A 52,193-nucleotide genomic window follows, 5' to 3' on the forward strand; every position below is an offset into this window, starting at 1 on the left:
CGCTGCTGACCCAGCCCTGGCTGGCCGGGCAGACCATCATCATGCTTGAGCCGCGGCGGCTGGCGGCGCGGGCGGCGGCGGAGCGCCTGGCCAGCGAGCTGGGTGAGGCGGTGGGGGAAACCGTCGGTTATCGCATCCGCCTGGATAGCAAGGTCGGCCCGCGTACCCGTATCGAAGTGGTCACCGAAGGCATTCTGGCGCGGCGGCTGCAGGATGATCCGGCATTGGAAGGTGTCGGCCTGGTGATCTTCGATGAGTTCCACGAACGGAGTTTGGACGCTGACCTGGCGCTGGCGTTGACTCTCAATGGCCGGACGATGTTTCGCAGCGCCGACTCCGGCGAACAGCCGCTGAAGGTGTTGCTGATGTCGGCGACCCTGGAAGGCGAGCGCCTGGCGGGGTTGCTCGGAAATGCGCCGGTTCTGCGCAGCGAAGGGCGGATGTTCCCGGTGGATATCCGCTGGGGTGCGCCCTGGCAGGCGGGCGAGTGGCTTGAACCCAAGGTGCTGCAGTGTGTGTTACAGGCGCTGGCCGATGAGCCGGGCAGCCTGCTGGTGTTCCTGCCGGGGCAGGCGGAGATTCGCCGGGTCAATGAACAGCTGGCTGAATCCCTGGCCGGGCGTCGCGACATTCTGCTCTGCCCGCTGCATGGCGAACTGGACCTCAGCGCCCAGCGCGCCGCCATCGAACCCGCTCCAGCGGGCCTGCGCAAGGTGGTGCTGGCGACCAATATCGCCGAAACCAGCCTGACCATCGATGGCGTGCGGGTGGTGATCGATGCCGGTCTGGCGCGAGTGCCGCGTTTTGACCCGAACAGCGGCATGACCCGTCTGGATACCCAGCGTATCTCCCGCGCCTCGTCTACCCAGCGCGGCGGGCGGGCCGGGCGCTTGCAGCCGGGCGTCTGTTATCGCCTGTGGTCGCAGGCGCAGCATGAGCAATTGGCGGCCTACGGCACGGCGGAAATGCTCCAGGCCGACCTCGCCGGCCTGGCCTTGCAACTGGTGCGCTGGGGTGTGCTGCCGGCCGAGCTGGTCTGGCTCGATCCACCACCTGCAGCCGCCTATGCCCAGGCTTTGGAACTGTTGGTGCGATTGGGCGCGGTGGATGCGCAGGGCAAACTGACCGCTCATGGTCAGGCCATGGCCGAACTGCCGACTCATCCGCGTATCGCCCACCTGCTGCTGCGGGGTCAGGAGCTGGGCTTGGGTGCACTCGCTTGCGATCTGGCAGCCTTGCTCGGCGAACGCGACATTCTGCGTGGCGCGGGGGCCGACCTGCATAGCCGCCTGGCTTTGCTGGCGGGTGAGGCGCGAGCCTCCCAGGGGAACGCCGCCCGAGGTGGCGTGCAGCGTGCCCGGCAACTGGCCCGGCAGTTTCAGGGTTATCTCAAGCGCCGGCCCAGCCCGCAGGCAGTCAGTGATCCCGAGCATCCGCGTTGGCTGGGCGCATTATTGGCTTTCGCTTACCCGGATCGCATCGCCCAGCAGCGGCGTGACGGTGGCGCGGAATACCGTCTGGCCAACGGACGGGCGGCGCTGTTTGCGGAGGTCGATGGCCTGATGAAACACCGCTGGCTGGTGGTGGCAGACCTGGGCAGTCGCCAGGGCCAGCGCGAAGAGCGCATCTACCTTGCCGCCGAACTGGAACCGCAGCTGTTCGAGGGTGTGTTGGCCGAGCAGGTCAGCACGCTGGAGGTACTGGACTGGGATGAGCGCGAAGGCGCCCTGCGCGCCGAACGTCAGCGCAAAGTCGGTGAGCTGGTGCTGTCACGCGAGGCGTTGACCGGGCTCGATGCACAGCAACGCAGCCGCGCCATGCTCGGTCTGGTGCGGCGCAAAGGCTTGGCACTGCTGCCCTGGACCCCGGAGCTGCGCCAGTGGCAGGCGCGGGTGGCGTTGCTGCGCACGCTGGATCTAGCCAGCAAGGATGCCAGCGAATGGCCGGATGTCAGCGATGCCGCCTTGCTGGCGACTCTGGAAAGCTGGCTGCAGCCCTATCTGGATAGCGTCACCCGGCTCAGTCACTTCGCCAATCTTGATTTGCCCAGCCTGCTGCTGAACCTGTTGCCCTGGCCGCTGCCGCAGCGCCTGGATGAGCTGGCGCCGCGCAGCGTGCAGGTGCCATCGGGTTCACGCATCAGCCTGGATTACAGCGAACAGCCGCCGGTGTTGGCGGTGCGTTTGCAGGAGCTGTTCGGTCTAGCCGATACGCCGCGCATTGCCGGCGGTCGTCAGGTGGTCAAGCTGCACCTGCTGTCACCCGCTCGGCGCCCGGTGCAGGTGACGCAGGATTTGGCCAATTTCTGGCGCAGCACCTATGCCGAAGTGAAGAAGGACCTCAAGGGCAGGTACCCCAAGCACTACTGGCCGGATGATCCGCTGATCGCCGAACCCACCGCGCGGGCCAAGCCGCGCAAGTAGGCTGAGAACCTACTTACGATCTTGCGAGCTAGAGTCCTGCAAGGCAAAAACAGGCGAGGAAGCGGAGTGTACGAGCTGTACATGAGCATTCCGAGCCTGTTTTTAACGTAGCGGGGCCGACGCGCAGCAGATTGAAAGCAGGTTCTTAAGGCAGGCGCAGGTCTTCGCCAGCAGCCTGCAGCTCGGCATAGGCACGATCCAGTGCATCGCGCAGTGCTTCGGCGCCGGGTGCTTTACTGGACACGATCAGCTTAAGTGGGATGCGCTGCAGCTCCACATACGGCAGTTCGTACATGCCCAGGCGTCTGCGCGCCTGCTCCACCGGGGTCTGGTAGTCGAGGAGAAAATCGCCGCGGCGACGCTGGAGCATTTCCAGGGCAGCGGTATGGGTGCCGGTACGGTGTTGCTCTACAGCCAGTTGCGGGTCGTTGAGCATTTCATTGATCGGCTGCCAGTAGGTGTAGCCGCTGATCATGATTACCCCACGGCCCTTGAGATCATCCGGCAGGCGAGGCATCAGGGTGTCGCGGCGGAAATACAGGTTGAGCACGATCTCGCCCAGCAGGGTATTGGTTTCCAGGGTGTGCTCGCGCAGTTCGATTTTGCCCGGCGCGCCTGGCCAGACCTGCACGCTGCCATCCTGCAGGGCGTTGTACAGTCGCGCGCTAGGGTAGGAGCGCAGCTGGGCGCGGTAGCCCGCATGATCCAGCAGGCGCTTGCTCAGTTGCAGTATGGCGCCCTTCGAGCGGCCTTGGCTGTCGGTGTAGGAATAGGGTGGGAATTCGTAATAACCCACCTGCACCAATGGTCGCTGATCATCGGCGGGAGCGGCGAGGCTGGTGCTGCAGTACAGGGCTGCAGCCAGCGCGAGGAGAAGGAATCGTGGCATCAAATGGGTATGTACTGCGGCTATCTGCCGTCTTTTCGTTATAAAAATGTCACATTGGGCGAGCATGGCTAACTGCCGGCAGTTTTGTCCAGTGGCTCGCCGAAAAAGCTCAATCGGGCGTCGGCAGCAGCAGACGGGCGAGCACCGGCAGGTGGTCGGAAATGCCCAGGCTATCGTGCTGGCGTACCTGGCTGTCGAGTAGCGTCAGCTGTGGGCTGTGGAACAGGTAGTCGAGGGTGCGATCCGGGCCACGCACTGCTGGATCGTTGGGGTAATGGGTATACCAGCGCGCCTGTTCGGCACCGTTGGCCTGCTCCAGACTGGGCACCATGGGGTAGCGTTCGGCCAGTTGCTGCAACTCGCTGTTGGGGCTGTACCAGCTGCGCTGGCTTGCAGGCAGGCGCTGGTACTGGCCGGGCGGTAGCAGATTGAAATCACCGCCAATAACCCAGGGCGTGCCGTCGGCCTGGAGCTGATCGAGCAGGCTGCTGGTCATGGCCACCTGGCGTTGCATGGTGTCATTGCCTTGGGCGAAGGCATCCAGGTGGGTGTTGATGGCAACCAGCTCGCCGCCACCACGTACCGGCAGATGGCTGACCAGCAGGGCACGCTTGAGGTTGAACTGGCGGCTGATCGGGTCGGCGGGCATCAGCGGCAGTTGCAGGCGTTCGGCGCGGGATATCTGAAAACGGCTGAGGGTGCCCAGTTGCATGCCGACGCTGCCGAGAATCTGTGGGTGCGGCACCAATGCGGCCTTCCAGTAATAGGCCTGACTGCTGCACGGGTAGAGGTCGCTCAGACGCTCGTGCAGCAGCGCCAGCTGGTTCTGGTAGTCCGTGGCCTTGGCGCCGTTGTGCAGCTCCTGCAGCAGCACGATATCGGGTTGCTCGTCACGCAGAATGCGCGCCACTTCATCCAGGGTAAACGCCAGGTCTTCTGCGCTGGGGCGTTGATCGGGGCCGCTGCCATCTGCCAGGTCGTACCAGAACACATAGCGCTTGCCGGCCAGGTATTGGATGTTCCAGGTCATCACTTTCAGTGCCTGACCCGGTTGCAGTTGCGGCGCATTGGTCTGGCAGCTCACCGGGGCGGCTTCGCGGGCGGCTGGGTGCCAGGTCAGGCTGTAGATCAGCGCGGCCAGCACGCAGAGCAGACTGGCGAGGATGAGCAGGGAGAGGCGTAGAAGTCGGGGCAGGGGCATAAACAGGCTCGCCAGCGGGTGGACTATGCTGAGGGAGCATACCGGAGAAGCGTGGCGATGCCGATGTTGCGGCGCCTTGCTCGGGTGCTCCAGGAGGTCATATGAATAGCCCAACGATTGCCCAGCGTAGCCCCTATGCGGTTGCGGTCACTGCCGGCAACGACTACTTCTGGTGCCGCTGCGGACTGAGCGCTGCGCAGCCTTTCTGCGACGGCAAGCATAAAGGCAGCGGTTTTACCCCACTGAAATACCACGCGGACGAAGACGCCACCCTTTACTTCTGTGGCTGCAAACACACGCAGACGCCGCCCTGTTGCGATGGTAGCCATAACAGGTTGTAGTAACGGCTTTAGCAGTAACAGGGTCGGAGACAGGTTATGTATCGCAAGGTGTTCGCCAACAAGGTGTTCGACCGCAAGGTTGTGGTGATTACGGGCGGCTGCGCCGGAATCGGCCGGGCGTTGGCCATGCGTTTGGCACAGGCGGGCGCGCGCCTGGTGATCTTCGATCTGCAGCAGCAGGCGCTCGACAGCCTGGTGCAGCACCTGGCCGATCACCACAACGCCGAGGCCCTCGGCGTGCTCTGCGATGTGGCCGATGCCACAGCGGTGGAGCGGGCGATGGCGCTGACCGTCGAGCGTTTCGGTGGCATTGATGTGTTGGTCAACAACGCCGGCATTACCCACCGCAGCAGCTTTGCCGACACTGAGCTGGCAGTGTTCCAGCGGATCATGGCGGTCAACTATTTTGGCGCGCTGCACTGCACCAAGGCCGCACTGCCCAGCCTGATTACCCGCAGTGGGCAGATCATCGTGCTCAGCTCGCTGTCAGGCTTCGCCCCGCTGCTTTACCGCAGCGCTTACAACTCCAGCAAGCATGCCCTGCATGGGTTGTTTGAAACCCTGCGTTATGAGCTGAAAGGCTCCGGGGTCAATGTGATGCTGGTGTGTCCCGGTTTTACCGCCACCGATCTGCGCAAGAATGCCCTGGTTGGCGATGGTTCGGTGGCGGCGCAACCACCACTGGCGATGGGCAAAGTGGCCTCGCCGCAGGATGTTGCCGAGGCGATCTACCACGGTGCCTTGAAGCGTCGTCGGCTGCTGGTGCTGTCGAATGTCGACTGGCGCGCGCGGGTGCTGGCGCGATTCTTCCCACGGCTGTTCGAACGGGTGCTGTTGCCGCGTCTGTCCGGCTTGAAACCGCAGCGTGCAGGACGTTCCTGATGCGTCGCGCATGGCTTGCTCTGCTGCTGTTGCTCGGCGCGCCGCTGCAGGCCGAAGAGCCGCCTGCGCTGTTGGTGATGACCGATATCTGGCCGCCTTTTCGTATGCAGGAGGGCGACGGGGCGCTGAGCAGGTTGGATATCGACTTGCTTGATCAGCTCAGCCAGCGCACCGGGCTGCGCTTTGAGGTGCAGCGCGCACCTTGGGCGCGCGGTCTGGCGGCGCTGCAGAACGGCAAGGCCGACTTGATGACCGGGCTGGCGAAAACCCCTGAGCGGGAAGGCTATATCCATTACCTGCCGCAGCCGTATTACGCCTGTGCGCCGCGCTTTTATGCAGCGCCGGCGCAGGCCAAGGCGCTGCAGAGCTATAGCCAGTTGGCCAGTCTGACGATTGGTCATGTGCTGGAGTCTGCGTACTTCGAGCCCTTTGATTCGGATCAGCAGCTGCGTAAAACCGCGGTCAACACAGAAAACCAGCTGCTGGAAATGCTGGTGCGCGGGCGTCTGCAAGTGGTGATCGGCACCGATTGCCAGGTCGACTATGAGTTGCGCGATGCGCGCTGGAATGGCCGTATCGTCAAGGCGGTGTTTCAACCCGAGGCCCGCACGGATTTGTATATCGGTTTCTCTCGCCAGCGCGCCTTGCAGGCGGAGTATCGACAGGTGACCGAGGCCTTGGCGCAGATGCAGGCCGAGGGCTGGATCACCACGGCGGCGCAGCGTTATCAGTCCATCGCGCCTTGAGCTTTACCGGCCTCAGCCATCAATGCTCGTGGGGCTCGATATACACCTCGTAGATCATTTCCAGATCCCAGAATGCCGCCTCGACCTTGTGCCCATCCAGATCGCGGACAAAGCAGCCGTAATAGGGCTCACCGTATTCAGCGCGTGGGCCGGGGGCGCCTTCATCGCTGGCGCCAGCTTCTAGGGCGGCCTGGTAGAAGTCATGCACGGCAGCCTTGTTCGCCGCGACAAAGCCAAAGTGGCTGCCATTGCCGATGCTTGCTGGTTTGCCGTTTATCGGCGTCTGCACCCAGAACTGCGGGTATTCGCGGCCATAGGCGACGGCACCAGGGTGGGCGAGTACGCGCTTGCAGCCGAGGGTGGCGAGAACCTGATCGTAGAAGGCGGTGGCCTTATCGAACTGATTGGTGCCGATGGAGATATGCGAAAGGATGCTCGGGTTGGCGTCAGCCATGGCTCTGTCTTCCTTGGGTGTCGCTGGCGTTCACTCGACTTCGGGCTGGGCGCTGCGCAGCATAAATAGACGAAACAGCACTACGCTTGAGAATAGTTGTAAAAAGCGACTTGCGCAGTCCAGCAGCAGGCTGGCCAGGGCGTTGTCGGCGAGGGTTGCGTTGGACTGACTCCAGCCATCCAGCAACCACAGCGGCAGCATGACAATCAGGATGCAGCCGAGCATGGGCCAGAAGTAACCGTTACTCAGTTGGAAGCTATCGTGCAGCGCCTTCATCGGGCTCAGACCGCGCAATACCAACAGGTATTCGGCAAACGCCAGTTTGACCATCAGCCAGATTCCCGGCAGCACGAACAGCGAAGCGCCGAGCAGAATCGCCAACGTATTGAGGCCCGCCAGCAGCGCAAAGCTTGGCCACAGGCGCAGGCTGGCAGCCAGCAGGTCGAGGGCTCGCGGCTGCAGGCTCTGGCTGCGTGCATCGAGAAACAGGATCAGCGCTGCGCTATATAACGGGTAGAACAGCAAACCGGCGAGCAGGCGCCAAAGGGTGGCGGATTCGGCGGCCACCAGGCTGGTGACCTGCTGCAGCAACAAACCTTCGAGTACGATCAACGGTAGGCACAGGCGGGCAATCGCCGCCAGGTTATGACTGAAGAAATACCAGGAGTCGCGTAAAGCGGAGAGCATATTCATAGGGGCAGGTTGGGCTCGAATTCAGGCTCGCACTCTAGCTGATCCTGCTTGCCGCACCCAGTAATGCGGCAAGCAGATCGGTGCTGGTTAGCACCTCGGCATACTCATCACGCAAGTTCGCCATGGCCATGGCGTGCACCTCATCGGCGCTGCGTAGCTGTCCGTAGTAGTCAGTCTTGTCGAAGGTGTAGCAGGCATCTGCCACCACTTGGGTGATAAAGCCCAGATTGCTGGCACTGCGCGCGGTGGCTTCAACTGAGTTTTCACTGGCCACCCCGACGATCACCACACGGCGAATGTTGCGGGCATGTAACCAGCGTATATGGACTCTCCCCACAAGTAGTGAGCAAAGCTTTGCTTTTGCACCTGTCGTCAGCGCGGTTGCATTCGTATATCCGGCCTGTTTTGGGCTCACCGCCCTGGCCACTCTGTAGTTCGCGCAGCGGGGGCCAAGCGTTCAATCGATCACGCGGATCATGATTGTTATCGGCCTTATTCCGCTGCAGGACTCGCCTGTTCCGACAGTGCTGCTGCTCACCACAACCACAAGAAAACCATCTCTCCCTTCTGATTACCCCGCCGTCAGGCGGGCTTTAGGCTTTGCCAGTTACCACTGAAACGCCGCTCATGGCACCACACGGCCCAGCAAATCCTGACCAACTTGTTGGCCAGGGCTACAGCCGCTTTGTTGTGGCCGATACGGGCTGCCGTCTCGACGGCCCAGCGTTGCAATTGGGTCAGTTTTTCCGGTGAGCGAGCCTGACAGCGCTGTGCTGCCAGCAAGGCCGCTCGCGAGCCGTGGATTAACAAGGTGCGCACATAGACGTTGCCCTGTCGGCTGATGTGACCCAACTTGCGCCGGTCGCCGCTACTGAATTCGCGTGGTGTCAGGCCCAGCCAGGCGCTGAGTTGACGACCACTGGCAAAGCGCTCGGGCTTGCCGACTGCGTTTTTCAGGGCGCTGGCGGTCAGCAGGCCAATACCGCCGACTTCATCGAGTTTGCGCACCACTTCATCGTCGGCGTGCCAGCGTTTGAGTTGCTGCTCACACTCGGCCACGCACTGTTCGTGCAGGTTGATTTCCGCCAGGACGATATGCAGTTGATGGCTCAAGGGGGCGACTTCTGGGCGCTCAACCAACTCGTGGGCCGCACGGATAAACGCGGCGGTGGCGACCGGGGCTTCGATACCCGCTTCGCGCAGGATGCCGCGCAGCAGGTTGATCCGCTGGGTACGGCTTTTCTTCCAGGTTTCGCGCAGCCCGTGCAGTTGCTGCACCTGTTGTTGCTCATGGGTTTTCACCGGCACCGGATAGATATCCTTGCAGCGCGCGGCCTCCAGCATCGCATCACAGTCATTACGGTCGGTTTTGTTGCGGCGTCGATACGGGCGTACATAGCGCGGGTGGATCAGCTTTATCGAATGGCCCAGTGCCTGTGCCACGCGCCCCCAGTAATGGGCCGTGCCGCAAGCCTCCATCACCCACTCGACCGGCTCAGTTTGCTCCTGTATATATCGCCTGAACGCCTCTCGGTTCAGCCGCTTGCGCTGCACCACCTGGCCGGAACGGACACTCTCGGCAACTTGGTAAACGGACTTGGCCAGATCAACCGCAATTCGTTTCATCGCGCCTCTCCCTTTGTTCAGTCACCGCGGTTCTGGGTATAGAAGTGTGGCGCGGGGAGAGTCCATTACAGCATTCAAGGCCACTATGAATAAAAGCGTCGGTCACGTTCTTCTCGAACACCTGTTCGGTAGCCTGCGGCGCCAGTGCCGGTTGGAATAGCGCGCCACTTTGCCCTGGGGCAAACACAGAGTCGGCTTGGCGTGAAATATGGCGGATATGTACCAGTGGCAGGTCCGCACTGCGCCAGTATTCCAGTAGCTGAGCGATGCAGGCTTCGGCGCCAGGGTTGTTGCGCGGCGTGCTTACGCGCTGGATGCCTTGCTGCATATCGACAATCAGCAGTGCTGGGGTTTCTCGCGTATTGGCAGGGTTTGGATGCATTTCGACCGTCCTTGGCTATGGGCTGGCATACTGCGCACTGACTTTAACCTGAGGGCTTTCTGCCCGTCAGCCGCATGATGAGGATTACCGGTGAAGAAGATCGCCGTATTCGCCGATGTACAGAACCTCTATTACACCGTGCGTCAGGCCTATGGTTGTCATTTCAACTATGTCGCGCTGTGGGCAGATATCAGCCAGCATGGACAGATTGTCGAAGCCTATGCCTACGCCATCGACCGCGGTGACCAGAAGCAGCAGCAGTTTCAGCAGATCCTGCGCAACCTCGGGTTTACCGTAAAGCTCAAACCCTTTATCCAGCGCAGCGACGGTTCGGCCAAGGGCGATTGGGATGTCGGTATCACCATCGACATCATGGACGCTGCACCACGGGTGGATGAGGTGGTGCTGGCCTCCGGTGATGGTGACTTCGACCTGCTGCTGGACAAGATTCGCGGCAGTTATGGTGTCGAGGCGGTGACCTATGGCGTGCCAGGGCTGACCGCGCAATCGCTGGTGCGCGCGGCCAGCCGCTACGTGCCGATTGAAGGCAGCCTGCTGCTGAGAAACTGATCAATGCTTGCCGATTCCATCGCCGTACTCGACTTTGAAACCACCGGCATGTCGCCGGCCCAGCAGGCGCGCGCCACCGAGATCGGCGTGGTGATCGTTGAGGGCGGGCAGATCGTTGCGCGCTATCAGAGCCTGATGAATAGCGGCGCCTGGGTGCCGCCGTTTATCGAACAGCTCACTGGTATCAGTAACGCCATGCTGCGTACCGCGCCGCCTGCTGCGCAGGTGATGCAAGAGGTGGCGGAGTTTGTCGGCGAGCGCCCGCTGTTGGCGCATAACGCCAGTTTCGACCAGAAGTTCTGGGATGCCGAACTGGCGCTGATTTGTCGCCAGCGCGTGCAGCCGTTTGCCTGCTCCTTGCTGTTGTCGCGGCGTCTGTTGCCTATGGCACCCAGCCACAAGCTGGGCAATCTCAACCAGTGGCTTGGCCTGCCCGATACCGGCAAGGCGCACCGGGCGCTGGCCGATGCGGAAATGGCCGCCAACCTGACCTGTTTTATGGCGGCGCTGCTGCGCGAGCGCCACGGCATTGCCGAGATTACCCACGAGCTGCTGTGCAACCTGCAGCGGGTACCGGCGGCGAAGATGTCGCTGGCGCTGCAGAAAATCCGCGATCACGCATTCAGCTAGCAGACGCCAGCTGCAATAAAAAGGCTGCCCGCAGGCAGCCTTTTTGCGTTTCAGGCGTACTCAGTTCTGCGCCAGCTTCTGCTCGTACTGGGCGAGCATTTTCTGCGCGTGAGCTACTTCCAATGCTTCCATGGCGTTGATCGGTTTGATTGCTACGGCGCGCTTGAGGTGCTGTAGGGCCTTGGCTTGTTCGTCGTCGCCGTACACATAGGTCAGGGCGTTGGCGTACTCGTAATGGCCGATGGGCAGATCGTCCTGGGCCTGGAAACTTCGGCTGAAGTACTTCTCCATATTGTCGGCGCTGACGCCATAGGTCATGCGTCCGACCATCTTGCCTACCTTGCGAATTACCCCGGCCTCATAGCCGCCATACAGGGCCAGGGCGAACGGCTGCCGCGGATGCTTGGCCAGCAGGGCCTTGAGTTCGTTGGGGATCTGCGAGGTGTAGCCGCGCTTGAGTACCACCGGCACTGACAGTTCCTCGCCCAGGCGTGCCTTGGCATAGACGCGGCCGAACTGTGCGGCCACGTCGGCCTGGACCAGCTCGCCGGCCTGGTCGGTGTAGGTGATTACTTCTTCCAGCAGGCGGTGCTTCTCTTCCTGCTCTGGCACTAGAAACATGGCGTAGATTACCTGCGCGAACATTGCTGGGATCTGCCCGCCAACCCCGAGGGCCAGACCCTGTTGCTTGGCCTCGGCAAAGTCGCCGCGAAACACCAGGCGCCAGACGTCCTGCAGTTTTGCAGCGTAGAGCTCGGCTTCTTCCGGTTTGCCGGTAAAGCCGGTATTGGCCAGCACGGTCTTTTCCAGTGCCTGAGGGTGGGTTGTGGCCATGGTCACCACCCAGTCGGCGTCGGGGAAGGGGTAGTCAGTACCAAAGCCGCGCGTCAGTTGCGGCCAGGCTTGGCGCAGCTTGTCGCCCGAATAGTCATAGGCGCTTTGGTCGTAGGGGAAGGGCTTCCAGTTGTCGGCGGCGACAGCGCTGAAGCTGCAAGCGGCAAGTAAGGCAATAAGTGTGCGGCGCATGGCGATGACCTGATTGTTGTAAGTATGCGTCGATCATAAAGTGCTGCCGCCCGCGCCCCACCCATCCAAGGATGAGTTGCGCGGGTTTTCAGTACGCCGGGTACGTGCTCGCGCCGACCTTAAGCATGGCTGTCCTTGTGCTGGAACTGCCGGCGGTACTGGTTGGGTGACAGTTCCGTGTGCTGACGAAACAGTCGCGCGAAGAAGCTGGCATCGTCGTAACCCACTTCATAGCTGATGGTCTTGATGCTTTTGCGGGTGGCGCTGAGCAGACCCTTGGCGGTTTCGATGCGCAGGCGTTGCAGGTAATGCAGCGGCTTATCACCAGTAGCGGTTTGGAACCGGCGCATAAAGTTGCGGATGCTCATGCCGTGTTCGCGGGCCACATCCTCGAAGCGGAACTTGTCGGCAAAATGGTCTTCCAGCCATTGCTGGATTTGCAGGATGGTCATGTCGTGGTGCAGTTTCTGCCCGCCAAAGCCAATGCGCCCGGGGGCGTAGTTGCGCTGCACTTCATAAAGGATGTCGCGGGCCACGCCCTGGGCCACGCTGGCGCCACAGAAACGCTCGATCAGGTAGATGTAAAGGTCGCAGGCCGAGGTCACGCCGCCGGCGCAGTACAGGTTGTCGGCATCCGACAGGTGCTTTTCCTGGTTGAGCAGCACCTTGGGGAAACGCTCGGTAAACTCGTTGAAGAAGCGCCAGTAGGTGGTCGCTTCCTTGCCATCGAGCAGGCCGGCCTGGGCCATCCAGAACACCCCGGTGGCCTCGCCACAGATCGCGCTGCCGGCAGCATGACGCTGTTTCAGCCAGCTGAGCACCTGCGGGTGGCGTTGGCACAGGGCGTCGAAGTCATCCCAGAAGGCTGGCAGGATGATCACGTCGGCATCGTCCAGTGCGCCGTCGACCGGGATCAGCACATCACTGAAGCTGCGCACTGGTTGGCCGTCAGGGCTGACCAGATGGATTTCGAAGGTCGGTGTCAGGCCCAGGCCTTGCTGCTTGCCATAGCGAAGGCTGGCCATATGAAAGAAGTCCTTGGCTTGCATCAGGGTCGAGGCAAACACCCCCTCGGTGGCAAGAATACTGACGCGGTGCAGCGGCGCTGGTGACGGATTCGGCATAGATAGTGTTCTTATTAAGGCTAAGTGGTCATGAGCTGGCTGGATCGTCTTATTTTTTGGCGCTTGTGCCCAATGTGACCAAGCGTTTGCTTGGCTAAAGTCGAGGCCACTTTAAAACCGCTCTTCAAGCAGGTGTTGCCATGATCCCAAGAACGATTTTCAGCTCCGAACACGAACAGTTTCGCGACAGCGTGCGCAAGTTTCTTGAGCAGGAAGCCGTGCCCTTTCACCACCAGTGGGAGAAGGATGGCCACATCGATCGCGCGCTGTGGAACAAGGCGGGGGAGGCGGGGATGCTCTGCTCGCATATCCCGGAAGAGTACGGTGGCATGGCCGCGGATTTTCTCTACAGCACCGTGGTGATCGAGGAGGTTGGGCGTCTTGGTCTGACCGGCATCGGTTTCTCCCTGCATTCGGACATCGTCGCGCCCTACATCCTGCATTACGGCAGCGAAGCGCAGAAGCAGCATTACCTGCCCAAGCTGGTGTCCGGCGAGATGGTCACCGCCATTGCCATGACCGAGCCCGGTGCCGGCTCCGATCTGCAGGGGGTGAAAACCACGGCCGTGCTGGATGGCGACGAGTATGTGATCAACGGCTCGAAGACCTTTATCACCAATGGTTTTCTCGCCGACCTGGTGATCGTGGTGGCCAAGACCGATCCGAAGGCCGGCGCCAAGGGCACCAGCCTGTTTTTGGTGGAAGCCAACACCCCCGGTTTCTCCAAGGGCAAGCGCCTGGAGAAAGTAGGTATGAAGGCTCAGGACACCTCCGAGCTGTTCTTCCAGGACGTGCGTGTACCCAAGGAAAATCTTTTGGGCCAGGCCGGCATGGGCTTCGCCTATCTGATGCAGGAGTTGCCGCAGGAGCGCCTGACCGTTGGTATCGGTGCGCTGTCCTCGGCGGAAGCGGCGCTGCAGTGGACCCTGGAGTACACCCGCGAGCGCAAGGCATTCGGCAAACCGATTGGTGATTTCCAGAACACCCGCTTCAAACTGGCGGAAATGGCCACGGAAATTCAGATCGGCCGGGTGTTTGTCGACCGCTGCCTGGAGCTGCACCTGCAGGGCAAGCTGGATGTGCCGACGGCGGCGATGCTCAAATACTGGGGCACCGACCTGCAGTGCAAGGTGCTCGACGAGTGCGTGCAGCTGCACGGTGGCTACGGCTATATGTGGGAATACCCGGTGGCGCGTGCCTGGGCCGATGCGCGGGTGCAGCGCATTTATGCGGGCACCAACGAGATCATGAAAGAGATCATCGCCCGTTCGCTGTGATCAAGCGTTGTGACCCAGACCGAGATAAATACTTAGGGAAACCTGAGAAAAGTCCGAAACATAGCGAGACGGAACGAAACTAAACGGAATGGAGTTTGAAAAAGAGTTGCATATAATGCAATGAAGAAAACGCCCGGTCAGGCGTCGCTGGCCGGGCTGAACATATCTACCTGACGACGCGCGATCTCCTCCTTCCGCACCGCCTTGATGATCTTGTAGACCCACTGTAGCGAAACGCCGAACTCGCGGGCCAGGTCGCTCTGGTTGTGGCCGTTGAATTTGTCGAAGATCTGGCGATCACGCCGACTCAGCTTGATCGACAAACCCATCGGGAAGTAGATGTTCTGGCCACCCCAGTGGGCAGCCATCCGATCCGCAACCTCTTTGGCGACATGCTCAGCCTTGTCGTTGTCCAGGGCGATCAGCTCGCCCAGGGCATGGGCAATGTGTTGGGTCAGATCGAGCAGAAGCTCCGGGCCCTTGCTACGGAAGTCAGTCATACATCCCCCTCCTTAATAGCTGCACGAGTAACGCGCAGTTGCCACTTCTTTAAATTCTCGATCACCCGGCTGGCCTGATCACTGCTGAGCCACTGAAGCGCCTGCACGCCGGTCATCTTCAGGACGAACTTGGCTAAGGCTTCTTCGGATGGGTCGCGCACTTCGCCCACGCCGTGCAGCGTCAGCCAAAGCGCACGGATCTTCTTCGACTGCTCATCCGCTGCCAGTGGGCGCTGCTTTTTGCTTGGACGTACCTTGAAGCCGCGCTGTTTGAGCTGTTCCAAAACCCGGTACAGGCTTGGAACGCTGAGGTTGGCCGTGGAGGTTGCTCCATCCAAACCTTTCATGCCTTTGAGCAGCAGACGATAAGTGTCGTCATCCATGCACAACTCACGGCGGGCTACGTGGATTAGCTTGATCAGGCGCAGACGGTTATCGGCTTTCACGATGTTTCTCCCATCAGGTCAGCGACACGACGCTCGCCTTCTTCTTTAGTAATGAGGCCCAGCATCACGTCACTGTTGATGCGACCGAGTTTGTCCTGGCGTTGACTGCGGGCTGAGACACCCTGGCGCGGCTTGGCGGGTGCCGCCTGTTTGACCTGCTGAGGATCACTGGCAATGCCAAACACCACAGCGCGCAGGTAGTGATGGTTGTCCAACGGCAGGGATAGACGTTCGCGCTGGGTGAGCATCTGCTCGATGCCAGCAGCCCACAGAGCCGGGCTGGCTGGTTTGGATTCAGTGGTGCGGGCGTCGCGGGTGACGCTGCTGGCATTGACCAGCAGCATCAGTTCCTCGACCAGTTTGATCGCCTTGGTGGTGCGCAGGCCGCGCTTGGCCGGGCTGAACAATCGCAAGTAAGCCAGCACTGCACGTCCGAGTCGGGGCTCCAGGTCGGCGAACAGAGCCGCCAACTGCTTGCCTTCGGCATCGGCGAAGCCGGCCTCGAACGGGAACTGCTCACCGCAGCATGGGCACTGGATGCGCATCAGATCAGGCTCCCCGCTCTTCGACCACAATCGAGGCATCGGGATCGAGCGGAGTCCGAGCATAGGCGCTCAGCAGCTCGCCGTTCTCACCTCGGTGCGCCCAGCCAGTGCAACTCTCGTCGCCGTAGTACTTCAGCTTCACAGTGGAGTCGTAGGGATACTCGGCAGGTACTTGCCGAGCACGCGCCGACTCCAGCGCGGTCATACACAACCCCTCCATCACCATGGCCATGCCATCCAGGTTCTCGCCAGTGATGGCTACCAGGAGCAACGAACGGCCATTGTCGAGTTCGATGTGCTCGGCTTCGAACGTGTCGCGATCCAATTGCTCGGCGGCCTCTATGACCGCCATCAAGTTTTTGATGATCCCGTCGGCCATGGTCATTCCTCCTCGTCCAGGTCGTTGCGAGAGATCGACAGAGGGAATTTCTCGAACCATTCCTTAGCGATGAATAAGCCGATGCGGAAGCCTTTGCGTAGCTCACCTTCTAGGACGATTGGATTGCTATCGTTTTCACCGAGTTTAAGGATGGTGCCCTCGGGGGCATCCAGCGTGGTGTCGATGTCCTTGATCCGTTTCTGGTGCCAGCCAACCAGACCCTCCGCAATCTCTTGGAAGTTACCCGGCGCAGCACTAGCCTCGGTCTGCTCCTGGAAGTCTTCGAGCATCGCTTCCAGGCAGGCCTTCTCTTCCTCGGCGATCTGTAGCTGGTTGCCCTGATCGAACGTGCCGCCTACCAGCGACCAGGCACTGGCATACACGCTGGCCTGGGACATGAGGGATTCGATGGTGATTGGACTCTCTTGGCTCATGTCACACCGCCGCGATATTGAGGTTGATAGGGTCATAGCGGTCGGTCTCACCAACACGCTGGTAGACGCGGATGTAGACGGCGGTGCCGTTTACCTGGATGGAGTCCTTCAACGCTTCCATGGCGAGCTTCCAGTCAGGGTCGTCGATCTCGATGCGCAGCAGGCTGAGCACGTCGCCGGTTTTGATCTGGCCTTGTTTGTTGGCGCGGAATGCGCGGTCAACCAGTACGCGCAGGTGGTTGTTGGCTCCCTCGCTCCATTTGCGGATGCAGCGGTCGATCAGTTCCTTGGCCGCGAGGAGCTCCTCGGTGAAGCTCAGGCGTTCGGCCATTTGGCGTTCGACTTTGAACCGGCCGTCATAGGTTGTGATCGAGGCGTTGCCCTTCTTGCCGCCGATGGTTACCCCGTACTTCTCATTCGAGATGGCGATCAGGTCGTCGATATCGGCCAGGGCTTTGGTCTTGAAACCGACCAGGGCCTTGTTGATATCCAGCGCCATGCGGGCCAGATCACTTGCCACCCCATCGCGCAGTTTGTCGTGCTCGCGCACCTGGTGTTCAGGCACCAGGTGGCCTGCGCCATTGCGCACATAGCCGGCAGGTACCGGTGTTTGATTGGTATTCATCAGTGTTTCACTCCTGGTCGGCAGTGCTGCTGGTAGTGGTTGGCGAACTCGGAGACCTTCTGAGCGACAAGCCCGGCATCACCTGCGAGGTGCGCCTCGCACATCACAGCCAGCTCGGTGGTCAGTCCGTGAGTTCCGCGAGTGAGGCAATCCAACTGGTTGCCCAGCTGGATGATTTGCTGATTGGCCCGCTCCAGGGCTTCGCGCAGCTCCTGCGGGTCGGTGATCTGCTCGGGGTTGCAGAGGCTGATGCAGAGCACGTTCATGCGTCCTGCTCCTTCACCAGGGAGAACCACACAACGTCGATGCCACGGATGGTCACAGCGTTACGGGTGAAACGACCTCGGGTGCGGTGCCGTTGGCCGCGCACTTCGTGGGCGAAGCGGCGCACCAGCTGCTCAACACTGTCAAGCGAGATGGTGATGGTGTTGTCCAGGAAGGACATCGCCGTGATCTGCAGGCCGGCATCACGCACCGCGCGAGTCAGGTCATTGAATTCCGTCAATTTCGGCAGGAACTCAGGGGCGGTGATGCTCATTGGACGCTGAACAGGTGGTGCTACAAGCTGAAGACTGGCCATGTCACACCTCCCGAACGATTTCGTCAGTGACAAGGGACTCGCCGACGCGAGCGGCCAGGTTCATTGCAGCAACCATCATGTTGCCGATAGCAAGCGGATACAGAAGGCTTTGCTGGCGATCACGGCTGGTGGCAGTCAGACGCTCAGCCAGAGCCTCAATCCCCTTGGCGCTAATTACGTCATCAAGCTTTTTACCGGCTCGGCCGAGACGGAATGTCAGGAAGTCGTCGAGTCTTGCTGCGGTGACAGGCTGCAGTTCAGCCACTTCAATGCGCTGCACCACCTCGCGCACCTCGGCATTGCGCTCGCTCAGTTTTACTTTCAACTCAGGCTGGCCGATCAGGATGATGCTGAGTAGCTTGGTAAAACCAGATTCCAGCTCGCGCAGACGCTTGAGGTGCTTGAGGGTCGCGATAGGCAGGCTGTGCGCCTCCTCAATGATCAGCACATGGCGATAGCCGCTCTCATAGCTGTTTTTAAGTGCCCGGTGCATTTGCCGAAAGCGGGCCTCAGGATTGGACTTTGGCCGTTCCAGAGGCGTGATGGTGTCTACGATGGCCTCAGCAATGTGCGGCGTTTTCAGGGCCTTGCCCTTGTCCCCCCGGTCTTCCATAGCCAAAACGTAAGGCTCAATCACAATGACCGGTGCATCTTCATTGCGCAGGCGGGTGATCAAATCCCGGCGCAAAGTACTTTTACCTGCCCCCGACTCTCCGACGATGGCCAAGAAACCATCATGTCTGGCAGCTTGATACATGGACTCACGGATGTAGCGAATATCCGGGCTCACGTACATGTCTTCAGCGCACTGCAGATCCTCGAACGGGTCTCGGAAAATGCCGAAAGCACGTTTAGTGTCTGGTAGTAACACCTGTTTACGTAGCAACATAGGTTCGCACTCCTGGTCGGATTTGGATTTTTTGGTTGGGTTTGCAGGGGCCTGGGCGTTGGCGCGCTCAGGTTCCACCTCTTCAAATGCGGTATTCACCGCAATATCGTCAGCGCCGCTCAGCTTGAGGAAGCCCTCAACGCGCGTGCGCAGATCTGCTGGGTCGATGGTGCGCGGCCACTGTTTGTGGTTGATCAACAGGGAAACAGTGGCCGAACTCACCCCTAGATGTTTGGCCAGCGTGATTTGCCGCTGATCGAGATCGGCTAGCGTGTTTTTCAGCTTCAGCATCATTCACCTCCAACCACGCGCAGGCCTGGGCGCGCGGGTTTGTTAAGGGCGGTGGCGATGCTGTCCAGGTCAGCCTCAGGCACACCGTTCGGGTAGTTGGATTTCAGCCAGACCATGGACTCCGCCGACCAGGCAGGCACGCGGCCGCGCAGCAACTTGGCGGCGGCAACATGGGTCATAGGCTGCAGCTCGATGGTCGGCAGGTTGACGTTCAGATCTGTGCCACGCTTGGGCAGATAGGTCGGCAATTGAGCGTCTTCGATGTGCTGGTAAGGCTTGAGCTGGCCACCGAAGGGGATGGTCTTGGCCTTGCGCGCGGCATCCAACTCTTCCTGGGTGTCCACGCCCATGGCCAACTTGGCGGCTTCCTTACGTGCTACCTGGGCCGGGGTTTCCGCGTGGCGCTTGAATGCTTCGCCGATCACTGGGGCTGTGATATCGAAGCCCAGTTCGTTGCGTGCAACCATCGGTACCACGTAGTACACCTCGTGCCCCTGGGCATCCACGCTCACCACCTGGGCGGCGTCATCTCGCCAAGGATTGCGAGTGACCAGTACCTTTTCGCCAACCATCACGCCCGGCACAGCGGACACGTCGTACTCGGTACCCAGGAAGCTGACGCGCAGCTTGCTGTTGACCTTGCGGCTCTCCGGCTCGGCTACCGCCAGTTGGCGGCAAACATCAACGCTCGGCACCTTGATCAGCTGATCCTGGCGGATACTCAGCCACATGGCGGTACGGCTTTTGCCATAACGCGAGTGCACTGCCGTGGCGTTGAAATGGCAGCGCCACTTCTTGGCCAGAGCGTTAAGCTCCACCAGATCGGCCACCGGCTGAAAGCGCAGACCCGCCTCGAACTTGCGCTCAATGATGTTTCGCGCATTCTCCACCTGGCCGGTTACCCGAGCGGCACCTGGGGCATGCACAATCATCTGGATACCCAGCGAGCGACACAGATTCTTGGCCAGCCCACCGGTGTTGGCAGAGCCTGGGTCCATCATCAAAGCGGACGGCTTGCCGTGCAGCACATCAGCGCCGCCACGCTCCTGCATGGCATTGATCAGCACGCTGGTCATGTTCTCGCCGGACTCGGCACCCATCACATATTCAAGGTAGATCCAGCCGCTGGTGTGATCAGTGATTTCATACGACCACACCCTGTCTGCCGCAATGCGCGCCAGGTTCTTCGGCTTGTTCTTGTAGAACGCGTCCTGATCCATCACACGAAGGCCATTGGCGCGGGTGTCCGCGCCAGGCTTGAGGTAATAGAGCACGCAAAGCGAGGCGTCGATCTGCCAAACATGATTGGGATGCAGGCTGGCCAGTTCGGTGACCGGTGCAGGAGCCAACAGCTGATCCGGGTGCAGTCGGTAGCTGTACAACCCTCTGGCGATGGTGCTGAGCGACAAAGGGCGCAGCTCGCCCGTCTTCTTGTCCAGCGCTTCGGCGCGGATCATGCCGCTGGCACGGAGTGCCTCTACGGCATCGCCCAGGGCATATAGGCGTTTCTCATTGCGTCGAGCCGATTCCATGATGGCGGCGCTGATAGTCAGTGCCTCCTCACGGCTGAGCGCGCTCTGGCCTGCATCTGCACGGCGTTTGCGGGGAGCGCTCACGCGCACCTCCTTCAATTTGCGATAGAGCGTGGCCAGGGACATGCCCAGCTCCTGCGCCGTGCTTTTGCACAGCGTCGTGCCTTGGCCGTGGGCTGCGGATTGCAGCTGGCGGTCTAGGTCGACGAGCCGTTGAGTAATCACGGCGCTCATGTCTTAAGCTCCCTGCTGCTCGCCGAGAAGCGTATCGACATCGGCAGTCAGCCATTCCGGTGCACCTTCCATGTCCTCAGGCAGGTGGAACTCACTGCGAATGGACGCCAGCAGGCCTTCCAACTGGCGCACCAGAGTGGCCTTGAAGCTGCGATGGTCTACCCCATGTTCCTCAGAATGCTCGACCAGTTTGTTAAAGCCAGCGCGCAGCTTGCCGGTGATGTCCGTTTCGGCCTCATAGGCCAGGGCGGCTACTTCTTGGCGCAGTTCCTTGGCGCGCTCGTCGGGAGTCATTGCCACCACCTGACGCCTGGTTTTCTCCAGTGTCTGGCGGGTTTCATCCAGCTCGCGGTTCTTGCGCGCCATTACCTCGCCTTGAGCGCTATAGCTGTCGCGGGCTTCGCGCAGGGCAGCGCGTAGCTCTTTAACCGACATGCTGGCGACGTCATCCAGGCGCAGCTCTCCGGTCTGGCCACTCAGCTCCAGTTCGTCGATCTCTTCGTCGTTCAGGATCAGCATCTCGAACAGCTTGGTTTGATTGCCAATAGCCTTGAGCATCGGAGCAGTACGGCCGGCAAATTTGGTAGCGGCCTGCATGAACCTGGCGGCAACCGTCCGTTCAACACCAAGTACATCTAGGCGGGCCATAAACTGACCGTGCTCGCATGCAGCTTTAAGCACTGACAACCCACGCCCCACTTCCAGGCAGGCCTCCACGCTGCGGCGCATATTGGCGGCGATATCGCGTTGGATCAGATCTGGGTCGGTGCAGTCGGCGGGCAATTGGTAGCCCAGCTGCACGGCCAGTGCACGCACTGAGGCTTCTTGCTCGGTGTGTAGCACCGCCATGCGGTTATGCGTGGCCAGCAGCGTCTCGCCGTCCAGCGGTTGCAGTTCAATAGGTTCCACACCCTTGCTTGCGGTACGTCCCATGGTCTGTTCCTTCTTCTATTAGTAGCGGGTGCCTGCCAGCACCCGTTGGTTGATTTCGTTGATGCGGCCCTGCATGCGCGACATCTCCTCGGCATGTGCCTGGGCGATTTGCAGCAGTGCCATGCCAGGGGCAAAACGCCCGGTGTCCAGCTTTACCGCCAGGCCCTCATCAATCAGCGTTTGCATGGCGCGGGTGATGTTGCTTGGGCTGTCTCCGGTCAGCTGGGCCAGCTCGGTGTTGGAAAGGCCATGCAAGGCATTGCCCTTGAGCGCCTTGAGCGCCCGCAGCACACGGGTGGCGGAGGTAAAAGTGCGGCTCATGGCCGTTCTCCCAGTTCGAGTTGTGGTTGAGCGTGTTGCTGCACGTTGCCTCGGTGCCAAGCCAGCTCTTCAAGCCCTGCCTGTATGGCAGCAAGGGCGGCGGTAGCCTCGACGTTGTCCGAATAGAAGTTCATCAACTGGCCGGTGGCCTCATGCAGGGTTGCCTGCAGGGTCTGGATGTCGTGGGCGCTGCTGGTGCGTCCAGTCGGCACATCGATCAGCAGCTTGCCGCCACTGCCTGCTAGCCAGCGGGTGACCAGGTTGATGCCACAGGCCTGCTCATAAGCCGGGATCAGCACAGCCGGCATGCGGCCGTTGGCGATCCACTTGTAGAGCGTCCAGTGGTCATCCAAACCCATCAGTGCAGCAATGCGCTCGATGCCGAAGTTGAAGCGTTCCTTGGCGTGCTGTTGGCACAGCTTGAGCGCGTCACGCAGGGCGATGGGCTGGGCGCGTTTCCATTGTGCTGGGGTCATTGGAAGGGCCTCCGCTGATGGGCTGCAGCGCCGTCCAAACAAAGACCAAGCCTGCGCATTGGCAAAGGCCAGGTGGTCTGCACAATAGATATGACGGCACTCATGACGAACCTCACGCGGCCTGGCTGGCAGTGTTCGGGTTGGCTTTCAGGCCCAGTGCGACGGCGGCGCGATGCGCCTCACCACGCAGGCCCTTGAGCCGGCCGCGCAGCATGTCAACCAGAATCATGCGGTTGATGCCCTGGGCTTGTGCCCAGTGGGTTTTGCAGATGCCATGGCGGATAAACCAGGCATTGGCGCTTTCAGGGGTTTGCGGGTACGGCAGCGGTGCCGTGTCGAGCTCACGTTGGGTTTTCATGGGGGGCTATTCCCTGTGGTAAATTGCGGTTGTCTGATGAGGCAGGTTTATGAGCGAACAAGCATTGCGGCAAGAAATTGCCGAACTACGTGCCAAGGTCGAAGCAGTGGATGACTGGGCTGCGGGCGTACATCGAGTGTTGGCTGACGTGTTGCCGTTTCTGCTGCGTGGGCACCCCGAGGTTGAAAAGGTGCAGCAACTGTTGCAGCAGGCAGACCGTCGCTATGAGGAGCTGAGTGCTCACCCTGAGAAGTCACAAGGGCCTGGTGATGCTGCTGGCCTGTATGAACCGGGCAAAATGCTGAACCGCCTTTTTGGCGTGCTGGGCGTGTGGCCTGGGGTTGCTCCGCAGCTAGCGGCTCGCGAGTCGTTAGATCGAATAAACCAAGCAAAGCAATAGCGGATCGAGTGGTTAACAGTTGCCGGCCATCGCGGCGGATGGACTCAAGCGTTAACGCCTGAGTGATATCTGAGTACGGGCTTGGTGCGACAGGGTTCATGGCGTTTCTCTTCGTGGCTAGACGAGGTGTTGCGCTGTGGTGTGTGGCTTAATGCAGTCAAGTTATCTTGACTCGGTCAAGGTTTTTTATGCGGGAATTTGATCAGCAGCTGTTGCGCTTGAAGGCAGTGCTTGGCATGACGAGTGATCAAGAGGTAGCTGCAGCTCTTGGGATGACCAAGGCTGCTTTTTCGGACAGGAAAAAGCGGGGAGCATTTCCAGAAGAGAAGGTCTTGGCTTTAGCTACCCTGAGGCAGGATCTACAGATTGATCCCCAGTACGTGCTATCAGGGCAACGTTCGACTTCAAATGTTGCGTCGACGCAACATTTACCCCCCGATGAGCAGTTACTGCTCGACAGCTATCGCGGGCTCAGCGCAGCAAAGAAAAAGCAGCTGCTCACATCTCTGCTGACAGGTGATGTAGCAAAGAAGCCGCCTAAGAGTGATGGTGGTGTTTCGGTAAGAGGTTCGGGAAACAGAACAGCAGGCAGGGACTTTCACGAGTAAGGAGCAGTTCGTGAGCGACAATGACATTGAGGTAGATGGCGAGCAGAACAGGGTCGCGGGGCGCGACTACTTCGAGTTCAACTTCGAGACTCAGCCCAGTGCTGAGCTGCCTGCCAACAAGCCTGGCATCAAGATCAAAGCCAACAGTGGCAACATCAATTTCGGCACTCAGTTCACCATCGGTGAGCGGGTGGACGAGCGTGCCTTGCTGCCGGCCCAGCGCAAGGAGTTGCACCAGCTACGTGCCCAGTGCGAAGAGCTTGGCGATGACCCGCGTGATGTGTGGCGTGAGGTGCATACCCAGCTCAGCGTGACCGGTCTTGACGAGGTCACCGCGACGCAGTTTGTCCAGGCCAGGGGGGTTATCCATGCGCGTCTTGAACGCCTGCAGGAAGAGGCAGACAGGAAGAGACTGATCTCCAAAATCCTGCGGGCGGCTGACGAAAAGGATGCACGGCATGCATTGAGCAACTTCTGTGAGCTGACCTTCGGCCGCACCCAGCTCAGTCTGCTCAAGCGCGCTGAGCTGCCCAAGGCGCTGGAGTTCATCTTGCAGTTCGAGGCCAAGCCATCTTCTCCGCCGCAAAAAGCAGCCGTTCTGCCTGAGCGCCTACCACTGCGCGAATTCCTCATCACCTATAAGGCGAATGCTTTCTGGCTGTTCATCTTCGGCATGATCGTGGATCGATTCTGGATTGGGTTCTGACCCCTCACGCTTTAATCACAAGGAGAGTTGTCATGCCAATAGTGGTATGTGCTGATTGCAACAAAGAAATGTCTGATGCCGCACCGGCATGCCCGCATTGTGGGCGGCCCAATGAGGTCGCTGGGGCGAGTCGCTCGGTAGGCTTGGCGCTTGGGGCTGGTATCTTTCTGATCCCCCTGGTGTTTGCCTGGTTCACGCTAAGGAATGGGTACAGCCGTACCGCCAAGGTGGTTTCATTTGCTTGGCTCGCGATCTCTCTGGTGCTTATTGGTGTTCAGGGCGGGCAAGAGAACGCTCCTGCCGATACAGCAGATTCAGGTGCAAACGCCGTTGAACAAGTTGCTCAGGCTGCTCCAGCTACTGACAAAGCCGTGACTCCCGCCATCGAGCCAAGCAGTTCTAAGGCAAAAGAGACGTTAGGGGTTACGCCAGAAGAGTTCAGAACTTCGTTCAACAAGTTTGTCAGCCAGATTGATAGCAGCTACAGGGCGGCCGAGTTCGAGGTTCAGAGCGGCGACGTCAACGACGTGTTCACTCACTCGTTTGCGAAGAACGTGGCGATAGTAGGTACGGTCAACAAGAGTGACGGCTCCATGCAGAGCCTCATTGTGACGATTGCCGGGGCTGGAGATGACATTGCGAAACCTGTCATCGTTCTGCTGTCGGCGGCACATGCACTCAATCCAGGCGTACCCAAAGAAGAGCATTCCAAGGCCGTCCTTGGCTTGGTTAAAAATGCAATGTCCACCATCGAAGCAGGCACTTCATATGATGAGACTGTTGGGGATTTGCATTACAGCGCCTTTGCAAGCCAGTACACGGGGCTGATGTTTACGATCAGCAGCAAGGACAGTTGATCCCCGCCGGTTCTCTTTAAACCGGATTAAAAGCCCTCCTGCAGCACGCCGCCGATTATGGCGGCGTGTTCGTTTCTGGCGCTCGGTCTTCCTGAGCGCCCAGCAGCAGGAGGCGCTATGCGACCTGAAACCCCTCGCGGTATCCGCAACTACAACCCTGGCAATATCGACCGCGTAGCGGGTGTGCGTTGGCAGGGCCAGGCCACTGACCAGAGTGGCGACCCGCGCTTTGTCGTGTTCAACGGCCCGCGCTGGGGCATCCGTGCGATTGCTCGGGTGTTGATCACCTACCAGGACAAACGCCAAGCGGCTGATGGCAGCCGTATCGACACCGTGCGTGAGTTCATCAGCCGCTGGGCCCCGGCCAGCGAGAACAACACCGACGCCTATGCCATGACGGTGGCCCGCGCCCTGGGCGTCGGCCCGGATGATGAGAGCGTTGACGTTTACCACTACGACACCATGCGCGCCCTGGTGCTGGCCATCATCCGTCACGAGAACGGCCCAGGCCCGCTACCCGGTGGCACTTGGTATGGCGATGTAATCATCGCCGATGGCTTGGCTCTGGCCGGCATCGTGCCGGGTGCGCAGCACGGCCAGTTGCAGGTGGTGGCATGAAGCTGATCGCCGAGTGGCGCCGTTGCCACACCTTCTACAGCGTGCAACTGGCGGCGCTGATTGCCCTGTTTGGTTTTCTGCAGGTCACGCTGCTGCCGATCTGGCAGGCCCAACTGTCTCCGACTGCCTACGCCACCCTCAATAGCGTGCTGGCCAGCCTGTTGTTTGTCGCCCGGCTGATCAAGCAAGGCCCAGAACCGGAGCCTTCGCCATGAGTGTAATCATTATTGGAAGCCATCTAGGCAGCTTGGCCCGGTCGATTCTGGGGCTCTTAGTGGGCGCATGCCGTTGGGTCGATACCTGCGCGGCAGGTAGCTGGATATCCCCGCGTGTAATCCCGATGGGTCGCCCCGGCAAAACCGGTATTGCTGCCGCACGTCGCCAGGCCCGCAAGGCTCGCAACAAGCGTCGAGCACGCCGCCATGCTTGAGCGACTGAACACACCGCTCCCATCCGGTTTCACCCTGGCACTGCTGGCCTGCCTGGTGAGTGGCGCAGCCGGTGCTGGCATCGCCTTTGGCTTTGGTTACCGCTATGCCGACGCCCAGGGCAGCGCACGTTTAGAGCGCCTAGAGCGCCGTTTTACCGAACAGGCCAAGCAGGCTGCCGAGGAAAACCTGCTGCGTTACCAGCAGCAGGTAACCCGCGCCAACGAAGCCGAGACCCTGCTGTTGGCCGCGCAGGATCGCGTCGCCGGTAGCGCCAAACAGATCGAGGAGCGCATCCCGCATGTCACCACCAACTACCGGCCCGCACCTGCTGCTGCGCCTGTTGCTATCCCTCATTGCGTGTTCACTGCTGGCTGGTTGCGCGACTACAACCTCGCCCTCGGTGTGCCCGCCCCAGGAACAGGCACCGTTGCCGCCCACGGTGCGCAAACGACCTGGCCCGCCCCCGGCACTGACGCCGAACTATTGGAAAGCGGTGTCACCCCAGCCGACATCCTGGCTCACGCCAAGGACTATGGAGTATGGGCCAGCGCTCTACACACCCAGCTCAATGCTCTGCTCGATCTCCAGGAAAAGGACTAACACCACATGGATGTAGCTGACCTCGCGCAAGACAACGACTTCACCGAAGCCGCCCTGCGTGCCCACGAGTCTGGTTTGCAACGGCGCTCCGGCCCCTCGGCGATGCGCTGTGAAGAGTGTGGCGATGCCATCGACGAGCGCCGCCGTCAGGCCGAGCCTGGCACCCACCACTGCACCGAATGCAAGTCCACCCTGGAACAGCTGAGCAAGCGAGGCCTGCGATGAATATATCCGTTGAATTCTGGCAACTCGTCAGCTTGCTGCTGGGCTTCTTCGCCTTTCTGGGGGCTGCCGGAAAGATGCTCCTGGGACAGATTGATCAGCGCCTGGAAACCCGCTTCGCGTCCATGGAAGAGGCCCGCAAGCTCAGCACCCTGCACTGGGATTCGCGCTTTTCTGCCTTGCTGAATCAGTCCAAGGAAGACGCCGATGCCGTGCGCCAACTTGAACGTGACCTGATGGAACTGCGCGCCGAGCTGCCTGAGCGCTACCTGCGCCGAGAAGATTACATCCGTGGCCAAAGCATCATCGAAGCCAAGCTCGATGGCCTGACCATGAAAATTGAGAACGCCCAAATGCGCGTACTACTGAACGGAGGCAACCATGCAACTTGACCTAGCCAAAACCCGGCGCGAAAGCCTGCGCTGGCTGATCATCCTGACCCTGAACAATGCCCGCCCGGTAGGGGCATTCGAGGGGCCGATTCTGTTCGTGGCGCAGAGCGAGTATCCAGACGCCACTCCGCTGGAGATTCGCCGCGAGCTGGATTACCTGGCCGACCGGGGGCTGTTGCGTCTGGAAAAACAGCCCAGCGGCAAGTGGTTCGCCGACCTGACTCGCTACGGTACCGACATGGCGGAATACACCATCGACTGCGCTCCCGGCATCGCCCGGCCGCAGAAGTACTGGTGACCGCCATGGGCCGCAAGTCTTCGATTATCCGTCTACCCGAAGCGATCAAGTCCTATATCGAAGGCAAGCTGGCCGAGGGCCAGTTGACCTTGGACGAGCTGATCAGCGATCTGCGCGCACGCTTCCCTGAGCAGGCCGAGGAAGGCGAGTTACCCAGCCGGGCGGCCGTGCATCGCTATGGCCAAAAGCTGGAGCGGCGCTTGTCGGCTATCCGCGCCAGTACCGAAGCGGCAAAGATCATCCGCGCCCAGGCGGGTGACAAGGAAGACGCTCGCAGTGAAGCGTTGACGGCGATGATCCAGTCCGAGTTGTTCGAGTCGATCATGGCCCTGCAGGAAGCCGGTGACGAGGAGATGGACCCGGCCGAACGGGTAGGCCTGCTGGCCACTGCTGCGAAGAACATCGCCACCCTCACGCGCAGCTCGGTGACCCTGAAGAAGTACCAGAACGAAGCCGAGGAACGTGCCCGCAAGGCGTTGCTGGCCGAGCAGGCCGTGAAGCTCGATGAGATGGGCAAAGCCGGCACGCTTAGCGCCGAGACCTTGCAGCGCATCCGTCAGGAGGTCTACGGGCTATGAGCGACAAGCAGCCTGCTATCCAGTTATTCAACTACCAGAAGCAATGGCTGCTTGATCGTGAGCGCTTCAAAATCGCCATGTTCGCCCGCCAGACCGGCAAGACGTTCACCAGTACCCTGGAGATCGTCGATGACTGCTTCGACGTCGAGTCGCGCGGTGGCCGCACTCGCTGGGTGATCCTGTCCCGAGGCGAGCGCCAGGCCAAGGAGGCCATGGAGGAAGGCGTGAAGAAGCACTGCCGCGCCTACAACATGGCGGTGCAGGAGATCGAGGGCGAGTTCAAGGGCAGCAACGGTGAGCGTTTCACCATGCTCGATGTTGTGCTGCCGGGTGGTTCCAGGATCACCGCGTTGCCGGCCAATCCCGACACCGCTCGTGGCTTCAGTGCCAACGTGTTCCTGGACGAATTCGCCTTCCACCAGGACAGCCGCAAGATCTGGACGGCGCTGTTTCCTGTGATTTCCAACGGCTGGAAGCTACGCATCACCAGCACGCCCAACGGCAAGGGCAACAAGTTCTACGAGCTGATGACCGACAAGAAGCTCGCCGATGTCTGGTCGCGGCATGTAGTCGACATCCACCGTGCAGTAGCGGATGGCCTACCTCGCAACGTCGAGGAGATGCGCGCGGCGCTCAACGACGAGGACGCCTGGGCCCAGGAATTCGAACTGAAGTGGCTGGACGAAGCCAGCTCCTGGTTGAGCTACGAACTGATCAACGATGTCGAGCATGACCAGGCCGGACGGCCTGATCTCTATACCGGTGGGCCGTGCTTCATTGGCGTCGATATCGGCGCGCGCAATGACCTGTTTGTTATTTGGGTGCTTGAGCAAATCGGTGACGTGTACTGGACGCGGGAGATCATCACCCGCAAGCGGGCTCCGTTTCACGAGCAGGATGCACTGCTGGATGACGTGTTCACCCGTTACCGCGTGTTGCGCTGCTGCATGGATCAGACCGGTATGGGTGAGAAGCCAGTAGAGGATGCCAAACGTCGCCATGGCTCCATGCGTGTCGAAGGTGTGATCTTCGGTACCGCCAGCAAACTGACCATGGCCACCCGTGGCAAGGAAGTGTTCCAGGACATGCAGATCCGCATTCCCTTGGGCGACACCGAGCTGCGCAACGACCTGCACAAATTACAGAAAGTCGCTGGCCCAACCGGAGCCCCGCGCTTTATTGCCGAGTCCGACTCAGCCGGCCACGCCGACCGCACCTGGGCGTGTTTCCTCGCTCTCAACGCCAGCGACGGCCCCAATGGCCCGGTCACCGTCAAATCCCGTCGCCCACGTCAGGGCGCGCACATGACCCAGGGGTACGCATGAGCAGTAAAGGTCTGTGGGTTAGCCCCACCGAGTTCGTCCGTTTCAGTGAGCCCGCTTCAGGTAAGGGACTCACCGACCATATCGCCAGCCGGGGTCGCAGCTTCGACTCCCAAGCATTGGGCATGTACCTGCCCAACCCCGACCCGATTCTCAAGGCTCAAGGCAAAGACATCACCGTCTACCGCGACTTGCGCAGTCAGGCCTTGGTGGGCGGCAACATCCGTCGCCGCAAGTCTGCGGTGCTTGCTCTGGAGCGCGACCTCAAGCGTGGTAATGCCCCGGTGCGGGTCGAGCGTTTCATCAGCGACTGGTTAGCCGACCTCGATCTTGACCGCATCATCCGCGAGCTGCTCGATGCGCCGTTGTTTGGCTTCCAGCCTATTGAGCTGATGTGGCGTCCGCTGGGCCTGCACCTGGTACCCGAGGATCTGCTGGGCAAGCCGGCTGAGTGGTTCCTCTACGACCAGGACAACCAGCTGCGCTTCCGGGCCCGTGATGCTGGCCTGCAGGGCGAGCTGTGCGACCCACAACGTTTTGTGGTGGCGCGCCAGGATGCGACCTACAACAACCCTTACGGCTTCGCCGATCTGTCCATGTGCTTCTGGCCTGTGGTGTTCATGAAGGGTGGCCTGAAGTTCTGGGTGCAGTTCACCGAGAAGTACGGCTCGCCCTGGGTGATCGGCAAGCACCCGCGTGGCGCAGCCACCCACGAGACCGACCTGCTGCTGGACAGCCTGGAGGCCATGGTGCAGGACGCCGTGGCAGCGATCCCGGATGACTCCAGCGTTGAGATTCTCGAAGCGGCAGGCAAGAGTGCCAGTGCCGATGTATTCCGTGAGTTGCTGGTTTATTGCCGCAGCGAGATCAACGTGGGCCTGCTCGGCCAGAACCAGACCACCGAGGCCAACAGCAATAGAGCCAGTGCCACAGCGGGCCTGGAGGTCGCCAAGGACATCCGCGATGGTGACAAGAGCATCGTCGCCGCCACCCTCAATGCCGCCATTCGCCTGGTGGTCGACCTCAACTTCGGCGAAAACGTCGCGGCCCCGGTGTATGAGCTGTGGGAACAGGAGGAGATCGACAAGACCCTGGCCGAGCGCGACAAGAACCTCACCGATGCAGGCGTGAAGTTCACCCCGGCCTACTGGAAGCGCATGTACAACCTGGAAGACGGGGACATTGCTGAAGCGCCTGCAGTTGAGGCTGATCCGGCTTTTGCCGAGCCGACCCTGCGGCCGATCCTAGATCAGGTTGCGCTCGACCAGGTAATCGACAACCTGCCGGCTGAGCTGCTCCAGGAGCAAGCCCAACAGGCTATAGCACCAGTGATTGAAGCACTGCTGCGCGGACGTTCGGAGACCGAAGTCCTGGGCTTGTTGGCCGAGGCGTACCCGTTGATGGATGACCAGGCCTTGCAGCAGACCCTGACCCGCCTGCTGTTCATCGCAGGCACCTGGGGCCAGTTGACGGCCAACGCGGATCGGGAGGACTGATGGCCAAGGCACCCACCCCAGCCGACCTGCAGGCCATCTTCGGCCTGGAGCCCGAGAAGGCCATCGCCTACCTCGCCGCCAAGGGCTATGCCATTACCTGGAACTGGCAGGAGATGCTCGATCAGGCGCACGACCAGGCCTTCACCGTGGCCAAGGCGATGCGCCTGGATTTGCTCTCGGATATCCGCGACGCACTTGAAACCGCCTTGCAGGATGGGCAAACCCTCAAGCAGTTCATCGAGCAGCTGCAACCGGTGCTGGAAGCCCAGGGCTGGTGGGGTAAGCAGGTAATCGTCGACGGTGCAGGTAATGCCGAGCTGGTGCAGCTGGGCAGCCCGCGCCGACACCCACCCGTACTGGCGCTATGTGGCCATCCTCGACGGTCGTACCCGGCCCAGTCATCGCGCGCTGAATGGCAAGGTGTATCGCCATGATGACCCGGTGTGGTCGGCAATCTACCCGCCCAACGGCTTCAACTGTCGCTGCCGGGTGACTGCATTGTCTGGCTCTGCGCTCACGCGCAAGGGCCTCCAAGTGGAGAGCAGTGCCGGGCGCATGCAGACCGAAACGGTAGAGATCGGCGTGGACAAGCGCACAGGCGAGATCCGCACAGCCCAGGTGACCGGCGTGCGCACCACCGATACAGCAGGCAAGTCGGTGATGTTCCGCACCGACCCAGGCTTTAACCATGCACCGGGTACCGGGCTGGCTGAAACGCTGAAGCGCAAACAGGCCGCTGCTGGCCTGCAGGAGGTTTGAGATGTTCACCGTCCAGTTGGAGCATCAACGTCTGCAGGAAACCCTGCGCACTATCGAGTGGGCCGTAGGTGACCTGTCTCGGCTGATGCGTGGCATCGCTGCCGAGCTGGCCAGCCAGACCGAGGAGAACTTCGAGGAGCAAGGCCGGCCCGACTGGCAGCCGCTGTCGGATGCCACGACTGAGCGACGGACGAAGTCCGGCACCTGGCCGGGTCAGATGCTGCAAGTTAGCGCTGGTGGTCTGGCGGCATCCATCACCACTCAATCAGACGACAGCTCCGCACTGGTTGGCAGCAACAATCCCTACGCGGCCATGATGCAGTTCGGCGGTAGCAAGTCCGACTTCCCTCACTTGTGGGGTGACATTCCTGGTCGTGAGTACTTGCCCATGGATGCCGATGGCCAGCTGCAGCCAGAAGCCGAGGAAGCCATCCTCGATTTGGCCATGGATAACCTGAAAAGAGCCGCCCGCCTGTAAGGCCCTCTGCTGCGTTTTGCGGGGATATGCGCTCCGGTTCATCGCCCCGCACCCCAGAAAATCGCTGTAAAGGCTTTATAAAGCCATATCGCGCCGTTCCTATCCTGCCTCTCGGGTGCAAATCCAGCAGCACGGTGCGAATCTCCCCGAAAACTCTTTAAACCCGATTAAAAGTCTGCAGCCGGCTCGGGCGGCAGGCTGTGCGCATGTACTACCACCCAAGCGCGCAGCCCATGAAGCCAATCCATATCTTCAAGCCCGGTAAGCACGTCGCCATGAGCGGTGTGAGCCTCAACTTCAGCGAGTCCGACCTGGCCGCAACAGTGCGTGCCTATGACCCGGCATTGCACGAAGCACCGCTGGTGCCTGGTCATCCCAAGCACGACGCACCGGCCGGTGGCTGGGTCAAGTCACTGGCCAGCAGCGCCGATGGTTTGGTCGCCGAGCCGCACCAGGTTGCCCCGGAGTTCTCCGAGCAGATCGCCAGCAACCGCTTCAAGAAGATCTCCGCCTCCTTCTATCACCCCGGCGCGCCGAACAACCCGGTGCCGGGCGTGTACTACTTGCGCCATGTCGGCTTCCTCGGTGCCCAGCCACCAGCGGTGAAAGGCCTGCGTCCTATCGAGCTGGCCGAGGGCGAGGAAGGTGTTGTCGAGTTCTCCGACTACGGCCACGAAGTGGGTGCCAGCCTTTGGCGTCGCCTGCGCGACTGGCTGATCTCCGACCGAGGTCTGGATGTGGCCGACCAGGTCATCCCCGACTGGCAAATCAAATCCCTGGACGAAGTCGCCCGCCGCGAAGACGAGCCGCGTCCTTCCTTTTCCGAACCAACCCCAACCGCAACCACTGAGGAATCCACTGTGACGCCCGAAGAAATTGCCGCCATCCAGGCTGAAAACCTGCGGCTGAAGAACCAGGTGCAGTTGCACCAGGATCAACAGCTCCAATCCCGCAAGGAATCCACTCATGCCACCAATGTGGCGTTCGCCGAGGAACTGGTGGCCGCTGGCAAGCTGTTGCCTAAGCACACCGCCGCGCTGATCGCCTGTCTGGACTTTGCCGAGGACGGTGATACCCCGCTGGAGTTCGGCGAAGGCGACGCCCGTCAGCCAGTGTCCGCTGGTCTCAAGGCCATCTTCGGCGACCTGCCGCAGCAGATCGACTTCGCCGAGCAGGCCAGCGGTGCCCGCCGCAGTGGCGACGCACAGGTCGCCGACCTGGAGTTCGCCGAGAAGAACACCGATCCCGACCGCCTTGCCCTGCATGCCCGCGCCACTCAGTTGGCTGCAGACAAGAACATCCCCTACGAGTCGGCCGTGCGCCAACTCATCACCCAGTAAGGAGTTGAGCAGCCATGCCTGACCGTCTCAAGCAACTACGGATCGTTGATCCGGTACTCACCAACATCGCGCGCGGCTATCGCAACGCGCAGCTCGTGGGCGAATCGCTGTTCCCGCTCGCCGACATGGACAAGGAAGCGGGCATCGTGCCGCTGTTCGGTAAGGAAGCCTTCCGCCTGTGGGACACCGAGCGTGCTATTCGCGCCCAGTCCAATGTGATGACCCCCGACGACACCAACACCCTGGACGTGGTGCTGCGCGAGCATGACCTCTCCTACCCGGTGGATTACCGCGAACAGGCCGAGTCGATGTTCGACGCCGAGGCCCGCGCGGCTAAGCGCGTCAAGGAAGCCATCGACCTGCGCCGTGAAGTGTCCTGCGCCGCGCTGGCACAAAACGTCAACACCTACCTCAGTGGCGGCAAGGTTGCCCTGGCTGGTGCGAGCCAGTGGAGCGCCAATGGTGGCGATCCTGTGGCGGTGGTCGAGACCGGCAAAGAAGTGGTGCGCTCGCGCATTGGTGTGCGCCCGAACACCATCCTGATGGGTGCCTCGGTGTACGCGGCTTTGAAGTTCCACACCAAGCTGCAGGCCGCACTGGGTGGCAACGAAACCAAGCTCCTCACCCTGGAGCATCTGCGCGCGCTGTTCGGCATCCAGAACATCGTGGTTGGCGAAGGCCTGGCCGGCGACACCACCACGGCGGATATCTGGAGCGACAACCTGGTGCTGGCCTATGTGGCTCAGCAAGGTGCGGGCGAGAAGTCGGACTACGAGACCCCGTCCTTCGGTTACACCCTGCGCAAGAAGGGCATGCCGGAAACGGACAAGTACGACACCAACGGCGGCAAGGTGCGCTATGTGCGCCACACCGACATGTACAAGCCCGTGGTAGTTGGCGCTGACGCCGGTTACCTGATCTCCGACATCGTCGCCTGAGGTGAGCCATGAGCGATAAAGCCAAGGCCTACCGCGTTGTAGGCATCGACCTGGACATCGACGGCGAGCGCGTCCCCGAGGGCAGCGAGATCGAACTGGTGGCTGAGCCATCACCCAAGCTCGCCCGCTATCTGGAACTGCTGGGGCCCGTCGAACAGGCCAAACCAGTCAAGCCGAACAAACCCAACAAGCCTGCCGATCCGGCCAAGCCCGAAACGACTGCCAAGGACGCCCAGCCAACTGCTGAAAACCAGGGCAACGAAGGCGACGACAAGAAGGCCGACGACAAAGCTGAGGAGACCAAAGCATGAAGTCGCAACAAGTAATCCTGACCACCTCCTTGGTGGCCGCAGTCGAGCTGACCCGCCGTCGTTTCGTTGGCTTTGACGGTAACGTCTGCGCCAACGGTGCCAAGGCGCTGGCTGTGGTCGAGGCCGACACCGCTGCTGGCAACGTCGCCCCGGCCAACGTCCTGGGCGTGATCCTGGTGGAAGCCGGTGCGGCTATCTCGGCCGGTGCCGAGGTGCAGTCCGATGCCAGCGGCAAGGCCATCACCAAGGCTGCCGGTGTCAGTAACGGCATCGCCTGGGACGCCGCCACGGCGGCTGGCGATGTGATCCGCATCGTTCGCGGTATCTGAGGTTAGCCATGCACTACTGCACCCGCGCCGATATCGGCAAGGCCATCCCGGAGCTGACGCTGATTCAGCTCTCCAACGATGACCCCACCGCCGAGCTGCCCAATGAGAGCGTGATCGAGGACGGCGTCCGCCAGGCTGAAGAGCTGGTGGACGGCTACCTGCGAGGCCGCTACGACCTGCCGCTCGATCCAGTACCGAGCGTGCTGCGGGATGCCGTGGTGTACCTAGCCCGCCACTGGCTGTACCAACGCCGCCCCGAGGGAGCACTCCCCGAGGCGGTGAAGGACAGCCGCAAGGACACCCTCAAGCTGCTGGAGAGCATTCGTGATGGCGTGGTCACCCTGGGCATGCCCACGGGTGAGGCCGCACCGGAGCCGGGCAAGATCCGCGCTCGCGCTCGTCGCCAGCAGTTCGGCGATGACTTCCTGGGGCGCTACTGATGAGCCAGACCGAGCAGCTCCTGGATGCGATTGTCGAGCGCCTGAAGGCAGCAATGGGCCGCGATCTGATGGTGGAACTGTTCCCGGAGAACCCGGCGCAGTACCGCCTCAACCATCCGCGCGGCACTGTCCTGGTGGCGTTCGGCAAGTCGACCTTCGGCGGCTCCCAGGCAACCGATGCAATGTTCCAGGAGCGCAACCTGGTCATCAGCCTGACCCTGGTGTTCCGCCAGCTCAACGGCAAGGACGGTGCGGTCAGCTACCTGGATCGCATCCGAGACACGCTGACTGGATGGTGGCCACCGCATTGCGACCAAGCCTGTCGTCCGGTCTCTGAGCGTTTCATCGGTCACCTGCAGGGCGTTTGGCAGTACGGCCTGGATATCGCAACCCGTGCAACTCAATTGCAATCCATGGCACCACCGGCGGGCGCGCCGCTGCTGCCACCCACCTTTGAGGGAACTCTATGAAACTCAAGCGCTACCGCTATTCCGGCCCGCAGAGCGCTGCATCTCTGCGCGTGGGCAAGGCTGGCGAGCTGCTGGATGTCCAGCTGCTGCCAGGCCAGCCCGTTGATCTGCCACCCGAGCATGAATACACCCAGGTACTGCTGGCCCTGAACCACCTGGAGCCGTTGGCGGATGACGCCGCTCCGGCCGAGAAGAAAGGAGAGAAAGCGTAATGGCTGCCAACTATCTACACGGCATTGAAACCCTGGAAGTCGAGCGCGGGCCGCGTGCCATCCGCGTGGTCAAGTCTGCGGTGATCGCGCTGATTGGTGCTGCGCCGGTTGGGCCGGTGAACACCCTGACGCTGTCGCTGAATGATCGCGATGGTGCCCAGTTCGGCCCCGAGCTGCCTGGCTTCAGCATTCCGCAGGCACTGGCCGGCATTTATGACTTCGGTGCGGGTACCGTCATCGTGGTCAACGTCCTCGACCCGGTGATCCACCGCACGGACGTTGTGGCCGAGGCTCGCCAGTTCGGCAACAACGACCGCCTGAAGCTCGGCCATGGTGCGCTGCAGGTGCTAGCGCTCAAGTCGAATGACGGCAACACCACCTATCAGCTCAACACCGACTACACCCGTGACATGCTCACTGGTGAGGTGGTGCGCAAGCCTGGTGGCAACATCCCGGCGAATGCCCAGGTCAAGGCTGACTACACCTATGCCGACCCGAGCAAGGTCACCCCGGCCGACATCATTGGCGCGGTGACCATCGCGGGCCTGCGCACCGGCCTCAAGGCTTTCCCGGATAGCTACAACCTGTTTGGCTTCTTCCCCAAACTGTTCATCGCGCCTGGCTTCTCGACCCTCAACGCGGTCAGCGTTGAGCTGATCGCAGCCGCTGAGCAGATGGGCGGCGTGGCTTATATCGACGCGCCTATCGGCACTACGCCGCAGCAGGTACTCGCTGGCCGTGGCCCGCTCGGCAGCATCAACTTCAACACCAGCAGCGACCGCGTGCGTCTGTGCTACCCGCACGTCAAGGTGTACGACGCCGCCACTGATGGCGAGCGCCTGGAGCCGCTGTCGATCCGCGCTGCGGGCCTGCGTGCCAGGGTGGACTATGACAAGGGCTACTGGTGGAGCAGCTCCAACCAGGAGCTGGTCGGCGTGATCGGCCTGGAGCGTCCGCTCACTGCACGGGTTGATGACCCGGACAGCGAGGTCAACCTGCTCAACGAGGCTGGCGTCACCACGGTGTTCAACAGTTTCGGTACCGGCCTGCGGCTGTGGGGTAACCGCACGGCAGCCTGGCCGACCGTGATCCACATGCGCAACTTCGAGAACGTGCGCCGCACCAAGGATATCGTCGACGAGTCGATCCGCTACAGCTCGCTGCAGTTCGTTGATATGCCGGTCACCCAGTCGCTGCTCGATAGCGTCACGGAAAGCGTCAACCTGTTCTTCCGCAAGCTTATCGGTGACGGTGCGTTGCTCGGCGGTGAGTGCTGGTTTGACCCGGCGCGCAACCCGCAGACCGAGCTTGAACTGGGGCATGTGCTGTTCAACTACAAACTGACGGTACCGCTGCCGTTCGAGCGCGGCACCTTCGAAACCGAGATCACCGGGGAATACCTGGCCAACCTGAAGGGGGCTGCATAAATGGCAGGCGTAAACGCGCATCGCATCACCAACGCCAACCTGTACTTGGACGGGCAAGACTTCTTCGCCAAGTCCGAGGAGATCGAGCTGGGCAGCGTCAAGGCGGTCATGTCCGACTTCCAGGGCCTGGGTATGGTCGTTCTGATCGAGCTGCCGGACGGCCTAGACAAGTTGGAAGGCAAGATCGTCTGGAACAGCCTGTACAAGGAAGCCGGCAGCAAGCTGGCCAGCCCCTTCAAGACTGTGCAGCTCCAGTGCCGCAGCAACGTCCAGGTGTTCAACAACGGTGGCCTGGTGGACGAGATCCCGCTGGTTACCCTGATGACCATCATGCCCAAGGAATACAACCTGGGCAGCTTCAAGCCGCGTGACCCGTCGAAGTTCGAGACACCGTTCTCAGCCATCTTCGTGCGCCAGCTGCTGAACGGCGAGGAAGTGCTGCTCCTGGACTACCTGGCCAATATCTTCCGCGTGGGCGGCGAGGATCAATTGGCCAAGTACCGACGCAACATCGGACAGGCATAGTTTTAACGGATGGGCACGGATGCCCAGGACACGGAAGTCAGAAGCCCCGCTTAGTGCGGGGCTTCGCTTTTATCCCTTGCGCTTCAGGGTGCTGATGTAGCCGCGCAGGTGGGTCAGTGCGGCATGCTCAGGATTGAGTCCGCGCAGCATAGTGCGCCGCTCGCTGCCATCGGGCAGGTAGGTCAGCAGCTCGTCGCCGATCTCGATATAGCTGGCCGTATAGGTCTCGCCTTCATGCTCCAGGGTAACGTTTTCTTCCATCACAGCCTCCGCGCTGGGTTATGGGCGCTTCTCTTTAAACCAGATTAAAAGGCAGCGCCAGTGTTAGGCGCGATGCTCAGGGCTCTTACACAGAGCAACCGATCTCATTGATCAACCTGGAGCATAAAGCATGGCCGATAAACCCAACGTAACTCTCAAGCATCCGTTCACCACCGCTGCTGGCCAGAAAGTCGAGCGGCTGGAATTCCGTCGCCTGACAGTAAAAGACCTGCGTGCAGCCAATGAACAGGCGTCTGGCAATGCTGCAGTCGAAGAGCTGGTGCTCATGTCGCGCTCGGTCGGGCTTGTCCTGGAAGACCTGGATGCCATGGACATTGCGGACTACAAGTCCGCCCAGGAGCAGTTTCGGCTCTTGTCGGATTGATACCAGCCACCTCGACGAGTGCGAAGCCTTGCTTGCCAGGTGGTTCCGCTTTCAGCCCTCGGAGATCGAGCAGCTGACAGTAGAACGCTTCCTGACCTGGTGCGAGCAGGCCGAGCAGCAAATCCGCCAGCAAAGCGAAGCCAGCCGTGAGCAACCGTAGCCTTAGAGTAGGTCTAGAGATCGGCGCATCCGCCCGTGGGGTTCTTCCCCTGCTGGGCGGGGTGCGCCGCACCCTGACGGGCCTTGGTGACACGGCCAGCAAGCTGACTCGCCAGCATGCCGAGCTGGGAGCCTCGATCCAGCGCAACCTCGGTACGCTGGCACCCAGTACCGTCGCGGCGCTCAACCGCGACTATGTTCGCCTTGGGCAAACCCTCGACACCGTTCGCCGCAAGCAAGAGCAACTCACGGCCCGCCTGGCGCGGCGTGATCAGCTGCGCAATCAACGCGCCGAGTTGCGCTCCGGTGTGCTGGAGACCGTTGCTATCGGGGCCAGCGCGGCGCTGCCGGTCAAGCTGGCCATCGACTATGAGTCGGCCATGGCCGATGTGAAGAAGGTGGTCGACTTCGACACTCCGGATGGCTTCGTCAAGCTCGGCGATGAACTCCTCAAGATGACCCGCACCTTGCCTTTGGCCGCTTCAGAGCTGGCAGCCATTGCCGCCAGTGGTGGTCAGCTGGGTGTTGCAGCGGCGGATATTCCCAAGTTCACCGAGACCGTGGCGAAGATGTCCACGGCCTTCGACATGGCCGCCGAGGAAGCCGGTGACTCGATGGCCAAGCTGGCCAACGTGTACCAGATCCCGATCTCGCAGATCGGTCGCATTGGCGATGCGATCAACCACCTGTCCAACGCCTCGCCGGCCAAGGCGCGCGATATCGTCCAGGGCTTGAATCGGGTGGGTGGTGTAGCCAAGCAGTTCGGCCTGGTCGAGACCCAGGCCGCAGCCTTGGTGAATGCCTTTGTCAGTTTGGGCAAGCCGCCCGAGGTGGCCGGTACCGCCATCAACGGCATGTTGGCGAAGCTGGCCACGGCCGATAAGCAGCCGAAGAAGTTCCAGCGTGCCCTGCAGGAAATGGGTATGACGGCCGAGGGGTTGAAAGCCTCCATTGCCCAGGATGCGCAGGGCGCACTGACCAGCTTCCTGAACACCCTGAGCAAGGTGCCGAAAGCCGATCAGATGGGCGTCCTGGTCGATCTGTTCGGCCTGGAGTACGCCGATGATGTGGCGGTGCTGGCAGGCTCGATGGATACCTACGCCAAGTCCCTGGCACTGGTGAACAAGTCCTCGAACTACGAAGGTTCGATGGAGAAGGAACTCCAGGCTCGGGCCGAAACAACCGAGAACAATCTGCGGTTGCTCAAAAACAGCATGGTCGAGTTGGGGGTGAATGTCGGTGCCGCGTTACTCCCATCACTGAATAGCCTGGTTGATACGCTCAAGCCAATGATTTGGGGCTTTTCAACCTGGGCAAAAGAGAACCCCGAGGTCGTCAGCGGCGTGATCAAGCTGGTGGCCGGAGCTGTTGCGCTGAAGTTGGGCGTTGTCGGCCTGTCTTACGGGTTGAGCCTGGGAGCTTCTGGCCTGAACGGAGTGGGCATCGCGATCTCGCTGCTGTCCGGCAAGTTCACCATGATGCGCGCCATGCTGTTGCTGGGCGGCCGTCTTGGCCCATTCATCACCGGGCTTAGCCTGTTGCGTGGCGGGGCGATGCGGCTTGCGCCTGCACTTGGTATGGCGCGCACGGCGGTGCTCTGGCTGGGCCGCGCACTTCTGATGAACCCCATCGGCCTGCTGATCACCGGCATCGCTCTGGGGGCCTACCTGATCTACCGCTACTGGGAGCCGATCAAGGGCTTCTTCGGCGGGCTGTGGACGGAGATCAAGGCCGGTTTCAGCGGTGGCCTGACGGGCATCCTCGGCCTGCTGGTCAACTTCAGCCCGCTGGGCCTGTTCTACCGGGCGTTCAGCGGTGTCATGAATTACTTCGGGATCGAGCTGCCGGGCAAATTCACCGACTTCGGCGGCATGCTGATCAGCGGCCTGGTCAATGGCATTACGGCGAAGCTCAGCTCTGCCAAGGAAACGGTCGTCGGGTTCGGCAGTGACGTGGCTGGCTGGTTCAAGAGTACTTTGGGTATCCAGAGTCCAAGCCGAGTCTTCATGGCTGCCGGAGCCAACGTCTCCGAAGGTGCTGCGATTGGTATCACCGCCAAGCGGGGGTTGGTCAAGCGTGCCGCCTTGGGAATGGCAGCCGCGACTGCAGTCAGCCTTGCCACCCCGCAACTGGCTGCAGCCGAGGGGCCAGCTGCAACTGCAAGTCGCGTGGCCAACCTGGCACGAAGCGTTGGCCCTGCAGCTCTGTCAGGCCAAGCCAGTGGCGGCATCACCATCCACTACGCCCCGAAGATCACCGTCCAGGGCGGCGGCCCTGGTACTCAGGAGGCTGTCCAGCAGGCCCTGCAGCTATCGCGTAATGACCTGGAGAAATTGATGCGTGAAGTCATCGCCGATCAACAGCGGAGGGCCTTCTGATGTGGGCAGTACTCGGCGATATCGAGTTCGAGGTGAAGTATCACCCCGGCCGGCAGGATGAGCGCTCAGCCGCGGACTACGCCCAGCATGCGTTGATCCAGGGTAAGCCGCGCTTGGAGTGGGTAGGCGACAGCCTCGACGAGCTGACCCTGGAGCTGACCCTGCACTCAATGCTGGTCGACCCCGAGCTGCAGATCCGTCGCCTGAAGGAGGCCAAGAGCGCCCACGAGCCGCTGCCCTATGTGCTGGGCTCAGGTGACTATCGCGGGATCTACCTGCTCACCGAGGTGTCGGTCACCACCCGCAAGACAGATCCTCAGGGCCGGTTGGTCTCGGCCACGGTGAGCCTCAACCTGCTGGAGTACTCCGGTAAATACACCAAGCCGCTACCACGGCCGAGGGCGTTGGTGTCCAACCTGGCCGCCAACCCGATGGCCCGCGTGGGCGGTGCAGCGCCTGCGCTAGTTACTCCCACGCAGAAAGTGCTGGGCTTGGCCAAGACTGCTGCGAACTACCTGCAGGCTGGAGTAGAGGCCTTCAACTTCGTGAAAACCCTGCGTGATAACCCACTCGCCATGCTTGGACAGGCTCCGCGTCTGCTTGGGCTGGCTGGGCAAGCGCTTGCCCCACTCCAGGGGTTGCAGAGTGCTGCAGCCGAGATGCTCGCCAGTGGTGCTGACCTTGTGGCCATGGGCAGCAATGTGATCGGTGATGCTCGCCAGGCTGTGGAAATGGTTCAGAGCCTTCGTGATAACCCGTTGGCGCTGCTCGATCAGGCTCCGCAGCTGCTCGGCCGGATCAGCCAGGGCTTGCCGCTGGACGGGCTGCAAAATTCTGCCGCCAGTTTGCTAACCGGGGGCAGCGACTTGTTGAAGCTTGGGGTTGATGCCGCTGGTGACGTGCAGCGGGCGGTAGCCGCTTTTAATCCGCTGTCCGTAGATAGCGTGGTTGGAAAGGTCGACTACGCCTCCAGTCAAATGCAGCTCGCCGTGAACCGGTTGGATGCCAGCTCTACACGCCTGGCCAGCCTGGCTGTCAATGTGATTACCAGGAGGGCATGACATGGCAGGCGAATACCTAACCCACACCACCGTTGAGGGGGAGCGCTGGGATCAACTGGCCTACACCTACTACGGCGATGCCATGCGCTACGAGCCGATTGTCCGCGCCAACCTGCAGGTGCCCATGACCCGTGCGCTGCCGGCCGGGCTGACCCTACGCATTCCGGTGCTCGACGCCGTACCCAGCAGCGAGGATCTGCCGCCGTGGTTCAAGTGACCGACATTCCTGGCCGCGACACAGCCGAACCAACCGTCTGGCGCATTGGCTACCAGGGCCGCGACCTCACGGCTGACCTCGCGCCCTATGTGTTGGGCGTGACCTGGACGGACTACCTCAGCGGCCAGTCCGACGAGATCAGCATCGAGCTGGAGGACGTGGACGGTAAATGGCTCACTACCTGGTACCCGATCAAGGGTGATGCCCTGACCCTAAGCATGACCTACCCAGGACAGGCACCGCTGAACTGCGGCAGCTTTGAGGTGGACGAGATCAACACCAGCGGCCCGCCCTCGGTGGTGGTCATGCGCGGGCTGTCTGCAGGTGTCAGCAAGGGCGTGCGCACCCGCAAGGGCTATGCCTACGAGAACACCACGCTGGCCGAGATCGCCGCCCAGGTGGCCAAGCGCAACAAGTTCGAGCTGGTGGGCGAGATCAAGCCCCTGCAGATCGACCGTATCACCCAGTTCCAGGAGCGCGACCTGGCCTTTATCACCCGCGTGGGCCGCCAGTACGGCTACGCAGTCAAGCTGCGTGAGAACAAGCTGATCTTCACTGCCATGGCTGGTCTGCGCGATGGCGCGCCAGTACGCACGATCAGCCGCAAGGAATGCAGCCGCTACGACCTCAAGGACAAGATCAAGGACGTGTTCCGCACGGCCAAGAACACCCACCACGACCCTGATACCCAGAAGACCATCAGCAGCCAGGCGCATGACACCCGCGCCCCGGATAGCCAGGTGGGTATGGAGACCAGCGCCGACGAGCTGCGTATCAACCAGCGTGCACCAGACGCCGACAGCGCCCAAGCCCAGGCCGATGCAGCCCTGGGCGAGGCCAATGACGAGCGTGCCGGTGGCAGCCTTAGCCTGCCAGCCGACCGCCGCCTGGTAGCGGGTGCTGTGGTGACCCTGGACACCAGCTGGGGGCGCATGGCCGGTGACTACCTGATCAACCAGGCCCGCCACAACAAGCGCCGCAGCAGCGGTACCACGGCCGATATCGAGATCCGTCGGGTTACGCCTGCGCCGGTACCGCTAATGCCTGCCCTGGCCGGTGAGCCCACCCAGGCCAGCAACGAGGCAACCGCATGAGGCGTGAAGAACTGGATGGCTTGCAGTTTGGCTTAGTCAGCTCGGTGGACTATCTCAGCTGCCGGGTGAAAGTAAGCCTGGAAGAGTTCGAGGGGCTGGAGACCTGGTGGTTAAAGGTGCCGCAGCGGCACACCAAGGCCACCAAGAGCCGTCCGCTGATGCCGGAGATGGGCGAGCAGGTGGCGGTGCTGCTGCAGCGTGATGGCGTCAACGGGGTGGTGCTGGGCGGCATCTACTCGACTGCCGAGCCACCGCCAGTAACGGATAAGGACACCCACTACCTGCGCTTCAGCGACGGCACGATCCTCACCTATGACCGGGCGACCCACGCCCTGGTAGTGGACTGTGTCGGCAGCGCCCTGGTGAAGACGGCCAAGACAGTCACTGTCCAGGCCGGTCAGCCGGTGCTGGTGGTAGCGCCCAGAGTGACCCTGGACACCCCGGAGACCATCGTGACCGGCAGCCTGCAGGTTGCCGGGACGGTCGCGATCACTGGGGGCGTCACCCTGGCAGCTGGCCTGCAGGCTGTTGGTGACATCCAGACCCAGGGCAAGGTGCTGGATCAGGGCGGGAACTCGAACCACCACAGCCATTAACGTTTGGTGTGAGCGGAGGCTACCGGCTTTCTGGGTAGACACACTCTCCTCAGTAAAGCCATTCGGCCCGGCAAATGTATCCACCTGCGATAGCGAAAAGCATGGAAACAAGGCCGGCGAGAAGAGCGATAAATGCTCCACGAATATGTTTAGCGTCTCGCCCGTCCCCAGGCCGATTCCAGTTGGTCACCATCTTTAATGTCAACCACCCGATCATGGCGGTAGCAGTTCCGGATAGATTCAAAGCAACGGCGACCGTAAAAAACAACCGCTCAATTGCGCCAGTCAACCATGACGGTATGGAGCGGAGGGTACCCTCAGTTTCGGATTCCTTCTGAATTCTCAGGTACCTCTCCAAACCAATGATGAATAGCCAAGTTACAACGCCGCCGATGATGACGGATACGCCAAGTCCAGTGAGCCACCACTCTATTCTCACAGTCAGTACCTCGTATGATCGAGCAGGAAGCCTGACAAGTAGCGGTTATCTGCCATATGGTGAGTCGCTTTACAGTGCCAGGCGCGGTCATCTTTAAACCCGATTAAAAGCTCAGAGTAGCCCACGCTTACACCATGGGCGCATGACCACGCCCATCCCCTATACCAGCATCACCTCCGCCCACTGGCAGCCGGCTCTCAGCACGCCCGGTGAAGTGGTCGAGGGCCTGCGTGATATCGACCAGGCCATCCGCATCATCCTGACCACGCCGCGTGGCAGCGACCCGCACCGCCCCGAGTTCGGCAGCGACATCAACCTCTATATCGACTGGCCCACCAACCGCGTTGTGCCGCACCTGGTGCGCGAGGCGGTGGACGCCATTCGGCGTTGGGAGCCGCGCGTCACGGTGGTTCAGGTACTGGTCGAGATCGAGGACGAGCGCATCACCCTGCGTGTGCAGTGGAAGGTGGCTGATGGGGTTATCCAGCAAACCGAGGTGCCCTATGCGCGCTCTGCCGCCGCCTGAGTTCGTCAAGATCGACCCGGCCGCTATCGAAGCGGCCCTGGTTGCCCGCTATGAGCAGAAAACCGGCAAGACGCTGTACCCGGCTCAGGTCGAGCGGCTGTTCATTGACCAGGTTGCCTACGCCAAGACGCTCGCCCTGATGGCCATCCAGCAAGCCGGTGAGCGCCTGCTGGTACGTTTCTCCGGTGGGCCGATCCTCGACTACCTGGGCGAACTGGTGGACACACCGCGCTTGCTCGCCCAGCCGGCGCGTTGTACCCAGGTATTTCGGTTGCCAGTACCTGCACTGCAGGCGGTGCTGATCAGTGCCGGCACGCGGGTCACCAGCCAGGATGGGCGCATTGCCTTTGTCACCGAGGAGGCCGTGACCCTGGCAGCAGGCGCGACCGAGGTACGCACCACTGCGATCTGCGAAACGCCCGGTACCAGCGGCAACGGCTGGGCCATCGGCCAGATCGCGGTGCTGAGCCAGCCACCTGCAGCCGGCATGACCACCAGCAATGACTCCGTGCCGGCAGACGGCATCGACGATGAAGAGGATGAGCCCTACATCGAGCGCATCATCCTCGCGCCAGAGTCATTCAGCACGGCCGGGCCCGAGGGCGCGTACATCTACCACGCCCGCGCGGCGAGCCAGTCAATCATCGAAGTGGCGGTGCGCGGTGGCGAGGCTGACCCAACCGTGCCGGATGGCGAGGTGTGGATCTACCCGCTGACCAAAACGGGCCTGCCCAGCCCCGAGCTGTTGTCACTGGTGCAAGCCAATGTCAGCGCTCGCAAGAAGCGCCCCCTGACAGACAAGGTGCTGACCAAGCTCTCGCCCGAGGTGGGCTATGCCATCCGGGGCAACCTGACCCTTTACCAGAATACCGATGCAGAAAGCGTGCGCGCCCTGGCCGTGAAGGCTGCAACCGCCTATGCAGCAGAGCGCCGCGCCGGCCTGGGCCGAGACATCGTGCCCGAACAAATCATCCGTGAAGTGCAGGTTGCCGGGGTGTACCGCCTGCAGCTGACCGAACCAGCCTTCCGCGACGTGGCCAGCCACGAATGGGCCAACTGCACCGCCATCGAACTGAACGTGATCGGTGTCGCCCATGGCTGACCAACTGCCGCCGGCACTGGCTGGTGATGAGCGCTTCGCCGTCCTGTGCGAGCTGCTCCAGGAGGAGTTCGACAACCTCGATCTCTCGCCCATGTTGGTGTACCTGGTCGATGTGGTACCGCCGCAAGTACTGCCGCACCTGGCTGACCAGTTCCATGTCATGGGCCTGGAAGGCTGGCGCTATGCCCGCGACGACCAAGAGCAACGCGAGCTGATCAAGCGTGCCATCGAGCTGCACCGCTACAAGGGCACGCCCTGGGCCATCGAGCAGGTGCTGGTCACGCTCAACCTCAGCGGCCGGGTCTCGGAGTGGTACGAGTACGGCGGCTCGCCGTATCGCTTCCGCGTCGACATTGAGCTGACTGACCGGGGCATTGATGAGGCCACCTACGACGCCCTGGTCGACCTGATCCGTGAGTACAAGAACAAGCGTTCCCGGCTGGACGCGCTCACCGTCGCACTGACCAACCGCTCCCCGGTACCGGTGATTGCTGCCGCCCTCATCGGAGGCGAGATCACCACCATCTACCCACTACAACTCGATGGCGTCGAGCAGGCCAGCCCCGTGTTTATCGGTGCTGGCCTGGCAACCATTGAGATCACAACCATTTATCCATTGGAGGCATGATGGCTCAGGACTACTACTGCATCCTTACCAACGCCGGCTTGGCCTATGAGGCGGCGTGTAAGGCCAACCAGGTGCCGATCAAGCTGACCCACTTCGCGGTAGGGGATGGCAACGGTGCGGCCTACAACCCCGGCCCCGAGGCCACGGCGCTGCTCCAGGACGAAGCCAACCCGAGCTGGCTGCTGGCCGAAGCCATGATTGCCGATGATGTGGGCGGCTGGACAATCCGTGAGGTCGGCATCTTCACCGATACCGGCCTCCTTTATGCCATCGGTAAGTACCCGGATAGCGTCAAACCCGTGCTTGCGCAGGGTTCTGGCAAGCAGTTCTATGTGCGCGCCATCTTCCAGACCAGCAACGCCACCAGCGTCACCCTGCTGATCGACAACTCGATTGTGATGGCCACCCGCGCGTTCGTTCTGGAGCATGTGCAGGCCGAGCTGGCCAAGCTGGACAGCAAGCAGTCTGTACGTGTCGCCACCACTGCGAACATCGCGCTGACTGGATTGCAGACCGTTGATGGAGTGGTACTCGCTGCTGGTGACCGCGTCTTGGTTAAGAACCAAGCCGCCGCGAAAGACAACGGTATCTACATCGCTGCGCAAGGTGTCTGGCCGCGAGCGGCTGATGCCGACATCAATGCCGAGGTGACACCAGGGCTGGTGATGCACATTGAGCAAGGAGCTACGCTGGCAGACAGCCGCTGGCAGTTGGTGACTGACGCCCCCATCGTCTTGGGCACCACAGCGCTCACCTTCCTGGATGTAACGGCTGGCTACGCCCCCATTGCGTCGCCAGCCTTTACCGGAACGCCAACCGCGCCAACCCCCAGCGCGGCAGACAAATCGCCCAAGCTCGCCACCACCGAGTTTGTTCGTCGCGCTATTGGCGATACCACGGGCAGCATCGCCATCCCGTCTGTCTCGGTGATCGACAGCGCCACCGACTTCGACGCCATCATCCAGCCAGGCTGGTTCAGCAGCTTGCTCGGTGGTGCCGCAGGCTCGCGCAATCCGAACCACCCGGATGGCCAGGCCGCTGCTGGTAACGGTAGCGGGGTTGCCAACTACTACTGGCTGCAGGTCGCGAAGTACTCCAACAACCTAATCCAGGTGGCGCTCCCTTACGCAAGCTCGGCCGACACGACAATTGCCACCATCAAGTTTCGCTTGCTTGGCGGTGCCACCTGGTCGCCGTGGCGCTCCCTGGCTCACTCAGAGAATCTGAAGGAGGCCACCCAGGCCGAGGCAGAAGCGGCAGCAATCACCGGCAAATGGCTTAGCCCACTGCGCGCGCTGCAGCTCCTCCGTGCAGCTGCTGCAAATGCCACTGAAGTGCTGCGAGGCGTGCTGCGCGTCGGTACCCAGGCAGAGGTCAACGCCGGGACGCTGGACGATGTTGCCGTCACTCCCAAAAAGTTGCGCTTCGGCTTTTCCATGAGTCTCACGGCGAATGGCTACATCACATTCCCGACCTGGCTGGGCGGGCTGATCGTCCAATGGGGAACCTCTGGAGCGGTTACGTATGACGCCCGCCTAACAGTCAACTACCCCATCGCGTTCCCTAATGCCTGCTTCGCGGTTCTTACAAACTACAAGGCACCTACCACCTCGACTGATCACTGCCAGTCATACGGCGTTGCCAACGTTGGCACGACCTCATTCCAGGTGGAGAACCAGTGGGTTTATAACGGTAACGCGGGCAACTTCCCGGCCGTCTGGATTGGATTCGGTTACTAAGAGGAAGCAGAAGATGCGCTATTACAGCAAGACTACCGGCTGCACCTACTTGGCTGGTGTCCACCAAAACCAAATGCCCGCCGATGCCATTCCAATCACCGAGGAGCGCTATCTGTCGGTCATAGCCAACCCTCCACTGGACAAGGTTAGAGGCCACGACTCGGAAGGGTTGCCGATCCTGATTGATCCGACAGTGCAACCACTATCTGCAGCCACCTTATGCAGTTCAGTCGATGCCGCAGCTGACAAGGCTCGCGCCAAAGTCGCCGGTGACCCGCTGCGAGCCGTTGAGTACGAGCGTGCCGCCACCGAGGCGCAGACCTTCGCCGCCGCCAACTACCAGGGCGCTGTGCCGCCCATGGTCGCCGCCTGGGCCATCAACGGCCGCACCGCCCGGCAGGCGGCTGACGACATCCTGCGCGAGGCTGGCCAATACAACACTGCCCTGGTTCAACTGCGCACCGTTCGCCTAAATGCCAAAGAGCTGATCCGCAATGCTATGACAGCCGGCAACGTCGAGCAGGCGCAGGACATCGCGGATGAAACCATCGCCAGCATCGAAGCCGCCGTCGCCGGCATCGGCAACAACGCGAGGGTATAAGCATGGGGAGCATCCAACTGCTGTTCAGCACGACGCACCACCCGTTCAGTGGGCTAATCCGTGCCGCTACCTGGTCAGACTGGAGCCATGTTGCTCTCGTCGCCGGGAACTATGTGATCGAGGCGGTTGCTCTGGAGGGCGTGCGCCAGGTTTCCAAGGCCTACGCCATCGAACGTGCCTCGGCATACAGCTTGGTCGACATGCCAGCCCGTAACCCGCAGGCAATCATCGACGCAGCACGCAGCCAGATCGGCAAACCCTACGACTGGACGGCCATTGCCGGCCTCGGCCTGCACCGTGATTGGCAGGAAGAAGACTCGTGGTTCTGCTCGGAGTTGCTGGCCTGGGCGGCCGATCAGGCGGGCGAGCCATGGTTCCGCCCGGAGGCGCTGCGCCGGATTACTCCTCAGCACATCTGGATGCTGTCACCCGAGCGAGGGCTCTGCCATATAGAAGGATAAGAGAGGGCTGTCAGCCTGGGTGCGGTAACACCCAAGCTGACCGCCAACCTGCAGATCAGGCCTGCAAGCCAGCCAAGGCCCCCTGCTCACGCGTGAGCGGCGGGGAGCCTACCAGAAGCGCAAAAGGTTTGCAGATGATGAAAGATATTCGATGTGGCCAGTGTGGCCGCAAGCTGGCAACTGCCAGTGGCTTCACCGAGTTACAGATCAAGTGCCCGCGTTGCCGGACACTCAATCACCTGAAGGCCGAGAGCCTCCTGTTAACGCCATTGAGCGCAACCAGCCATCAGGAGGCACCATGTCCGCACAACCGATCATCCCCTGGATAGGTGGCAAGCGCCGCCTTGCAGACCGGATATTCCCCTTGTTCCCTCAGCACAGCTGCTACGTCGAACCGTTCGCGGGCGGCGCAGCGCTGTTCTTCCTCCGACCGGTACCGGCCGAGGTCGAAGTGCTCAACGATGTAAACGGCGACCTGATCAACCTCTACCGGGTGGTGCAGAACCACCTGGAGGAGTTCGTCAGGCAGTTCAAGTGGGCACTCAGCAGCCGCCAGGTGTTCAAGTGGTTGCAGCTGACCAGGGTCGAAACCCTCACCGATATCCAGCGCGCCGCACGCTTCTATTACCTGCAGCAGTCTGCCTTCGGTGGCCGCGTCGATGGCCAGAGCTACGGCACAGCCACCACCCAGCCGCCAGGGCTCAACCTGCTGCGGATCGAGGAGGCGCTGTCAGCAGCTCACCTACGGCTTAGCAACACCTACATCGAACACCTGAGCTGGCAGGAGGTAATGAAGAAGTACGACCGCGAGCACACGCTGTTCTACTGCGACCCGCCGTACTGGGAGACCGAGGGCTACGGCGTGCCCTTCGAGTTCGAGCAGTACCTAGAGATGGCCAAGCTGTTGAAGGTGATCAAGGGCAAGGCGATCATCAGCCTCAACGACCACCCAGCCATCCGCGAATGCTTCGCCGACTTCCACATCGAGACGACTGACATCAAGTACACGGTGGGTGGTGGCAAGGGGAGTGAGGCGAAGGAGGTGCTGATCTTCAGCTGGGACATCCAAGCCGAACCGGCTGGGCTTTTCTGATATTTCTTTGCACACTATGCAAAAGGGGGCGAAGTGATTTATCTCACCTCAGCCCCTCAATTTTTCGCGCGCGGCTTCAGCGTTGAATAAAAAAGCCCGGCAATTGCCGGGCTTTTTTATTCTTCCGTGCCGATCAGGGCGCTGGGTTGGGCTGGGCTTTATGGATCGCCTCGATGCCAATCAGTACCTCGGCAGAGAGTGTCAGTTCACTGCTGGCCAAGTTGCTGTCCAGTTGCTCCAGGCTGGTCGCGCCGATGATGTTGCTGGTTACAAAGGGTTGCGCGGTAACAAAGGCCAAGGCCATCTGTGCCGGATCCAGGCCATGTTCACGCGCTAGCGCGACATAGCGTGCGCATGCGTTTTCCGACTCCGGGTTGGTGTAGCGAGCAAAGCGGCTAAACAGGCTGATGCGCGCATTGGCAGGGCGGGCGCCGTCTGCGTACTTGCCGCTGAGCATGCCAAAAGCCAAAGGTGAGTAGGCGAGTAGGCCGCATTGTTCGCGGATAGCGATTTCCGCTAGGCCCACTTCAAAGCTGCGGTTGAGCAGGTTGTAGGGGTTCTGGATCGATACGCTGCGCGGCCAGCCGTGTTGTTCGGCCAGCTGCAGGGATTTCATGGTGCCCCAGGGCGTTTCATTGGACAGGCCGATATGGCGAATCTTGCCGGCCTTGACCTGCTCGTCCAAGGCTTCCAGGGTTTCTTCCAGTGGTGTGAATCCGCCGTCCTGGTGGCGATAACCGAGCTGGCCGAAGTAATTGGTCGGGCGTTCCGGCCAGTGCAGCTGGTAGAGGTCGATCCAGTCGGTCTGCAGGCGTTTGAGGCTGGCATCCAGCGCCGCAACGATATGCGTGCGGTTGTGTTTGAGCTGGCCGTCACGGATATAACCGAT

At 61.2% G+C, this 52,193-nt stretch carries 70 protein-coding genes and 2 pseudogenes (2 of these 72 cut by a window edge); 47 read left to right on the plus strand and 25 right to left on the minus strand.

The features are described 5' to 3' along the window. Positions 1-2,423: the 3' portion of an ATP-dependent helicase HrpB gene (hrpB, locus tag BLW24_RS13520; RefSeq protein WP_090381958.1), read on the plus strand. It extends 118 nt beyond the left edge of the window; only the last 2,423 of its 2,541 coding nucleotides appear in the window; the start codon falls outside the window, past its left edge; it ends in the stop codon at positions 2,421-2,423. 145 nt (positions 2,424-2,568) lie between these two features. Here the strand turns inward: hrpB and BLW24_RS13525 are convergent, their stop codons facing one another. After that, on the minus strand, positions 2,569-3,312 hold the full coding sequence (locus BLW24_RS13525) for a substrate-binding periplasmic protein (protein WP_090381961.1): 744 nt from the start codon (positions 3,310-3,312) through the stop codon (positions 2,569-2,571). A 109-nt stretch (positions 3,313-3,421) separates the two neighbouring features. Beyond that, positions 3,422-4,513 carry an endonuclease/exonuclease/phosphatase family protein gene (locus BLW24_RS13530; RefSeq protein ID WP_090381964.1) on the minus strand — a complete coding sequence of 364 codons (1,092 nt, stop codon included), beginning with the start codon at positions 4,511-4,513 and terminating at the stop codon, positions 3,422-3,424. Between the two features lie 101 nt (positions 4,514-4,614). Here BLW24_RS13530 and BLW24_RS13535 point away from each other — a divergent pair, with 101 nt between their 5' ends. The 3 genes from BLW24_RS13535 to BLW24_RS13545 are packed head-to-tail and all read left to right on the plus strand — an operon-like array spanning position 4,615 to position 6,482. Further along, positions 4,615-4,854, plus strand: a complete 240-nt coding sequence (locus BLW24_RS13535; RefSeq protein ID WP_090381968.1) for a CDGSH iron-sulfur domain-containing protein — start codon at positions 4,615-4,617, stop codon at positions 4,852-4,854. Positions 4,855-4,890: 36 nt separating this feature from the next. Further along, positions 4,891-5,736 (plus strand): SDR family oxidoreductase, encoded by an 846-nt coding sequence (locus BLW24_RS13540; protein ID WP_090381971.1) that lies wholly within the window; start codon positions 4,891-4,893, stop codon positions 5,734-5,736. Further along, a complete protein-coding gene (locus BLW24_RS13545) occupies positions 5,736-6,482 on the plus strand; it encodes a substrate-binding periplasmic protein (RefSeq protein ID WP_090381974.1) in 747 nt (248 codons plus the stop codon). The genes BLW24_RS13540 and BLW24_RS13545 overlap by 1 nt, the downstream gene beginning before the upstream one ends. Positions 6,483-6,501: 19 nt before the next feature. Here the strand turns inward: BLW24_RS13545 and BLW24_RS13550 are convergent, their stop codons facing one another. From BLW24_RS13550 to BLW24_RS13570, 5 genes and pseudogenes are all read right to left on the minus strand, one after another. Then, positions 6,502-6,936, minus strand: coding sequence for a VOC family protein (locus tag BLW24_RS13550; protein ID WP_090381977.1), 435 nt, complete (start codon positions 6,934-6,936; stop codon positions 6,502-6,504). A 30-nt stretch (positions 6,937-6,966) separates the two neighbouring features. Continuing rightward, the gene (locus tag BLW24_RS13555) at positions 6,967-7,629 is read right to left on the minus strand and encodes a YciC family protein (protein ID WP_090381979.1); all 663 of its coding nucleotides are present in this window, start codon (positions 7,627-7,629) and stop codon (positions 6,967-6,969) included. A gap of 34 nt (positions 7,630-7,663) precedes the next feature. Beyond that, positions 7,664-7,948, minus strand: a pseudogene (locus BLW24_RS13560) (isochorismatase family protein); the annotation flags it as partial. Between the two features lie 263 nt (positions 7,949-8,211). Beyond that, positions 8,212-9,255 carry an IS110 family RNA-guided transposase gene (locus tag BLW24_RS13565; protein ID WP_090381993.1) on the minus strand — a complete coding sequence of 348 codons (1,044 nt, stop codon included), beginning with the start codon at positions 9,253-9,255 and terminating at the stop codon, positions 8,212-8,214. 73 nt (positions 9,256-9,328) lie between these two features. Continuing rightward, positions 9,329-9,637, minus strand: a pseudogene (locus BLW24_RS13570) (isochorismatase family protein); the annotation flags it as partial. 90 nt (positions 9,638-9,727) lie between these two features. Between BLW24_RS13570 and BLW24_RS13575 the strand changes: the two are divergent. Both BLW24_RS13575 and BLW24_RS13580 read left to right on the plus strand, forming a co-directional pair. Further along, positions 9,728-10,207, plus strand: a complete 480-nt coding sequence (locus BLW24_RS13575) for an NYN domain-containing protein (protein ID WP_090382004.1) — start codon at positions 9,728-9,730, stop codon at positions 10,205-10,207. Between the two features lie 3 nt (positions 10,208-10,210). Next, the gene (locus BLW24_RS13580) at positions 10,211-10,837 is read left to right on the plus strand and encodes a 3'-5' exonuclease (RefSeq protein WP_090382009.1); all 627 of its coding nucleotides are present in this window, start codon (positions 10,211-10,213) and stop codon (positions 10,835-10,837) included. Positions 10,838-10,897: 60 nt separating this feature from the next. Here the strand turns inward: BLW24_RS13580 and BLW24_RS13585 are convergent, their stop codons facing one another. Both BLW24_RS13585 and BLW24_RS13590 read right to left on the minus strand, forming a co-directional pair. Continuing rightward, a complete protein-coding gene (locus BLW24_RS13585; RefSeq protein WP_090382012.1) occupies positions 10,898-11,863 on the minus strand; it encodes a hypothetical protein in 966 nt (321 codons plus the stop codon). A gap of 119 nt (positions 11,864-11,982) precedes the next feature. Further along, complete coding sequence (locus BLW24_RS13590) at positions 11,983-12,888, minus strand: GlxA family transcriptional regulator (RefSeq protein ID WP_167360448.1); 906 nt, start codon at positions 12,886-12,888, stop codon at positions 11,983-11,985. A 239-nt stretch (positions 12,889-13,127) separates the two neighbouring features. On the opposite strand from BLW24_RS13590, the gene BLW24_RS13595 reads away from it, so the two are divergent. Then, entirely contained in the window at positions 13,128-14,264 is a 1,137-nt protein-coding gene (locus tag BLW24_RS13595) for an acyl-CoA dehydrogenase family protein (protein WP_090382027.1), read from the plus strand. A gap of 137 nt (positions 14,265-14,401) precedes the next feature. On the opposite strand, the gene BLW24_RS13600 is transcribed toward BLW24_RS13595, so the two are convergent. From BLW24_RS13600 to BLW24_RS13665, 14 genes are all read right to left on the minus strand, one after another. Continuing rightward, the gene (locus BLW24_RS13600) at positions 14,402-14,764 is read right to left on the minus strand and encodes a Mor transcription activator family protein (RefSeq protein WP_090382034.1); all 363 of its coding nucleotides are present in this window, start codon (positions 14,762-14,764) and stop codon (positions 14,402-14,404) included. Further along, positions 14,761-15,210 (minus strand): gp16 family protein, encoded by a 450-nt coding sequence (locus BLW24_RS13605; protein WP_244161157.1) that lies wholly within the window; start codon positions 15,208-15,210, stop codon positions 14,761-14,763. The genes BLW24_RS13600 and BLW24_RS13605 overlap by 4 nt, the downstream gene beginning before the upstream one ends. Continuing rightward, the gene (locus tag BLW24_RS13610; RefSeq protein ID WP_090382037.1) at positions 15,207-15,755 is read right to left on the minus strand and encodes a hypothetical protein; all 549 of its coding nucleotides are present in this window, start codon (positions 15,753-15,755) and stop codon (positions 15,207-15,209) included. The genes BLW24_RS13605 and BLW24_RS13610 overlap by 4 nt, the downstream gene beginning before the upstream one ends. Positions 15,756-15,759: 4 nt before the next feature. Beyond that, entirely contained in the window at positions 15,760-16,134 is a 375-nt protein-coding gene (locus BLW24_RS13615) for a hypothetical protein (RefSeq protein WP_090382044.1), read from the minus strand. 2 nt (positions 16,135-16,136) lie between these two features. Then, complete coding sequence (locus tag BLW24_RS13620) at positions 16,137-16,568, minus strand: hypothetical protein (RefSeq protein ID WP_090382050.1); 432 nt, start codon at positions 16,566-16,568, stop codon at positions 16,137-16,139. A gap of 1 nt (position 16,569) precedes the next feature. Next, positions 16,570-17,193, minus strand: a complete 624-nt coding sequence (locus BLW24_RS13625; protein ID WP_090382054.1) for a DUF3164 family protein — start codon at positions 17,191-17,193, stop codon at positions 16,570-16,572. Further along, complete coding sequence (locus BLW24_RS13630) at positions 17,193-17,459, minus strand: hypothetical protein (RefSeq protein ID WP_090382057.1); 267 nt, start codon at positions 17,457-17,459, stop codon at positions 17,193-17,195. Before BLW24_RS13630 ends, BLW24_RS13625 begins: the two co-directional genes overlap by 1 nt. Then, a complete protein-coding gene (locus BLW24_RS13635; protein ID WP_090382060.1) occupies positions 17,456-17,773 on the minus strand; it encodes a hypothetical protein in 318 nt (105 codons plus the stop codon). The genes BLW24_RS13630 and BLW24_RS13635 overlap by 4 nt, the downstream gene beginning before the upstream one ends. Position 17,774: 1 nt before the next feature. Beyond that, positions 17,775-18,953 carry an ExeA family protein gene (locus BLW24_RS13640; RefSeq protein WP_090382064.1) on the minus strand — a complete coding sequence of 393 codons (1,179 nt, stop codon included), beginning with the start codon at positions 18,951-18,953 and terminating at the stop codon, positions 17,775-17,777. Next, entirely contained in the window at positions 18,953-20,719 is a 1,767-nt protein-coding gene (locus BLW24_RS13645; RefSeq protein ID WP_090382067.1) for a DDE-type integrase/transposase/recombinase, read from the minus strand. Before BLW24_RS13645 ends, BLW24_RS13640 begins: the two co-directional genes overlap by 1 nt. Before the next feature lie 3 nt (positions 20,720-20,722). Next, entirely contained in the window at positions 20,723-21,652 is a 930-nt protein-coding gene (locus BLW24_RS13650) for a hypothetical protein (RefSeq protein ID WP_090382070.1), read from the minus strand. A gap of 18 nt (positions 21,653-21,670) precedes the next feature. Then, positions 21,671-21,973, minus strand: a complete 303-nt coding sequence (locus BLW24_RS13655; protein WP_090382073.1) for a helix-turn-helix domain-containing protein — start codon at positions 21,971-21,973, stop codon at positions 21,671-21,673. Next, a complete protein-coding gene (locus BLW24_RS13660; protein ID WP_090382076.1) occupies positions 21,970-22,449 on the minus strand; it encodes a hypothetical protein in 480 nt (159 codons plus the stop codon). The genes BLW24_RS13655 and BLW24_RS13660 overlap by 4 nt, the downstream gene beginning before the upstream one ends. A 112-nt stretch (positions 22,450-22,561) precedes the next feature. Further along, on the minus strand, positions 22,562-22,807 hold the full coding sequence (locus BLW24_RS13665) for a helix-turn-helix domain-containing protein (RefSeq protein WP_090382081.1): 246 nt from the start codon (positions 22,805-22,807) through the stop codon (positions 22,562-22,564). Between the two features lie 49 nt (positions 22,808-22,856). Here BLW24_RS13665 and BLW24_RS13670 point away from each other — a divergent pair, with 49 nt between their 5' ends. The 25 genes from BLW24_RS13670 (at position 22,857) to BLW24_RS13785 (ending at position 38,564) form a co-directional block, all read left to right on the plus strand. Further along, complete coding sequence (locus BLW24_RS13670; RefSeq protein ID WP_090382085.1) at positions 22,857-23,207, plus strand: hypothetical protein; 351 nt, start codon at positions 22,857-22,859, stop codon at positions 23,205-23,207. A gap of 188 nt (positions 23,208-23,395) precedes the next feature. Further along, positions 23,396-23,815 (plus strand): helix-turn-helix domain-containing protein, encoded by a 420-nt coding sequence (locus tag BLW24_RS13675; protein ID WP_090382087.1) that lies wholly within the window; start codon positions 23,396-23,398, stop codon positions 23,813-23,815. Positions 23,816-23,825: 10 nt separating this feature from the next. Next, on the plus strand, positions 23,826-24,521 hold the full coding sequence (locus tag BLW24_RS13680; protein WP_244161158.1) for a hypothetical protein: 696 nt from the start codon (positions 23,826-23,828) through the stop codon (positions 24,519-24,521). Positions 24,522-24,553: 32 nt separating this feature from the next. After that, the gene (locus BLW24_RS13685) at positions 24,554-25,378 is read left to right on the plus strand and encodes a zinc ribbon domain-containing protein (RefSeq protein WP_090382090.1); all 825 of its coding nucleotides are present in this window, start codon (positions 24,554-24,556) and stop codon (positions 25,376-25,378) included. A 117-nt stretch (positions 25,379-25,495) separates the two neighbouring features. Next, entirely contained in the window at positions 25,496-25,996 is a 501-nt protein-coding gene (locus BLW24_RS13690) for a structural protein (RefSeq protein WP_090382094.1), read from the plus strand. After that, complete coding sequence (locus BLW24_RS13695; RefSeq protein WP_090382098.1) at positions 25,993-26,211, plus strand: DUF7940 domain-containing protein; 219 nt, start codon at positions 25,993-25,995, stop codon at positions 26,209-26,211. Before BLW24_RS13690 ends, BLW24_RS13695 begins: the two co-directional genes overlap by 4 nt. 207 nt (positions 26,212-26,418) lie before the next feature. Next, positions 26,419-27,027 (plus strand): lysis protein, encoded by a 609-nt coding sequence (locus BLW24_RS13700; RefSeq protein WP_090382101.1) that lies wholly within the window; start codon positions 26,419-26,421, stop codon positions 27,025-27,027. Between the two features lie 6 nt (positions 27,028-27,033). Further along, positions 27,034-27,252: a TraR/DksA C4-type zinc finger protein gene (locus tag BLW24_RS13705; protein WP_090382106.1), complete on the plus strand. Its 219-nt coding sequence runs from the start codon at positions 27,034-27,036 to the stop codon at positions 27,250-27,252. Continuing rightward, positions 27,249-27,641: a hypothetical protein gene (locus BLW24_RS13710; protein WP_090382112.1), complete on the plus strand. Its 393-nt coding sequence runs from the start codon at positions 27,249-27,251 to the stop codon at positions 27,639-27,641. Before BLW24_RS13705 ends, BLW24_RS13710 begins: the two co-directional genes overlap by 4 nt. Next, a complete protein-coding gene (locus BLW24_RS13715; protein WP_090382117.1) occupies positions 27,631-27,939 on the plus strand; it encodes a hypothetical protein in 309 nt (102 codons plus the stop codon). The genes BLW24_RS13710 and BLW24_RS13715 overlap by 11 nt, the downstream gene beginning before the upstream one ends. Before the next feature lie 5 nt (positions 27,940-27,944). Next, the gene (locus tag BLW24_RS13720) at positions 27,945-28,517 is read left to right on the plus strand and encodes a DUF3486 family protein (RefSeq protein ID WP_090387738.1); all 573 of its coding nucleotides are present in this window, start codon (positions 27,945-27,947) and stop codon (positions 28,515-28,517) included. Further along, the gene (locus BLW24_RS13725) at positions 28,514-29,842 is read left to right on the plus strand and encodes a terminase large subunit domain-containing protein (protein ID WP_090382120.1); all 1,329 of its coding nucleotides are present in this window, start codon (positions 28,514-28,516) and stop codon (positions 29,840-29,842) included. Before BLW24_RS13720 ends, BLW24_RS13725 begins: the two co-directional genes overlap by 4 nt. Continuing rightward, a complete protein-coding gene (locus BLW24_RS13730) occupies positions 29,839-31,335 on the plus strand; it encodes a phage portal protein family protein (RefSeq protein ID WP_090382128.1) in 1,497 nt (498 codons plus the stop codon). Before BLW24_RS13725 ends, BLW24_RS13730 begins: the two co-directional genes overlap by 4 nt. Then, positions 31,335-31,769 (plus strand): phage head morphogenesis protein, encoded by a 435-nt coding sequence (locus BLW24_RS26555; RefSeq protein ID WP_244161159.1) that lies wholly within the window; start codon positions 31,335-31,337, stop codon positions 31,767-31,769. The genes BLW24_RS13730 and BLW24_RS26555 overlap by 1 nt, the downstream gene beginning before the upstream one ends. Then, a complete protein-coding gene (locus BLW24_RS26560; protein WP_244161278.1) occupies positions 31,702-32,094 on the plus strand; it encodes a phage head morphogenesis protein in 393 nt (130 codons plus the stop codon). The genes BLW24_RS26555 and BLW24_RS26560 overlap by 68 nt, the downstream gene beginning before the upstream one ends. A 1-nt stretch (position 32,095) precedes the next feature. Continuing rightward, on the plus strand, positions 32,096-32,572 hold the full coding sequence (locus BLW24_RS13740) for a phage virion morphogenesis protein (protein ID WP_090382132.1): 477 nt from the start codon (positions 32,096-32,098) through the stop codon (positions 32,570-32,572). Between the two features lie 206 nt (positions 32,573-32,778). Beyond that, positions 32,779-33,912, plus strand: a complete 1,134-nt coding sequence (locus BLW24_RS13745) for a peptidase (RefSeq protein ID WP_244161160.1) — start codon at positions 32,779-32,781, stop codon at positions 33,910-33,912. Between the two features lie 14 nt (positions 33,913-33,926). Then, positions 33,927-34,850, plus strand: a complete 924-nt coding sequence (locus BLW24_RS13750) for a major capsid protein (protein WP_090382138.1) — start codon at positions 33,927-33,929, stop codon at positions 34,848-34,850. 8 nt (positions 34,851-34,858) lie between these two features. After that, positions 34,859-35,161, plus strand: a complete 303-nt coding sequence (locus BLW24_RS13755; RefSeq protein ID WP_090382145.1) for a hypothetical protein — start codon at positions 34,859-34,861, stop codon at positions 35,159-35,161. Continuing rightward, positions 35,158-35,490, plus strand: coding sequence for a DUF2190 family protein (locus BLW24_RS13760; RefSeq protein ID WP_090382150.1), 333 nt, complete (start codon positions 35,158-35,160; stop codon positions 35,488-35,490). Before BLW24_RS13755 ends, BLW24_RS13760 begins: the two co-directional genes overlap by 4 nt. 8 nt (positions 35,491-35,498) lie before the next feature. Beyond that, a complete protein-coding gene (locus BLW24_RS13765) occupies positions 35,499-35,930 on the plus strand; it encodes a gp436 family protein (RefSeq protein ID WP_090382156.1) in 432 nt (143 codons plus the stop codon). Beyond that, entirely contained in the window at positions 35,930-36,400 is a 471-nt protein-coding gene (locus BLW24_RS13770) for a Gp37 family protein (RefSeq protein ID WP_090382160.1), read from the plus strand. The genes BLW24_RS13765 and BLW24_RS13770 overlap by 1 nt, the downstream gene beginning before the upstream one ends. Next, entirely contained in the window at positions 36,397-36,612 is a 216-nt protein-coding gene (locus BLW24_RS13775) for a hypothetical protein (RefSeq protein WP_090382162.1), read from the plus strand. The genes BLW24_RS13770 and BLW24_RS13775 overlap by 4 nt, the downstream gene beginning before the upstream one ends. Further along, entirely contained in the window at positions 36,612-38,039 is a 1,428-nt protein-coding gene (locus BLW24_RS13780; protein ID WP_090382169.1) for a phage tail sheath subtilisin-like domain-containing protein, read from the plus strand. Before BLW24_RS13775 ends, BLW24_RS13780 begins: the two co-directional genes overlap by 1 nt. Next, on the plus strand, positions 38,040-38,564 hold the full coding sequence (locus BLW24_RS13785) for a phage major tail tube protein (protein WP_090382175.1): 525 nt from the start codon (positions 38,040-38,042) through the stop codon (positions 38,562-38,564). Positions 38,565-38,633: 69 nt separating this feature from the next. On the opposite strand, the gene BLW24_RS13790 is transcribed toward BLW24_RS13785, so the two are convergent. Then, complete coding sequence (locus tag BLW24_RS13790; RefSeq protein ID WP_090382180.1) at positions 38,634-38,825, minus strand: hypothetical protein; 192 nt, start codon at positions 38,823-38,825, stop codon at positions 38,634-38,636. Between the two features lie 130 nt (positions 38,826-38,955). Here BLW24_RS13790 and BLW24_RS13795 point away from each other — a divergent pair, with 130 nt between their 5' ends. The 15 genes from BLW24_RS13795 (at position 38,956) to BLW24_RS13865 (ending at position 51,304) form a co-directional block, all read left to right on the plus strand. Beyond that, positions 38,956-39,210: a phage tail assembly protein gene (locus tag BLW24_RS13795; RefSeq protein ID WP_090382187.1), complete on the plus strand. Its 255-nt coding sequence runs from the start codon at positions 38,956-38,958 to the stop codon at positions 39,208-39,210. 28 nt (positions 39,211-39,238) lie between these two features. Beyond that, complete coding sequence (locus tag BLW24_RS26855; protein ID WP_276326441.1) at positions 39,239-39,370, plus strand: hypothetical protein; 132 nt, start codon at positions 39,239-39,241, stop codon at positions 39,368-39,370. Continuing rightward, a complete protein-coding gene (locus BLW24_RS13800) occupies positions 39,357-41,747 on the plus strand; it encodes a phage tail tape measure protein (protein ID WP_090382193.1) in 2,391 nt (796 codons plus the stop codon). The genes BLW24_RS26855 and BLW24_RS13800 overlap by 14 nt, the downstream gene beginning before the upstream one ends. Continuing rightward, positions 41,747-42,808: a phage tail protein gene (locus BLW24_RS13805; protein WP_090382200.1), complete on the plus strand. Its 1,062-nt coding sequence runs from the start codon at positions 41,747-41,749 to the stop codon at positions 42,806-42,808. Before BLW24_RS13800 ends, BLW24_RS13805 begins: the two co-directional genes overlap by 1 nt. Before the next feature lies 1 nt (position 42,809). Continuing rightward, positions 42,810-43,025, plus strand: a complete 216-nt coding sequence (locus tag BLW24_RS13810; RefSeq protein ID WP_090382203.1) for a tail protein X — start codon at positions 42,810-42,812, stop codon at positions 43,023-43,025. Beyond that, a complete protein-coding gene (locus BLW24_RS13815) occupies positions 43,013-44,119 on the plus strand; it encodes a phage late control D family protein (RefSeq protein ID WP_090382207.1) in 1,107 nt (368 codons plus the stop codon). The genes BLW24_RS13810 and BLW24_RS13815 overlap by 13 nt, the downstream gene beginning before the upstream one ends. After that, positions 44,116-44,715, plus strand: a complete 600-nt coding sequence (locus BLW24_RS13820; RefSeq protein ID WP_244161161.1) for a phage baseplate assembly protein V — start codon at positions 44,116-44,118, stop codon at positions 44,713-44,715. The genes BLW24_RS13815 and BLW24_RS13820 overlap by 4 nt, the downstream gene beginning before the upstream one ends. A 581-nt stretch (positions 44,716-45,296) precedes the next feature. Further along, positions 45,297-45,680, plus strand: a complete 384-nt coding sequence (locus BLW24_RS13830; protein WP_090382213.1) for a GPW/gp25 family protein — start codon at positions 45,297-45,299, stop codon at positions 45,678-45,680. Next, positions 45,658-46,782, plus strand: coding sequence for a baseplate assembly protein (locus BLW24_RS13835; RefSeq protein WP_090382216.1), 1,125 nt, complete (start codon positions 45,658-45,660; stop codon positions 46,780-46,782). The genes BLW24_RS13830 and BLW24_RS13835 overlap by 23 nt, the downstream gene beginning before the upstream one ends. After that, positions 46,775-47,410, plus strand: a complete 636-nt coding sequence (locus BLW24_RS13840; RefSeq protein ID WP_090382221.1) for a phage tail protein I — start codon at positions 46,775-46,777, stop codon at positions 47,408-47,410. Before BLW24_RS13835 ends, BLW24_RS13840 begins: the two co-directional genes overlap by 8 nt. Next, positions 47,410-49,149: a phage tail-collar fiber domain-containing protein gene (locus BLW24_RS13845; protein ID WP_090382227.1), complete on the plus strand. Its 1,740-nt coding sequence runs from the start codon at positions 47,410-47,412 to the stop codon at positions 49,147-49,149. Before BLW24_RS13840 ends, BLW24_RS13845 begins: the two co-directional genes overlap by 1 nt. 13 nt (positions 49,150-49,162) lie before the next feature. After that, positions 49,163-49,750: a hypothetical protein gene (locus BLW24_RS13850; protein WP_090382232.1), complete on the plus strand. Its 588-nt coding sequence runs from the start codon at positions 49,163-49,165 to the stop codon at positions 49,748-49,750. A 2-nt stretch (positions 49,751-49,752) separates the two neighbouring features. Next, positions 49,753-50,211, plus strand: a complete 459-nt coding sequence (locus BLW24_RS13855) for a YiiX/YebB-like N1pC/P60 family cysteine hydrolase (RefSeq protein ID WP_090382235.1) — start codon at positions 49,753-49,755, stop codon at positions 50,209-50,211. A 134-nt stretch (positions 50,212-50,345) separates the two neighbouring features. Beyond that, entirely contained in the window at positions 50,346-50,540 is a 195-nt protein-coding gene (locus BLW24_RS13860; protein ID WP_090382237.1) for a Com family DNA-binding transcriptional regulator, read from the plus strand. After that, positions 50,510-51,304, plus strand: coding sequence for a DNA adenine methylase (locus BLW24_RS13865; protein ID WP_090382243.1), 795 nt, complete (start codon positions 50,510-50,512; stop codon positions 51,302-51,304). The genes BLW24_RS13860 and BLW24_RS13865 overlap by 31 nt, the downstream gene beginning before the upstream one ends. A gap of 133 nt (positions 51,305-51,437) precedes the next feature. On the opposite strand, the gene BLW24_RS13870 is transcribed toward BLW24_RS13865, so the two are convergent. Continuing rightward, positions 51,438-52,193: the 3' portion of an NADP(H)-dependent aldo-keto reductase gene (locus tag BLW24_RS13870; protein ID WP_090382249.1), read on the minus strand. Its footprint extends 282 nt past the window's final position; the window shows 756 of its 1,038 coding nt (coding positions 283-1,038); its start codon lies beyond the right edge, outside the window; its stop codon occupies positions 51,438-51,440.

Source organism: Pseudomonas anguilliseptica, from assembly GCF_900105355.1.
Classification (GTDB): domain Bacteria; phylum Pseudomonadota; class Gammaproteobacteria; order Pseudomonadales; family Pseudomonadaceae; genus Aquipseudomonas; species Aquipseudomonas anguilliseptica.

Coding starts and splice junctions, on each gene's coding strand:
- BLW24_RS13525 (WP_090381961.1), bottom strand. CDS start 3,312: ATGCCACGATTCCTTCTCCTCGCGCTGGCTGCAGCCCTGTACTGCAGC.
- BLW24_RS13530 (WP_090381964.1), bottom strand. CDS start 4,513: ATGCCCCTGCCCCGACTTCTACGCCTCTCCCTGCTCATCCTCGCCAGT.
- BLW24_RS13535 (WP_090381968.1), top strand. CDS start 4,615: ATGAATAGCCCAACGATTGCCCAGCGTAGCCCCTATGCGGTTGCGGTC.
- BLW24_RS13540 (WP_090381971.1), top strand. CDS start 4,891: ATGTATCGCAAGGTGTTCGCCAACAAGGTGTTCGACCGCAAGGTTGTG.
- BLW24_RS13545 (WP_090381974.1), top strand. CDS start 5,736: ATGCGTCGCGCATGGCTTGCTCTGCTGCTGTTGCTCGGCGCGCCGCTG.
- BLW24_RS13550 (WP_090381977.1), bottom strand. CDS start 6,936: ATGGCTGACGCCAACCCGAGCATCCTTTCGCATATCTCCATCGGCACC.
- BLW24_RS13555 (WP_090381979.1), bottom strand. CDS start 7,629: ATGAATATGCTCTCCGCTTTACGCGACTCCTGGTATTTCTTCAGTCAT.
- BLW24_RS13565 (WP_090381993.1), bottom strand. CDS start 9,255: ATGAAACGAATTGCGGTTGATCTGGCCAAGTCCGTTTACCAAGTTGCC.
- BLW24_RS13580 (WP_090382009.1), top strand. CDS start 10,211: ATGCTTGCCGATTCCATCGCCGTACTCGACTTTGAAACCACCGGCATG.
- BLW24_RS13585 (WP_090382012.1), bottom strand. CDS start 11,863: ATGCGCCGCACACTTATTGCCTTACTTGCCGCTTGCAGCTTCAGCGCT.
- BLW24_RS13590 (WP_167360448.1), bottom strand. CDS start 12,888: ATGGCCAGCCTTCGCTATGGCAAGCAGCAAGGCCTGGGCCTGACACCG.
- BLW24_RS13595 (WP_090382027.1), top strand. CDS start 13,128: ATGATCCCAAGAACGATTTTCAGCTCCGAACACGAACAGTTTCGCGAC.
- BLW24_RS13600 (WP_090382034.1), bottom strand. CDS start 14,764: ATGACTGACTTCCGTAGCAAGGGCCCGGAGCTTCTGCTCGATCTGACC.
- BLW24_RS13610 (WP_090382037.1), bottom strand. CDS start 15,755: ATGCGCATCCAGTGCCCATGCTGCGGTGAGCAGTTCCCGTTCGAGGCC.
- BLW24_RS13615 (WP_090382044.1), bottom strand. CDS start 16,134: ATGGCCGACGGGATCATCAAAAACTTGATGGCGGTCATAGAGGCCGCC.
- BLW24_RS13620 (WP_090382050.1), bottom strand. CDS start 16,568: ATGAGCCAAGAGAGTCCAATCACCATCGAATCCCTCATGTCCCAGGCC.
- BLW24_RS13625 (WP_090382054.1), bottom strand. CDS start 17,193: ATGAATACCAATCAAACACCGGTACCTGCCGGCTATGTGCGCAATGGC.
- BLW24_RS13630 (WP_090382057.1), bottom strand. CDS start 17,459: ATGAACGTGCTCTGCATCAGCCTCTGCAACCCCGAGCAGATCACCGAC.
- BLW24_RS13635 (WP_090382060.1), bottom strand. CDS start 17,773: ATGGCCAGTCTTCAGCTTGTAGCACCACCTGTTCAGCGTCCAATGAGC.
- BLW24_RS13640 (WP_090382064.1), bottom strand. CDS start 18,953: ATGCTGAAGCTGAAAAACACGCTAGCCGATCTCGATCAGCGGCAAATC.
- BLW24_RS13645 (WP_090382067.1), bottom strand. CDS start 20,719: ATGAGCGCCGTGATTACTCAACGGCTCGTCGACCTAGACCGCCAGCTG.
- BLW24_RS13650 (WP_090382070.1), bottom strand. CDS start 21,652: ATGGGACGTACCGCAAGCAAGGGTGTGGAACCTATTGAACTGCAACCG.
- BLW24_RS13655 (WP_090382073.1), bottom strand. CDS start 21,973: ATGAGCCGCACTTTTACCTCCGCCACCCGTGTGCTGCGGGCGCTCAAG.
- BLW24_RS13660 (WP_090382076.1), bottom strand. CDS start 22,449: ATGACCCCAGCACAATGGAAACGCGCCCAGCCCATCGCCCTGCGTGAC.
- BLW24_RS13665 (WP_090382081.1), bottom strand. CDS start 22,807: ATGAAAACCCAACGTGAGCTCGACACGGCACCGCTGCCGTACCCGCAA.
- BLW24_RS13670 (WP_090382085.1), top strand. CDS start 22,857: ATGAGCGAACAAGCATTGCGGCAAGAAATTGCCGAACTACGTGCCAAG.
- BLW24_RS13675 (WP_090382087.1), top strand. CDS start 23,396: ATGCGGGAATTTGATCAGCAGCTGTTGCGCTTGAAGGCAGTGCTTGGC.
- BLW24_RS13685 (WP_090382090.1), top strand. CDS start 24,554: ATGCCAATAGTGGTATGTGCTGATTGCAACAAAGAAATGTCTGATGCC.
- BLW24_RS13690 (WP_090382094.1), top strand. CDS start 25,496: ATGCGACCTGAAACCCCTCGCGGTATCCGCAACTACAACCCTGGCAAT.
- BLW24_RS13695 (WP_090382098.1), top strand. CDS start 25,993: ATGAAGCTGATCGCCGAGTGGCGCCGTTGCCACACCTTCTACAGCGTG.
- BLW24_RS13700 (WP_090382101.1), top strand. CDS start 26,419: ATGCTTGAGCGACTGAACACACCGCTCCCATCCGGTTTCACCCTGGCA.
- BLW24_RS13705 (WP_090382106.1), top strand. CDS start 27,034: ATGGATGTAGCTGACCTCGCGCAAGACAACGACTTCACCGAAGCCGCC.
- BLW24_RS13710 (WP_090382112.1), top strand. CDS start 27,249: ATGAATATATCCGTTGAATTCTGGCAACTCGTCAGCTTGCTGCTGGGC.
- BLW24_RS13715 (WP_090382117.1), top strand. CDS start 27,631: ATGCAACTTGACCTAGCCAAAACCCGGCGCGAAAGCCTGCGCTGGCTG.
- BLW24_RS13720 (WP_090387738.1), top strand. CDS start 27,945: ATGGGCCGCAAGTCTTCGATTATCCGTCTACCCGAAGCGATCAAGTCC.
- BLW24_RS13725 (WP_090382120.1), top strand. CDS start 28,514: ATGAGCGACAAGCAGCCTGCTATCCAGTTATTCAACTACCAGAAGCAA.
- BLW24_RS13730 (WP_090382128.1), top strand. CDS start 29,839: ATGAGCAGTAAAGGTCTGTGGGTTAGCCCCACCGAGTTCGTCCGTTTC.
- BLW24_RS26555 (WP_244161159.1), top strand. CDS start 31,335: ATGGCCAAGGCACCCACCCCAGCCGACCTGCAGGCCATCTTCGGCCTG.
- BLW24_RS13740 (WP_090382132.1), top strand. CDS start 32,096: ATGTTCACCGTCCAGTTGGAGCATCAACGTCTGCAGGAAACCCTGCGC.
- BLW24_RS13745 (WP_244161160.1), top strand. CDS start 32,779: ATGTACTACCACCCAAGCGCGCAGCCCATGAAGCCAATCCATATCTTC.
- BLW24_RS13750 (WP_090382138.1), top strand. CDS start 33,927: ATGCCTGACCGTCTCAAGCAACTACGGATCGTTGATCCGGTACTCACC.
- BLW24_RS13755 (WP_090382145.1), top strand. CDS start 34,859: ATGAGCGATAAAGCCAAGGCCTACCGCGTTGTAGGCATCGACCTGGAC.
- BLW24_RS13760 (WP_090382150.1), top strand. CDS start 35,158: ATGAAGTCGCAACAAGTAATCCTGACCACCTCCTTGGTGGCCGCAGTC.
- BLW24_RS13765 (WP_090382156.1), top strand. CDS start 35,499: ATGCACTACTGCACCCGCGCCGATATCGGCAAGGCCATCCCGGAGCTG.
- BLW24_RS13770 (WP_090382160.1), top strand. CDS start 35,930: ATGAGCCAGACCGAGCAGCTCCTGGATGCGATTGTCGAGCGCCTGAAG.
- BLW24_RS13775 (WP_090382162.1), top strand. CDS start 36,397: ATGAAACTCAAGCGCTACCGCTATTCCGGCCCGCAGAGCGCTGCATCT.
- BLW24_RS13780 (WP_090382169.1), top strand. CDS start 36,612: ATGGCTGCCAACTATCTACACGGCATTGAAACCCTGGAAGTCGAGCGC.
- BLW24_RS13785 (WP_090382175.1), top strand. CDS start 38,040: ATGGCAGGCGTAAACGCGCATCGCATCACCAACGCCAACCTGTACTTG.
- BLW24_RS13790 (WP_090382180.1), bottom strand. CDS start 38,825: ATGGAAGAAAACGTTACCCTGGAGCATGAAGGCGAGACCTATACGGCC.
- BLW24_RS13795 (WP_090382187.1), top strand. CDS start 38,956: ATGGCCGATAAACCCAACGTAACTCTCAAGCATCCGTTCACCACCGCT.
- BLW24_RS13805 (WP_090382200.1), top strand. CDS start 41,747: ATGTGGGCAGTACTCGGCGATATCGAGTTCGAGGTGAAGTATCACCCC.
- BLW24_RS13810 (WP_090382203.1), top strand. CDS start 42,810: ATGGCAGGCGAATACCTAACCCACACCACCGTTGAGGGGGAGCGCTGG.
- BLW24_RS13820 (WP_244161161.1), top strand. CDS start 44,116: ATGAGGCGTGAAGAACTGGATGGCTTGCAGTTTGGCTTAGTCAGCTCG.
- BLW24_RS13830 (WP_090382213.1), top strand. CDS start 45,297: ATGACCACGCCCATCCCCTATACCAGCATCACCTCCGCCCACTGGCAG.
- BLW24_RS13835 (WP_090382216.1), top strand. CDS start 45,658: ATGCGCGCTCTGCCGCCGCCTGAGTTCGTCAAGATCGACCCGGCCGCT.
- BLW24_RS13840 (WP_090382221.1), top strand. CDS start 46,775: ATGGCTGACCAACTGCCGCCGGCACTGGCTGGTGATGAGCGCTTCGCC.
- BLW24_RS13845 (WP_090382227.1), top strand. CDS start 47,410: ATGGCTCAGGACTACTACTGCATCCTTACCAACGCCGGCTTGGCCTAT.
- BLW24_RS13850 (WP_090382232.1), top strand. CDS start 49,163: ATGCGCTATTACAGCAAGACTACCGGCTGCACCTACTTGGCTGGTGTC.
- BLW24_RS13855 (WP_090382235.1), top strand. CDS start 49,753: ATGGGGAGCATCCAACTGCTGTTCAGCACGACGCACCACCCGTTCAGT.
- BLW24_RS13860 (WP_090382237.1), top strand. CDS start 50,346: ATGATGAAAGATATTCGATGTGGCCAGTGTGGCCGCAAGCTGGCAACT.
- BLW24_RS13865 (WP_090382243.1), top strand. CDS start 50,510: ATGTCCGCACAACCGATCATCCCCTGGATAGGTGGCAAGCGCCGCCTT.